This is a genomic window from Pseudomonas sp. Irchel 3F6 (genome assembly GCF_900187595.1).
Lineage (GTDB): Bacteria > Pseudomonadota > Gammaproteobacteria > Pseudomonadales > Pseudomonadaceae > Aquipseudomonas > Aquipseudomonas siliginis.
This window is the reverse complement of record NZ_FYDP01000004.1, coordinates 515,090-572,760: the sequence shown is the minus strand read 5'-3', so window position 1 is coordinate 572,760 and position 57,671 is coordinate 515,090. Positions and strand designations below refer to the sequence as shown.

Annotated in this window: 49 protein-coding genes (2 of these 49 running past the window's edge); 26 read left to right on the top strand and 23 right to left on the bottom strand. The window is 61.2% G+C overall.

The window, feature by feature from the left end:
- From CKW30_RS17130 to CKW30_RS17090, 9 genes are all read left to right on the top strand, one after another.
- Positions 1-1,531 carry the 3' portion of an NAD(P)/FAD-dependent oxidoreductase gene (locus CKW30_RS17130; RefSeq protein WP_016772878.1) on the top strand. Its footprint begins 152 nt before the window's first position, so only the last 1,531 of its 1,683 coding nucleotides appear in the window; its start codon lies beyond the left edge, outside the window; it ends in the stop codon at positions 1,529-1,531.
- Between the two features lie 12 nt (positions 1,532-1,543).
- Positions 1,544-2,338 carry a carbon-nitrogen hydrolase family protein gene (locus CKW30_RS17125; protein WP_095181404.1) on the top strand — a complete coding sequence of 265 codons (795 nt, stop codon included), beginning with the start codon at positions 1,544-1,546 and terminating at the stop codon, positions 2,336-2,338.
- Positions 2,339-2,376: 38 nt separating this feature from the next.
- Entirely contained in the window at positions 2,377-4,788 is a 2,412-nt protein-coding gene (pqqF, locus tag CKW30_RS17120; RefSeq protein WP_095181403.1) for a pyrroloquinoline quinone biosynthesis protein PqqF, read from the top strand.
- A 156-nt stretch (positions 4,789-4,944) separates the two neighbouring features.
- Positions 4,945-5,019: a pyrroloquinoline quinone precursor peptide PqqA gene (gene pqqA / locus CKW30_RS17115; RefSeq protein WP_003444522.1), complete on the top strand. Its 75-nt coding sequence runs from the start codon at positions 4,945-4,947 to the stop codon at positions 5,017-5,019.
- Between the two features lie 81 nt (positions 5,020-5,100).
- Positions 5,101-6,012: a pyrroloquinoline quinone biosynthesis protein PqqB gene (gene pqqB, locus CKW30_RS17110; RefSeq protein ID WP_095181402.1), complete on the top strand. Its 912-nt coding sequence runs from the start codon at positions 5,101-5,103 to the stop codon at positions 6,010-6,012.
- Between the two features lie 135 nt (positions 6,013-6,147).
- Entirely contained in the window at positions 6,148-6,900 is a 753-nt protein-coding gene (pqqC, locus tag CKW30_RS17105; RefSeq protein ID WP_039757691.1) for a pyrroloquinoline-quinone synthase PqqC, read from the top strand.
- Entirely contained in the window at positions 6,897-7,172 is a 276-nt protein-coding gene (pqqD, locus tag CKW30_RS17100; protein ID WP_056786642.1) for a pyrroloquinoline quinone biosynthesis peptide chaperone PqqD, read from the top strand. Before pqqC ends, pqqD begins: the two co-directional genes overlap by 4 nt.
- Positions 7,144-8,316 carry a pyrroloquinoline quinone biosynthesis protein PqqE gene (pqqE, locus tag CKW30_RS17095; protein ID WP_095181401.1) on the top strand — a complete coding sequence of 391 codons (1,173 nt, stop codon included), beginning with the start codon at positions 7,144-7,146 and terminating at the stop codon, positions 8,314-8,316. The genes pqqD and pqqE overlap by 29 nt, the downstream gene beginning before the upstream one ends.
- Positions 8,282-10,081, top strand: coding sequence for a S9 family peptidase (locus CKW30_RS17090; RefSeq protein ID WP_095181400.1), 1,800 nt, complete (start codon positions 8,282-8,284; stop codon positions 10,079-10,081). The genes pqqE and CKW30_RS17090 overlap by 35 nt, the downstream gene beginning before the upstream one ends.
- Positions 10,082-10,223: 142 nt before the next feature.
- Here CKW30_RS17090 and CKW30_RS17085 read toward each other — a convergent pair whose 3' ends face one another.
- A complete protein-coding gene (locus CKW30_RS17085) occupies positions 10,224-10,382 on the bottom strand; it encodes a YqaE/Pmp3 family membrane protein (RefSeq protein ID WP_003228885.1) in 159 nt (52 codons plus the stop codon).
- A 192-nt stretch (positions 10,383-10,574) separates the two neighbouring features.
- A complete protein-coding gene (locus tag CKW30_RS17080) occupies positions 10,575-11,801 on the bottom strand; it encodes an aspartate aminotransferase family protein (protein ID WP_095181399.1) in 1,227 nt (408 codons plus the stop codon).
- Between the two features lie 169 nt (positions 11,802-11,970).
- On the opposite strand from CKW30_RS17080, the gene CKW30_RS17075 reads away from it, so the two are divergent.
- Complete coding sequence (locus tag CKW30_RS17075) at positions 11,971-12,885, top strand: LysR family transcriptional regulator (RefSeq protein WP_056786630.1); 915 nt, start codon at positions 11,971-11,973, stop codon at positions 12,883-12,885.
- A 228-nt stretch (positions 12,886-13,113) separates the two neighbouring features.
- On the opposite strand, the gene CKW30_RS17070 is transcribed toward CKW30_RS17075, so the two are convergent.
- The 10 genes from CKW30_RS17070 to bioB all read right to left on the bottom strand — a co-directional run bounded on the left by CKW30_RS17070 (position 13,114) and on the right by bioB (position 25,498).
- On the bottom strand, positions 13,114-14,892 hold the full coding sequence (locus CKW30_RS17070) for an acyl-CoA dehydrogenase C-terminal domain-containing protein (protein ID WP_041476717.1): 1,779 nt from the start codon (positions 14,890-14,892) through the stop codon (positions 13,114-13,116).
- Between the two features lie 157 nt (positions 14,893-15,049).
- Positions 15,050-16,846 (bottom strand): acyl-CoA dehydrogenase C-terminal domain-containing protein, encoded by a 1,797-nt coding sequence (locus CKW30_RS17065; RefSeq protein ID WP_095181398.1) that lies wholly within the window; start codon positions 16,844-16,846, stop codon positions 15,050-15,052.
- 90 nt (positions 16,847-16,936) lie between these two features.
- Positions 16,937-18,226: a GGDEF domain-containing protein gene (locus tag CKW30_RS17060; RefSeq protein ID WP_039757672.1), complete on the bottom strand. Its 1,290-nt coding sequence runs from the start codon at positions 18,224-18,226 to the stop codon at positions 16,937-16,939.
- 191 nt (positions 18,227-18,417) lie between these two features.
- Complete coding sequence (locus CKW30_RS17055; protein WP_024014564.1) at positions 18,418-20,223, bottom strand: phenylacyl-CoA dehydrogenase; 1,806 nt, start codon at positions 20,221-20,223, stop codon at positions 18,418-18,420.
- A 273-nt stretch (positions 20,224-20,496) separates the two neighbouring features.
- The gene (locus CKW30_RS17050; protein WP_016772865.1) at positions 20,497-20,793 is read right to left on the bottom strand and encodes a hypothetical protein; all 297 of its coding nucleotides are present in this window, start codon (positions 20,791-20,793) and stop codon (positions 20,497-20,499) included.
- 108 nt (positions 20,794-20,901) lie between these two features.
- On the bottom strand, positions 20,902-21,582 hold the full coding sequence (bioD, locus tag CKW30_RS17045; RefSeq protein ID WP_041476721.1) for a dethiobiotin synthase: 681 nt from the start codon (positions 21,580-21,582) through the stop codon (positions 20,902-20,904).
- Positions 21,579-22,388, bottom strand: a complete 810-nt coding sequence (bioC, locus tag CKW30_RS17040; RefSeq protein WP_095181436.1) for a malonyl-ACP O-methyltransferase BioC — start codon at positions 22,386-22,388, stop codon at positions 21,579-21,581. The genes bioD and bioC overlap by 4 nt, the downstream gene beginning before the upstream one ends.
- Positions 22,381-23,112 (bottom strand): alpha/beta fold hydrolase, encoded by a 732-nt coding sequence (locus CKW30_RS17035; protein WP_095181397.1) that lies wholly within the window; start codon positions 23,110-23,112, stop codon positions 22,381-22,383. Before CKW30_RS17035 ends, bioC begins: the two co-directional genes overlap by 8 nt.
- Positions 23,105-24,283 carry an 8-amino-7-oxononanoate synthase gene (gene bioF / locus CKW30_RS17030; protein ID WP_095181396.1) on the bottom strand — a complete coding sequence of 393 codons (1,179 nt, stop codon included), beginning with the start codon at positions 24,281-24,283 and terminating at the stop codon, positions 23,105-23,107. Before bioF ends, CKW30_RS17035 begins: the two co-directional genes overlap by 8 nt.
- Positions 24,284-24,442: 159 nt before the next feature.
- Positions 24,443-25,498 carry a biotin synthase BioB gene (gene bioB, locus CKW30_RS17025; RefSeq protein ID WP_056786610.1) on the bottom strand — a complete coding sequence of 352 codons (1,056 nt, stop codon included), beginning with the start codon at positions 25,496-25,498 and terminating at the stop codon, positions 24,443-24,445.
- Between the two features lie 91 nt (positions 25,499-25,589).
- On the opposite strand from bioB, the gene CKW30_RS17020 reads away from it, so the two are divergent.
- The 5 genes from CKW30_RS17020 to rarD all read left to right on the top strand — a co-directional run bounded on the left by CKW30_RS17020 (position 25,590) and on the right by rarD (position 31,469).
- Complete coding sequence (locus tag CKW30_RS17020; protein ID WP_095181395.1) at positions 25,590-26,324, top strand: ComF family protein; 735 nt, start codon at positions 25,590-25,592, stop codon at positions 26,322-26,324.
- A gap of 186 nt (positions 26,325-26,510) precedes the next feature.
- Positions 26,511-27,275 carry a TOBE domain-containing protein gene (locus CKW30_RS17015; protein ID WP_095181394.1) on the top strand — a complete coding sequence of 255 codons (765 nt, stop codon included), beginning with the start codon at positions 26,511-26,513 and terminating at the stop codon, positions 27,273-27,275.
- A gap of 70 nt (positions 27,276-27,345) precedes the next feature.
- Entirely contained in the window at positions 27,346-29,247 is a 1,902-nt protein-coding gene (locus CKW30_RS17010; protein ID WP_095181393.1) for a PhoX family phosphatase, read from the top strand.
- A gap of 165 nt (positions 29,248-29,412) precedes the next feature.
- The gene (locus CKW30_RS17005) at positions 29,413-30,387 is read left to right on the top strand and encodes a serine/threonine protein kinase (RefSeq protein ID WP_056786600.1); all 975 of its coding nucleotides are present in this window, start codon (positions 29,413-29,415) and stop codon (positions 30,385-30,387) included.
- 194 nt (positions 30,388-30,581) lie between these two features.
- A complete protein-coding gene (gene rarD / locus CKW30_RS17000; RefSeq protein WP_041476730.1) occupies positions 30,582-31,469 on the top strand; it encodes an EamA family transporter RarD in 888 nt (295 codons plus the stop codon).
- Positions 31,470-31,692: 223 nt separating this feature from the next.
- Here the strand turns inward: rarD and CKW30_RS16995 are convergent, their stop codons facing one another.
- The gene (locus tag CKW30_RS16995; RefSeq protein ID WP_016772854.1) at positions 31,693-32,211 is read right to left on the bottom strand and encodes a glycine cleavage system protein R; all 519 of its coding nucleotides are present in this window, start codon (positions 32,209-32,211) and stop codon (positions 31,693-31,695) included.
- A 640-nt stretch (positions 32,212-32,851) separates the two neighbouring features.
- On the opposite strand from CKW30_RS16995, the gene CKW30_RS16990 reads away from it, so the two are divergent.
- Positions 32,852-35,029: a malate synthase G gene (locus CKW30_RS16990; protein ID WP_095181392.1), complete on the top strand. Its 2,178-nt coding sequence runs from the start codon at positions 32,852-32,854 to the stop codon at positions 35,027-35,029.
- A 263-nt stretch (positions 35,030-35,292) separates the two neighbouring features.
- Here CKW30_RS16990 and CKW30_RS16985 read toward each other — a convergent pair whose 3' ends face one another.
- Positions 35,293-35,739: a response regulator gene (locus tag CKW30_RS16985; RefSeq protein WP_095181391.1), complete on the bottom strand. Its 447-nt coding sequence runs from the start codon at positions 35,737-35,739 to the stop codon at positions 35,293-35,295.
- Between the two features lie 252 nt (positions 35,740-35,991).
- Between CKW30_RS16985 and CKW30_RS16980 the strand changes: the two genes are divergently transcribed.
- The 8 genes from CKW30_RS16980 (at position 35,992) to CKW30_RS16945 (ending at position 45,229) form a co-directional block, all read left to right on the top strand.
- Positions 35,992-37,926 carry a putative nucleotidyltransferase substrate binding domain-containing protein gene (locus tag CKW30_RS16980; RefSeq protein ID WP_305885242.1) on the top strand — a complete coding sequence of 645 codons (1,935 nt, stop codon included), beginning with the start codon at positions 35,992-35,994 and terminating at the stop codon, positions 37,924-37,926.
- A complete protein-coding gene (locus CKW30_RS16975; protein ID WP_095181390.1) occupies positions 37,923-38,630 on the top strand; it encodes a PolC-type DNA polymerase III in 708 nt (235 codons plus the stop codon). The genes CKW30_RS16980 and CKW30_RS16975 overlap by 4 nt, the downstream gene beginning before the upstream one ends.
- Before the next feature lie 346 nt (positions 38,631-38,976).
- Complete coding sequence (locus CKW30_RS16970) at positions 38,977-39,453, top strand: RNA polymerase sigma factor (protein WP_236167915.1); 477 nt, start codon at positions 38,977-38,979, stop codon at positions 39,451-39,453.
- Positions 39,450-40,424, top strand: coding sequence for a FecR domain-containing protein (locus tag CKW30_RS16965; protein ID WP_095181389.1), 975 nt, complete (start codon positions 39,450-39,452; stop codon positions 40,422-40,424). Before CKW30_RS16970 ends, CKW30_RS16965 begins: the two co-directional genes overlap by 4 nt.
- Before the next feature lie 204 nt (positions 40,425-40,628).
- Positions 40,629-43,055 (top strand): TonB-dependent siderophore receptor, encoded by a 2,427-nt coding sequence (locus tag CKW30_RS16960; protein ID WP_095181388.1) that lies wholly within the window; start codon positions 40,629-40,631, stop codon positions 43,053-43,055.
- Between the two features lie 74 nt (positions 43,056-43,129).
- Positions 43,130-44,260 (top strand): PepSY domain-containing protein, encoded by a 1,131-nt coding sequence (locus CKW30_RS16955; protein WP_095181387.1) that lies wholly within the window; start codon positions 43,130-43,132, stop codon positions 44,258-44,260.
- Positions 44,257-44,436, top strand: coding sequence for a hypothetical protein (locus CKW30_RS16950; protein WP_095181386.1), 180 nt, complete (start codon positions 44,257-44,259; stop codon positions 44,434-44,436). Before CKW30_RS16955 ends, CKW30_RS16950 begins: the two co-directional genes overlap by 4 nt.
- 163 nt (positions 44,437-44,599) lie before the next feature.
- Entirely contained in the window at positions 44,600-45,229 is a 630-nt protein-coding gene (locus tag CKW30_RS16945; protein WP_095181385.1) for a glutathione S-transferase, read from the top strand.
- Between the two features lie 199 nt (positions 45,230-45,428).
- On the opposite strand, the gene creD is transcribed toward CKW30_RS16945, so the two are convergent.
- The 4 genes from creD to CKW30_RS16920 all read right to left on the bottom strand — a co-directional run bounded on the left by creD (position 45,429) and on the right by CKW30_RS16920 (position 49,603).
- Positions 45,429-46,796, bottom strand: coding sequence for a cell envelope integrity protein CreD (gene creD / locus CKW30_RS16935; RefSeq protein ID WP_095181383.1), 1,368 nt, complete (start codon positions 46,794-46,796; stop codon positions 45,429-45,431).
- Between the two features lie 132 nt (positions 46,797-46,928).
- Positions 46,929-48,347 (bottom strand): two-component system sensor histidine kinase CreC, encoded by a 1,419-nt coding sequence (gene creC / locus CKW30_RS16930; protein ID WP_095181382.1) that lies wholly within the window; start codon positions 48,345-48,347, stop codon positions 46,929-46,931.
- The gene (gene creB, locus CKW30_RS16925) at positions 48,347-49,027 is read right to left on the bottom strand and encodes a two-component system response regulator CreB (protein WP_024014583.1); all 681 of its coding nucleotides are present in this window, start codon (positions 49,025-49,027) and stop codon (positions 48,347-48,349) included. Before creB ends, creC begins: the two co-directional genes overlap by 1 nt.
- A 69-nt stretch (positions 49,028-49,096) precedes the next feature.
- Entirely contained in the window at positions 49,097-49,603 is a 507-nt protein-coding gene (locus tag CKW30_RS16920; protein ID WP_041476742.1) for an ATP-dependent zinc protease, read from the bottom strand.
- 279 nt (positions 49,604-49,882) lie between these two features.
- Here CKW30_RS16920 and CKW30_RS16915 point away from each other — a divergent pair, with 279 nt between their 5' ends.
- The gene (locus CKW30_RS16915) at positions 49,883-50,770 is read left to right on the top strand and encodes an acyltransferase (RefSeq protein ID WP_095181381.1); all 888 of its coding nucleotides are present in this window, start codon (positions 49,883-49,885) and stop codon (positions 50,768-50,770) included.
- Position 50,771: 1 nt separating this feature from the next.
- Here the strand turns inward: CKW30_RS16915 and CKW30_RS16910 are convergent, their stop codons facing one another.
- Positions 50,772-51,329 (bottom strand): DUF2780 domain-containing protein, encoded by a 558-nt coding sequence (locus tag CKW30_RS16910; protein WP_016772837.1) that lies wholly within the window; start codon positions 51,327-51,329, stop codon positions 50,772-50,774.
- Between the two features lie 282 nt (positions 51,330-51,611).
- Here CKW30_RS16910 and CKW30_RS16905 point away from each other — a divergent pair, with 282 nt between their 5' ends.
- On the top strand, positions 51,612-51,920 hold the full coding sequence (locus CKW30_RS16905) for a hypothetical protein (protein ID WP_056786558.1): 309 nt from the start codon (positions 51,612-51,614) through the stop codon (positions 51,918-51,920).
- Between the two features lie 62 nt (positions 51,921-51,982).
- Here the strand turns inward: CKW30_RS16905 and fdhA are convergent, their stop codons facing one another.
- From fdhA to CKW30_RS16885, 4 genes are all read right to left on the bottom strand, one after another.
- Positions 51,983-53,182 (bottom strand): formaldehyde dehydrogenase, glutathione-independent, encoded by a 1,200-nt coding sequence (gene fdhA, locus CKW30_RS16900; protein WP_016772834.1) that lies wholly within the window; start codon positions 53,180-53,182, stop codon positions 51,983-51,985.
- Positions 53,183-53,356: 174 nt separating this feature from the next.
- Complete coding sequence (gene purU, locus CKW30_RS16895) at positions 53,357-54,214, bottom strand: formyltetrahydrofolate deformylase (protein WP_039757644.1); 858 nt, start codon at positions 54,212-54,214, stop codon at positions 53,357-53,359.
- 216 nt (positions 54,215-54,430) lie between these two features.
- Entirely contained in the window at positions 54,431-55,063 is a 633-nt protein-coding gene (locus CKW30_RS16890; RefSeq protein WP_095181380.1) for a sarcosine oxidase subunit gamma, read from the bottom strand.
- A 142-nt stretch (positions 55,064-55,205) separates the two neighbouring features.
- Positions 55,206-57,671, bottom strand: the 3' portion of a protein-coding gene (locus tag CKW30_RS16885; protein WP_056786556.1) for a sarcosine oxidase subunit alpha. It continues 552 nt past the right edge of the window; the window shows 2,466 of its 3,018 coding nt (coding positions 553-3,018); the start codon falls outside the window, past its right edge; the stop codon is at positions 55,206-55,208.

Sequence of the window (57,671 nt, the reverse complement as noted above, 5' to 3'; positions counted from 1 at the left end):
CGGGGCGGGCATTGCCGGTCTGGTGGCTGCGTATGAACTGATGAAACTCGGTTTGAAGCCAGTGGTGTACGAGGCGTCGAAACTCGGCGGTCGTCTGCGCTCGCAAGCCTTCAACGGTACCGACGCCATCGTCGCCGAGCTTGGCGGCATGCGCTTTCCAGTGTCCTCCACGGCGTTCTATCACTACGTGGACAAGCTCGGCCTCGAAACCAAGCCTTTCCCCAACCCGCTGACCGGTGCTTCGGGCAGTACCGTGATCGATCTGGAAGGCGAAACCTATTACGCCGAAAGCCTGAAGGATCTTCCTGCTTTGTTCCAGGAAGTCGCTGACGCCTGGGCAGATGCGCTGGAAGCCGGTTCGCAGTTCTCCGATATCCAGCAAGCCATTCGCGATCGCGATGTGCCGCGCCTGAAAGAGCTGTGGAACAAGCTGGTGCCGCTGTGGGACGACCGGACCTTTTATGACTTCGTCGCCACCTCGAAAGCCTTCGCCAAATTGTCGTTCCAGCATCGCGAAGTGTTCGGGCAGGTCGGTTTCGGCACCGGCGGCTGGGATTCGGACTTCCCCAATTCGATGCTGGAAATCTTCCGCGTGGTGATGACCAATTGCGACGATCACCAACACCTGGTGGTCGGTGGCGTCGAACAGGTGCCACAGGGCATCTGGCGCCATGTGCCGGAGCGCTGCGTGCACTGGCCGGCCGGCACCAGCCTGAAATCCCTGCACCGTGGCGCACCACGTTCCGGTGTGAAGAAAATTGCTCACGCACCGCAAGGCCGTTTCGCCGTTACCGACAACAACGGTGACACCCGCGAATACGCCGCCGTCCTGACAACCTGCCAGAGCTGGCTGCTGACCACTCAGATCGAATGCGATGAAACCCTGTTCTCGCAGAAGATGTGGATGGCCCTCGACCGCACGCGCTACATGCAGTCGTCGAAAACCTTCGTGATGGTCGACCGGCCATTCTGGAAAGACAAGGATCCGGAGACCGGCCGCGACGTGATGAGCATGACCCTCACCGATCGCCTGACCCGTGGCACCTATCTGTTCGACAACGGCGACGACAAGCCGGGGGTGATCTGCCTGTCGTACTCGTGGATGAGCGACGCGTTGAAAATGCTCCCGCATCCGGTGGAGAAACGTGTTGAGCTGGCGTTGAACGCGCTGAAGAAGATCTACCCGAAAGTCGACATCGCCGCGCGGATCATCGGCGATCCGATCACCGTGTCGTGGGAAGCCGATCCGTATTTCCTCGGTGCCTTCAAAGGCGCCCTGCCCGGCCATTACCGCTACAACCAGCGCATGTATGCGCACTTCATGCAGGACGACATGCCGGCCGAACAGCGCGGGATTTTCATCGCCGGCGACGACGTGTCGTGGACACCGGCGTGGGTCGAAGGCGCAGTGCAGACTTCGCTCAACGCGGTGTGGGGCATCATGAAACATTTCGGCGGATCCACACATAAAGAGAACCCCGGCCCGGGTGATGTGTTCAAAGACATCGGCCCTATCGCCCTGCCCGAGTAAGAGGATTCCCCGATGCGCGTAGCCGTTTACCAATGTCCACCGCTGCCACTGGACCCCGCCGCCAACCTGCATCGCCTGCATCAAGTAGCGATGGAGGCCAAAGGCGCCGATCTGCTGGTGCTGCCGGAGATGTTCATGACCGGCTACAACATCGGCGCCGAAGCGGTCAGCACGCTGGCCGAGGTCTATAACGGTGAATGGGCGCAGCAGATCGGCCGGATTGCCAAGGCTGCGGGTCTGGCGATCGTCTACGGCTACCCCGAGCGCACCGCCGACGGGCAGATCTACAACGCCGTGCAACTGATCGACGCCCACGGCGAGCGCCTGTGCAACTATCGAAAGTCGCATCTGTTCGGCGACCTCGATCGGTCGATGTTCAGCTCCGGCGAAGCGGAGTTGCCGGTGGTTGAGCTGAACGGCTGGAAGCTCGGCTTCCTGATCTGCTACGACCTGGAGTTTCCGGAAAACGCGCGGCGCCTGGCCTTGGCCGGCGCCGAGCTGATCGTGGTGCCGACGGCCAACATGATTCCGTTCGATTTCGTTGCCGATGTCACCGTGCGTGCCCGCGCCTTCGAAAACCAGTGCTACGTGGCTTACGCCAATTACTGCGGACATGAAGGCGATATCCAGTATTGCGGGCAAAGCAGCATTGCCGCGCCGGACGGCAGCCGTATCGCCCTGGCAGGTCTGGACGAGGCGTTGATCGTCGGCGAACTGGACCGACAACTGATGAACGATTCACGCCAGGCCAATCGCTATCTCAGCGATCGCCGCCCGGAGCTTTACGGCGCGCTCAACCGCCGCTAATCCGCTAGCATGGGCACTTCACTGTTCTGGAAGTGCCCATGCCCGCGCCGACTCATCCCCGCCCCCACTCTGAAACCCTGGCCAACGGCCTGCGCGTGACCCTGCGCCACGTGCCCGGTCTCAAGCGCAGCGCTGCCGCGTTGCGCGTGGCGGCCGGCAGCCATGACGTGCCATTGGCATGGCCGGGGCTGGCGCATTTTCTTGAGCACTTGCTGTTTCTCGGCACCGAGCGTTTTCCCACAGACGAAGGGCTGATGGCCTACGTGCAACGTCACGGCGGCCAAGTGAATGCCAGCACCCGTGAGCGCACCACGGATTTTTTCTTCGAGTTGCCTGTGTCGTCCTTCAGCGCGGGGCTCGAGCGTCTGTCAGACATGCTCGCCCGGCCACGGATGAATCGGGACGATCAACTGCGTGAACGGGAAGTGCTGCAGGCGGAATTTGTCGCCTGGTCGCAGGATCCGACAGCACAGCAGCAGTTTGCCCTGTATGAAGGTTTACCCGCGCAGCACCCGTTGCGCGGTTTTCATGCGGGCAATCGGGACAGCTTGCAGGTCGAATCGCCTGGGTTTCAGTCGGCGCTGAAAGATTTCCATCAGCGCTTTTATCGAACCGGGCAAATGAGCCTGAGTCTGGTCGGGCCACAAAGTATCGATGAGCTTCGGGAGCTGGCGCAGCAATTCGCAGCAGTGTTGCCGGTTGGGGATAAAGTTGCCCAGGCCGCACCGCCACCGTTGGCAGTGAAAAGTTATCAACAGGTCGGCGCTCACACGAACCTGTTATTTGCTTTCGACGCGTTGCCCGAGTCATCCGCCGAGGCGATGGCTTTTCTCTGTCATTGGTTGAATAGCGCAAAACCTGGTGGATTGCTCGCATACCTGCATCAACAGAGTCTGGCTGACAGCCTGAAAGCCACGCCGCTTTACCAGTTCGCCGGCCAAGCGCTGCTGCATCTTCAATTCAATGCTGGCGGCGACCGCCTGGATACCATTCGCGAACACCTGCTGGAATGGCTGAGCTTCTTCGCCCGTCAGGACTGGACGCCGTTGCGCGAGGAATACGCCGCCCTGCTTCAGCGCCAGCAGCAAGTCAGCGGCGCGTTGCAACTGGCGCGCCTAGACATTGAGCAGCAAGCATTCGTCCTGTCCGAATCCGGCGCTGCCGCACTTGAGCACATCCTTCGCGAAATCGGCGTTGTGGATAACTTCAGCGATCATTGGCATCTGCCCGCCGCCAATCCTTTTCTGCGAGCCAGCGAGCCACTGGCAAACGCCGGGCTGATTCGCGGCCAGACCAGCGCCCACCGTGGCCTGCGCACCTTCGCCCAGGATCGCTCGCGCAGTCGCCGCGAGCGATCGCCGATGCAGTTCAGCCAGGCGCTGCCGGACAACAGCGATGAGGGCGCGATTTACCTGCGCTGGCAGGTCGAGACGACGGCCAGCGCCGATCTGCGCTCAAGATTGCAGCGCAGTTTGCGCCAGACCCGACAGGATGCGTCCGAAGCCGGAGTGGACTTGTCTTTCAGCGCCGCAGGTAACCAATGCCTGCTGAAAATGACCGGACTACAGGAACCGATGCCCAGCATCCTCGAGCATGCGCTGAAATGTCTGACGATGATCGACGCCGATTCGCCGCGCGACGAGGTGCAGATACCGTCGATGCCGATCCGCCAACTACTCGAAGCGTTGTCAGAGAAATGCCTGCCCACGATTGAAACCAGCGATGACGCCAATCAGCTGTGGACAACTTCGCGCTGGGACGGCCTCGCTCTAGGCCTTAACCAACAAACCCAGTCAGCCTTGGGCCTGGCGCTGAGCCGCATTCCCGGCACACCGGACAATCAGCTACCGGTGACACCGATCGCCCAAGGCAAGTACCACTGGAGCCAGATCAACACGGCCTCCAGCGAACACGCCTTGCTGCTGATCTGCCCGACTGCCAGCAGCGACATCGCTGATGAAGCAGCGTGGCGCCTTCTGGCTCAGTTGTACCAGACGCCTTTCTATCAGCGCCTGCGTGTCGAATTGCAATTGGGGTACGCCGTGTTCAGCGCGCTGCGTCAATTGCACGGCAGGACCGCGATTGTGTTTGGCGTGCAATCGCCGACGACTTCGGCCGCCGAGTTGCTCGAATATATTCAAGAGTTTTTCAACGGCATTCCCGCGCTGATCGAAACGTTCGATGAAGCAAGCCTCGAGCAACAGCGTCAAAGCCTCGCCGATCAGTTCGACGACACCACACTGTCCACCAAGGATGCCGCCGAACTCCTCTGGCAAGGCAAACTTGCCGGCCATTCGTCGGATTACCGGGAGCAGTTGGTCACGGCGATCCGGCAACTCGATCGCCAGGCTTTGCTGGCCGCTGCGCAACGCCTGATCAATGCCGAGGGCGGCTACCATTGCCTGGCCAATGAATCGATGCCGGGCACACCGTGGCAAGCGACAAACTGATCATTACCGAGGCTGCAAGGAGCTTTCTCAAAGATTCACGGGTCACGGCGTTGAAATTTTGAGTAACATAGCCGCCTAACTAATTGGAACATCACCGCGCTGCCGTGGACTATAACTATGGATAGCGCTATCCCAACCCTCAGAAGGAGACATCTCATGGCCTGGACCAAACCTGCTTACACCGACCTGCGTATCGGCTTCGAAGTCACCATGTACTTCGCCAGCCGCTGAGTTCTGCCTAGGCAGAATCGCAGTGCAACGCCTCGGCTCGCCGAGGCGTTTTATTTTCCGCGTTGAAATGATGGAGCGTTCATGTTCGTCCAGATTCTGGGTTCGGCCGCCGGTGGCGGTTTTCCGCAGTGGAACTGCAACTGCGTCAACTGCGCAGGTTTTCGCGACGGCAGCCTGAACGCCAAGGCCCGCACCCAATCGTCCATCGCCATTTCCGATGACGGCGTGAACTGGGTGCTGTGCAATGCCTCGCCGGACATCCGCGCGCAACTGCAAAGCTTCGCCCCGATGCAACCGGGCCGGGCCCTGCGCGACACCGGCATCAGCGCGATCATCCTGATGGACAGCCAGATCGACCACACCACCGGCCTGCTCAGCCTGCGCGAAGGATGCCCGCATCAGGTCTGGTGCACGGACATGGTTCAGGAAGACCTGAGCACCGGTTTTCCCCTGTTCAAGATGCTCACCCACTGGAACGGCGGGCTGGACTGGAACCGTATCGAGCTCGACCAGAGCTTCACCGTAGCCGCCTGCCCGAATCTGCGTTTCACCCCGTTGCCGTTGCGCAGCGCCGCGCCGCCGTATTCGCCGCACCGTTTCGATCCGCATCCGGGCGACAACATCGGTTTGATCGTTGAAGACCTCAACACTGGCGGCAAGCTGTTCTACGCGCCGGGACTGGGCAAGGTCGATGCGCCGTTGCTGGAAATCATGGCGGGCAGCGATTGCCTGCTGGTCGACGGCACGCTGTGGGATGACGATGAAATGCAGCGCCGTGGCGTCGGCACCCGCACCGGTCGCGAGATGGGCCATCTGGCACAGAACGGCGCCGGCGGCATGCTCGAAGTGCTGGAGCAGTTGCCCGAGCAACGCAAGGTGCTTATCCACATCAACAACACCAACCCGATCCTCGACGAGGATTCGCCGGAGCGTGCCGAACTGGCGCGGCGTGACGTTGAAGTAGCGTACGACGGCATGAGTATTGTGTTGTAGCGACCGGCCTCTTCGCGAGCAAGCTCGCTCCCACATTGGCTCTGTGGCGTACACAAAACCTGTGGGAGCTGGCTTGCCAGCGATGACGTCCTGACAGACACCAGAGATTTCCAGGGTTGTTTCCGGAGAACAGACATGACCGACACCCCGCTGTCCCCCGCCGAATTCGAAGCGGCCCTGCGCGCCAAGGGCGCCTACTACCACATCTACCACCCTTACCACGTGGCGATGTACGAAGGCCGTGCGACCCGCGAGCAGATTCAGGGCTGGGTCGCCAACCGCTTCTACTATCAGGTGAACATTCCCCTGAAGGACGCAGCGATCCTCGCCAATTGCCCGGATCGGGAAATCCGCCGCGAGTGGATTCAGCGCCTGCTCGACCACGACGGCGCACCCGGTGAAGATGGCGGCATCGAAGCCTGGCTGCGTCTGGGCCAGGCTGTTGGCCTCGATCCGGACCAATTGCGCTCCCAGGAACTGGTGCTGCCCGGCGTGCGTTTCGCCGTCGATGCCTACGTCAACTTCGCCCGTCGCGCCAGTTGGCAGGAGGCCGCCAGCAGCTCGCTGACCGAACTGTTCGCGCCGCAGATCCACCAGTCGCGTCTGGACAGTTGGCCGCAGCATTACCCATGGATCGACCCGGCCGGTTATGAATATTTCCGCACCCGCCTCGGTCAGGCGCGGCGTGACGTCGAACATGGGCTGGCGATCACCCTCGAGCACTACAAGACCCGCGAAGGCCAGGAGCGCATGCTGGAAATTCTCCAGTTCAAACTGGACATTCTTTGGAGCATGCTCGATGCCATGAGCATGGCCTACGAACTGAACCGTCCGCCGTATCACAGCGTGACCGAACAACGGGTCTGGCATAAAGGAATCATCTTATGAGTTTCGACCGCAGCAAAGTGCCGAGCTGGCGCCCGGGCTATCGCTTCCAATACGAGCCGGCGCAAAAGGGTCACGTGCTGCTCTACCCTGAAGGCATGATCAAACTCAACGACAGCGCCGCACTGATCGGCGGCTTGATTGATGGTGAACGCGATGTCGCGGCGATCATTGCCAAACTCGACGAGCAGTTCCCCGGCGTGCCCGAGCTCGGTGACGACATCGAGCAATTCATGGAGGTTGCCCGTGCGCAGCACTGGATCGAACTTGCCTGATTCGTCAGTGCAAGTACCGCCGAAACCTGAAGTCGGCCTGCCCCTTTGGTTGCTCGCCGAGCTGACCTACCGCTGCCCGCTGCAATGCCCGTATTGCTCGAACCCACTGGATTTCGCCGAGCAGGGCAAAGAGCTGACCACCGAGCAATGGATCAAGGTGTTCCGCGAAGCGCGGGAGATGGGCGCGGCGCAATTGGGCTTTTCCGGGGGCGAACCGCTGGTGCGTCAGGACTTGGCCGAACTGATCCATGAAGCGCGGCAGCTGGGTTTCTACACCAACCTGATCACCTCCGGCATTGGCCTGACCGAGCAGAAAATCAGCGACTTCAAAAAGGCCGGGCTCGATCACATCCAGATCAGTTTTCAGGCCAGCGACGAGCAAGTGAACAACCTGCTCGCCGGTTCGAAAAAGGCCTTTGCGCAAAAGCTGGAAATGGCTCGCGCAGTCAAGGCCCACGGCTATCCGATGGTGCTGAACTTCGTCACCCATCGGCACAACATCGACAAGATCGACCGCATTATCGAACTGTGCATTGCGCTGGAGGCCGACTTCGTCGAACTCGCCACTTGCCAGTTCTACGGCTGGGCGCAGCTCAACCGTGTTGGCCTGCTGCCGACCAAGGAGCAACTGGTGCGCGCCGAACGCATCACCAACGAATACCGGGCCAGGCTGGAAGCCGAAGGGCATCCGTGCAAGCTGATTTTCGTCACTCCGGACTATTACGAAGAACGCCCGAAAGCCTGCATGAACGGCTGGGGCAGCATCTTCCTGACCGTCACCCCGGACGGCACCGCCCTGCCCTGCCATGGTGCCCGCCAGATGCCGGTGCAGTTTCCCAACGTGCGCGATCACAGCATGCAACACATCTGGTATGACTCGTTCGGCTTCAACCGTTTTCGCGGTTACGACTGGATGCCCGAGCCGTGCCGCTCTTGCGACGAGAAAGAAAAAGACTTCGGCGGCTGCCGCTGCCAGGCGTTCATGCTCACCGGCGACGCCAGTAATGCCGACCCGGTGTGCAGCAAGTCCGAACATCACGGCGTGATCCTCAAGGCCCGCGAAGAAGCCGAGACCGCCACTCAAACCATCGAACAATTGGCCTTTCGCAATGAACGAAACTCACGCCTCATCGCCAAGGGCTGAGCCTTTCAGCGCCGCCCAGGCCGTCGCCGCCGGAACCGACTTCGCCGAACTGCAGCTCGGCGCCCATGGCGTGTTCTGGAATGAATACCGCCCCGAGGATGCCGCGTGCCGAATCTGGCATTGGCGCGATGGCGCAGCGAAACGTCTGACGCCGGACGGTTTCAGCGTGCGTAGCCGCGTTTACGAATATGGCGGTGGTGCGTTTTGTCTGGCGCCTGACGGGGTGGTTTTCGTCAATGAAGCGGATCAGCAGATGTATCGGCAGGCGCTGGATGGCGAGCCGGTTGCGCTGACGTCGACTGACTGCCGCTACGGCGATCTGCAATTCGCCGCTGGCCGGGTATTGGCGGTTGAAGAGCAGCAGGATCGGCATCGCCTGGTGGCAATTGATCTGGCGACCGGTACGCGACAGGTGCTGGCCGAGGGTGCGGATTTTTATGCGTCACCAACGCTCAGCCCCGATGGCCAGCGGCTGGCGTGGATCGAGTGGAGTCGCCCGCATCAGCCGTGGACCTCGACGCGCTTGATGGTCGCGCAAGGCGATTTTTCTGCGCCTCGCTGTGTTGCCGGTACGCAGATGGAGGAGTCGATCCAGCAGCCGCGATTCGACGCTGATGGGCGGCTCTATTGCCTGACGGACCGTGACGGCTACTGGCAGCCGTGGGGCGAAACGACCGATGGCCTGAAAGCGCTGGCCAGCGTCGCGGCCGATCACGCGCCCGCGCCGTGGCAGCTAGGCGGCTGCACGTGGCTGCCTGTCGGTGATCAATTTTTAGCCAGTTGGAGCGAGGATGGTTTCGGTCGCCTGGCCCTTGGAAGTGAAGATTTCAGCGGTGACTACAGCCGCTTCCGCCACTTGGCGATGGATCAACAATTCATCTATTGCATCGCTGCATCGCCGACCAGCCCGTCGGCAGTGATCGCCATTGATCGTGTGTCGCATGCCGTGAAAATCCTCGCTGGCGGCGTGGCTCCATTGCCTGCCGAACGCATCAGCCGTCCGCAGACCTTGCGTTATCCGAGCGGCTCCGGCGAGGCGCACGGTTTCTTTTACCCGGCCATGAGCGGTGAAGCGAAACCTCCGCTGGTGGTGTTTATCCACGGCGGCCCGACGTCGGCGTGCTATCCGATACTCGACCCGCGCATCCAGTACTGGACGCAGCGCGGCTTTGCTGTCGCCGACCTCAACTATCGCGGCAGCAGTGGCTATGGTCGCGAATATCGCCAAGCGCTGCATCTGCGCTGGGGCGAGGTGGATGTCGAGGATGCCTGCGCGGTGGTCAGCTATCTCGCTGGCCAAGGTTTGATCGATGGTGACCGCGCGTTCATTCGCGGCGGCAGTGCGGGTGGCTACACAACGCTGTGTGCGCTGGCGTTCAGACAGGTTTTCCGCGCAGGCGCCAGCCTCTACGGCGTCAGCGACCCGGTCGCGCTGGCCCGGGCCACGCACAAGTTCGAGGGCGATTATCTGGATTGGCTGATCGGCGATCCCGAAGGAGATGCCGAACGCTATGCCTCCCGCACGCCACTGCTGCACGCAGACAACATTCGCGTGCCGGTGATTTTCTTTCAAGGTGAACTGGACGCGGTGGTCGTGCCGCAACAAACCCGCGACATGGTCGCGGCGCTGGAGCACAACGGCATCCCGGTCGAGGCGCATTACTACCCTGACGAACGCCACGGCTTCCGCCGCGCGGCCAACCAGGCACATGCGCTGGAGCAGGAGTGGACGTTTTATCGGCGGGTGATGGGGCTAACTGACTGAGCCCTCACTTTGAGACTGCGTCGCTCCAATCGCGGGCAAGCCCGCTCCCACAGGTTATTTGGTGTACACAAAAATTGTGATCACTCATAACACTGTGGGAGCGGGCTTGCCCGCGATAGCTATTGATCAGACGCCACTGGACTCAACGCTTGGCGATGATATACACCGCATGCACGATCCCTGGAATGTAGCCGCACAGCGTCAGCAGAATGTTCAGCCAGAACGCCCCGCCAAACCCGACCTGCAGAAACACGCCCAGTGGCGGCAACAGAATAGCGATGATGATACGAATGAAATCCATGGGGCAGCTCCTGAATGGGGGTTGGCTCACTTGAGCCATACAAGCTAATCGACACGCGCCGTTCGTCAGGGTTCATTACGCTTGCTATTTGATCGCCAGCACCACAAAAAAACGCCCCACGCCAAAAGAATCAGGCGTGGGGCGTGCGTTATACCGCGAGACGGTTCGGGTAATCGGTTGGGGCTGCTCAGCTCACACGGCAATGCCCTTGCGACATTGCACTTGGGCGGTGCGCACTCGCGAGAAGGCGCGGCCCAGGCGCAGGAGCATTTCGTCGATGTTGGCTTTGCTGACAGTGAGGGCCGGGGTGAAGCGCAGGCAGTCAGGCTGCGCGGCGTTCAATATCAGGCCTTCGTGAAGTGCGGCATGGACGACGGCGTCGGCGCATTCGTCGGACAGCGTCAACCCGTAAAACAGGCCTTGGCCGCGCAACTCGCCGTGGCCGTAGCGGTGCGCCAGTCGCGCAAGGCCTTCGCGCAAATGCTGGCCGCTGTCGTTAACCTGCTGGAGAAAGCTGCGGTCATGGATGCTGTCGAGCACTACCAGACCGGCCGCCGTCATCAATGCGTTGCCGTGATGGGTGCCGCTCAGCTCGCCGATGGCGAAACAACAGGCCTTGCCTCGCGCCAGCAAGGCCGCCAGCGGCAAGCCGCCGCCGAGGCCTTTGCCGAGCACGACGATATCGCCGCGAATACCGTAGGACTGTTCGGCGAGCAAGCTGCCGCAGCGGCCGATACCGGTCTGCACTTCGTCGAGAATCAGCAGAATGCCCAGTTCACGGCACAGTCGCTCGACCCCTTTGAGGTAGTGCCCGGTCGCGGGAATGACCCCGGCATCGCTCTGGATCGGCTCCAGCATGATCGCAACGGTCTGCGCGTCCACCGCCGCATGCAGCGCCGGCAGGTCGTTGAATGGCACTCGATCAATCGTCGCCAGACTGCGGCCATGACAACCCTGCTCAGCCATGATGATCCGCGAGGCGCCGCCGCGATGCAGCTGCCCCCATTTGCGCGCCAGTTTGATCGCCGCCTCACAAGCCTCGCTGCCACTGTTGAGCAGATACGCCTGTTCGCTGGACGTGCTGGCGCACAGACGCTCGGCGAGGCTGAGCATGCCGCGATTGTGCAGATTGCAGCCTGGATTGATCAGCGCCTGGGCCTGATTGGCGATGGCTTTGACCAGCGCCGTGGGGCTGTGGCCAAGGCTGTTGGCGCCGCCGGCCTGGGAAAAGTCGAGGTAGGCGCGATCGTTGCTGTCCCATAGCCATGAACCCTGGCCGCGAACGAACACTTGTTGCGGCCGATCGACGCTGGGCATCAGGCGTTGGGCATTGAGATGGTCGGTCATAGCGGATGGCCCCGCCTCGAAGCAGAGGTCATCCAGACTCGGCGTCTGACGCCGCAAACTGAACAGATTCATGCGGAAAAACCTCGCTGGAGGTTTTTTGAACTGCCTATGTAATCACGAACGAAGCAAATGGAACTCGTCACGCTTTCTGGCCCTGCAAGCCTTGTGAATGCGGTTAGACTAGGCGCGCAAACGGCTTCAGGCCATTTCGATTTCTCAGCCATTTCGATAAGCGCTACTTATGGATTTCAAACAACTGCGTTATTTCGTCGCGGTCTACGAAGAAGGCCATGTCGGCCGTGCGGCTGAGCGCTTGTCGATCTCGCAACCGGCGCTGTCGCAACAGATCCGTCAGCTGGAGCAGAACCTCGACGTAACCCTGTTCGAACGCAGCAGTAAACGCCTGCTGCCGACCCTCGCTGCGCATACGCTGTACAACCACGCGTTGCCATTGCTCGATGGCTTGCAGCGGGCGCGCGAGGCGTTGGGTAGTTTCAAGGGTCAGGCACTGCGCACACTGGCGATCGGTGTGTTGCAAACGGTGCACACCAGCCTTGTGCCGCAGATGCTCGAGCGTGTGCGCAAGGCGCAGCCGCATCTGGTGGTACAAATCTATGAACTGACCGGGCTGGAAATCGAACGGCGTCTGCTCAATGGTTCCCTGGACATCGGCATCAGCTATCTGCCACCGCGCCAACCCGGTCTGCACGGTGTGTTGCTATACGAAGATGAACTGACGCTGGTCATCCCGGCGGACCATCCCTTGCGCGAGTTCAAGAAGGTCTCGATGCGCCAGGCTGCAGAGCTGCCCATGTTGCTGCTCGGCGAAGAGTTCCAGATCCGACAGATCTGGCAGGCACAACTGACCAGCCTCGGACGACGCCCGCAGGTGCAGGCCGAGCTGAACACTATGCTGGGGATTCTCGACAGCCTGCCGCACACCAGGCTGGCAACGGTGCTACCGGGACGTTCGCAAAAGGAATACGACGATGAAGATCTGCTGTGGAAACCGCTGAGCGAGCCACGGGTGCCGTTGCAAGTTGGCCTGGTGTGCCGTGATGTGCAACGCCAGCAGGCCTCGTTGGCATTGCTGCGGACATTGCTCGAAGAGGTGATCGATCGCGAAACCAAGCAGCCCCTCGATCCGCTCGCCTGAAACTTTTCTTCAGGCAAAAGAAAACCCCGCCGAAGCGGGGCTTTGCAGACTGTTTCCCTGACATCCATTTCACTCCGCCACCCTGGCAGAATCCTACGTGTCCGTGTTGTTTACTTTGCGCTTCCTGCGCGACGTCCATGAAATGTAGATTAGCCGTGGATCCAATATACGGATATGGGAGAACAGCAGCACGTCACGTAAGCAAATGCTTACATGACGTCTACAGGATCAAAACTGTGCCGCATCCAGCAGGAACAGCGACTCGCTACCGGCCTTGACCGACGCGCTCAATGAGTGGATACGCGGCAGCAGACGGGCGAAATAGAAGCGCGCGGTGCCCAGCTTGCTCGCGTAGAAATCCTCTTGCGCTTCCTTGCCCAGCGCGGCTTTGGCCATCAACGCCCACATGTAGGCGTAAGCGGTGTAGCCGAACGCTTGCAAATATTCGACCGAGGCCGCGCCGATTTCGTTCGGATTGTTTTTCGCCCGGTCCAGCAGCCACGCGGTCAACTCGTCGAGGGTGTCGACGGCATCGTTCAACGGCTTGGTGAACTCGCCCAGATCAGCACTGGCGGTTGCGGTGAAATGGCGGATCTCGTCAGCGAACAGCTGGTAGAACGCGCCGCCACTGCCAACGATCTTGCGCCCGACCAGGTCCAGCGCCTGAATACCGTTGGTGCCTTCGTAGATCTGGGTGATGCGCACGTCACGCACCAGTTGCTCCTGGCCCCACTCGCGGATGTAGCCGTGGCCGCCGAAAATCTGCTGGCCGTGGACAGTGGTTTCCAGACCCAGGTCGGTCAGGAAGGCTTTCGCCACCGGCGTCAGCAACGCCACCAGATCTTCCGCGCGCTTGCGGGTGGTCGCGTCTTCACTGAACTTGGCGGTGTCCAGTTGCATCGCTACATACGTGGAGAACGCACGGCCGCCTTCGTTCGAGGCTTTCATGGTCAGCAGCATGCGCCGCACGTCCGGGTGAACAATGATCGGGTCAGCGACTTTGTCCTTGTTCTGCGCACCGGTCGGCGAACGACTCTGCAGACGATCGCGCGCGTATTCAACAGCGTTCTGATAAGAGCGCTCGCCCGTGGCCAGGCCTTGAATACCAACACCCAGGCGCTCGTAGTTCATCATGGTGAACATCGCCGCCAGGCCTTTGTTCGGCTCGCCGACCAAATAACCCACGGCTTCGTCGAAGTTCATCACGCAGGTCGCCGAGGCCTGAATGCCCATCTTGTGCTCGATCGAACCGCAGTTGGCCGGGTTACGCGCACCGAGGCTGCCGTCGGCATTGACCATGAACTTCGGCACCAGGAACAGCGAAATACCTTTTGGACCGGCCGGCGCATCAGGCAGCTTGGCCAGTACCAGATGAATGATGTTCTCGGTGAGGTCGTGCTCGCCGCCGGTGATGAAGATCTTGGTGCCGCTGACCTTGTAGGAACCGTCGGCCTGAGGTTCGGCTTTGGTGCGAATGATCCCCAGATCGGTGCCCGCGTGCGGCTCGGTCAGGCACATGGAACCGGCCCAGATGCCGGCGTACATGTTCGGCAGGTACGCAGCTTTCAGTTCTTCGCTGGCATGGGCATTGATCGACAGGCAGGCGCCGGCGGTCAGCATCGGGTACAGACCGAACGCGAGGCTGGCGGAGTTGACCATTTCTTCGACCTGCGCCGACACGGCTTTGGGCATGCCCATGCCGCCGTAGGCCGGATCACCGCCGACGCCGACCCAGCCGCCTTCGGCATAAGTCTGATAAGCCTGTGGGAAACCGGCCGGGGTGGTGACGGCACCGTCCGCCCAATGGCAACCTTCCTCGTCAGCGGCACGACTCAGTGGCGCGATGCTTTTGCTGGTGACCTTGCCGGCCTCTTCGAGAATCGCTTCAACGGTTTCGGCGTCGACGGTCTCGGCCAGCGCCGGCAGCTCGGCCCAGAGTTTGGCGACTTCGAACACTTCATTGAGGACGAAGCGCATATCGCGCAGCGGCGCTTTGTAGTCAGCCATGGCAAACCTCGCAAGATCTAAACAGGTGGTTCGTGGAATGATGTTTTCGTTGATCCGGAGTGTACCTCAACAACTTTTGCGACACATAGGGTCAACCGGTGACTGATTTGTTATTTTTGGTCACCGGAAAAAGATCGCCGCGATCTTTCGATCTGCTCTACAAAGCAAACGCCTGCGCCGGCAAATTCATCAAACAATCACTGCCCGCCTCGATCGCTGCCTGATGCGCAGCCGTACGCGGCAACAAACGCTTGAAGTAGAACTCGCACGTCGCCAGTTTGCCCTTGAGGAAATCAGCCTCACCCTCGCCCGCCTCCAACTGTGCCTGCGCAACTAACGCTATGCGCAGCCACAGGTAGCCCAGGATGATGTATCCGCTGTACATCAGGTAATCCACCGATGCGGCGCCGACTTCGTCCGGGTTCTTCATGGCCGCCATGCCGACCTTCATGGTCAGGTCGCCCCACTGTTGGTTGAGCCCGTTGAGTTGCGCGACGAAGCTGCCCAATTGCGCGTGGTCGGCGTTCGCTGCGCAGAACTTGTGGACGATTTTGGTAAAGCCCCGCAGCAGCTTGCCTTGACTGCCCAGCACCTTGCGCCCAAGCAGGTCCAGCGCTTGAATGCCGTTGGTGCCCTCATAGATCGGCGCAATCCGGCAATCGCGCACCATTTGCTCCATGCCCCACTCACGAATGAAGCCGTGGCCGCCGAATACTTGCATGCCGTGATTGGTCACTTCCAGCCCGGTGTCGGTCATGAACGCCTTGCAGATCGGCGTGAGGAACGCCAGCAGGTCTTCGGCCTCCTGACGCGCATCGGCATCGCTGCTCAGGTGCGCAACATCGAGCATCTGCGCAGTGAAATAGGTCAGCGCGCGGTTGCCTTCGTTGAAGGCTTTCATGGTCAGCAACATGCGTCGCACATCGGGGTGAACGATGATCGGGTCGGCAGGTTTTTCCGGCGATTTGGCACCGGTCAGGGCGCGCATCTGCAGGCGGTCATTCGCGTACTTGATCGCGCCCTGAAAACTCGCCTCGCCCAGACACAGCCCCTGCATGCCAGTACCAAGCCGCGCATGGTTCATCATGGTGAACATGCAGTTGAGGCCCTTGTTCGGCTCGCCGATCAAGTAACCCGTGGCGGCATCGAAATTCAGCACGCACGTAGCAGAAGCCTTGATGCCCATCTTGTGCTCGATCGAGCCACAGGAAACGCCGTTGCGCTCACCCGCTTCGCCTGCTGCATCGGGCAGAAACTTGGGCACGATAAACAGGGAAATGCCCTTGGTTCCGGCCGGTGCGTCCGGCAGCTTCGCCAGGACCAGATGGATGATGTTGTCGCTCAGGTCATGCTCACCAGCGGAGATGAAAATCTTGCTGCCGGTGATCGCGTAGCTGCCGTCGGCCCGGGGCACCGCGCGAGTCTTGATGATGCCCAGATCAGTGCCGCAGTGCGCTTCGGTCAGGCACATGGTGCCGGTCCACTGGCCAGCGGTGAGTTTGCTCAGGTAGGTGTCTTTCTGCTCGGCGGTGCCGTGGGCGTGGATCGCCGACATCGCGCCGTGGGTCAGGCCGGGGTACATGCCCCAGGACGTGTTGCTGGAGCCGACCATCTCGCTGATCACCAGCCCCAGCGAACTCGGCAACCCTTGGCCACCGTAAGCCGGATCAGCCGCCAAACCGTGCCAGCCGCCCTCGACATATTGTGCGAAGGCCTGCTTGAAGCCTGTAGGCGTTGTCACCACGCCGTTGTCGAAATGGCAGCCCTCTTCGTCGCCGCTGCGATTGAGCGGTGCCAGAACGTTCTCGCAGAACTTCGCGCCTTCTTCGAGGATCGCGCTGATCATGTCCGGGCTGGCGTCATGCGCGCCGAGACTGGCGTAGCTGGAGTGGAAGTCGAAGACGTGATCGATCAGAAAGCGCATGTCGCGCAGGGGAGCTTTGTACTCGGGCATGGTGGCTTCTCCGTCAGCAGATTTGTTCAACCTACTGCTGGCCACCACGCGCGACAATCACTGTGCAGGCGCTGAATGCGCCGTCATCACTCAACCCGCAGCAGCGTCCATGCGCACCGCGCCACGGCGGTTCTGCCCGAACGCCATGACGCAGTTACGCCCGGCGCCCTTGGCGCTGTACAACGCCTGGTCGGCGGACTTGAGCACTTCTTCAGGGGTGCGCTGCTCGACACGTTCGGCGACGCCGATACTCACCGTCACCGACACCGCCGAAGCCCCAGAACCGCTACGGCGCTGGCGACCTTGCTGATCATCCTGCGGGCGGTTTTCCTGGTTGCGTAACTGAATGCTGTAAGACGCAATCGATTCACGGATCACTTCCAGGTGCGGCATGCACTCCTCAAGGGTCTTGCCTGCGAACACCAAGGCAAATTCCTCACCGCCGTAGCGATACGCCCTACCGCCACCGCTGATTTTCGACAGTTTGCTGGCGACCAGGCGCAGCACCTGGTCACCGACATCGTGGCCATGGGTGTCGTTGAATTTCTTGAAATGATCGACGTCGCTCATCGCCAGCACATAGTTGCGCCCCAGTCGCTGCATACGTTCGTTGAGCGCACGTCGTCCCGGCAGGCCGGTGAGCTCGTCGCGGAAGGCCATTTGGTAAGCCTCATGCGCAACGGCGGCGGCGATCATCAGCATCACCTGGCTGCACATGATGTTCAGGGTGAACGGCAGAATGAAGGTCTTCGGCAGCATCCAGAACACACCGAGCAAGCCAACCAGTTGCGCCGCGTGCAACGGGCGCGGGTTGCGCCAGTATTGCCAGGCCAGAAGCAGGAAGGCCGAGATGAACACCGGATAGGACAACTGGATGAGACTCATCCATGCCCCATGCAGCGCCGGCCAGCGGATCTCCGACAACCACAGCAGCAGCGCCTGTGGGTAACTTTGCTCCAGTCCCAGCGCCACGCTGCCAAATGCCAGCAGCACGGCAAAGCGCGCGACCATGTCCTGAAACAGATGGGTACGCTCCTGCCACGCCGCGAACAGCCCGAACAACAGCGGCAACAACAGGCAGACCAGATGAAACACCACCGCAGCGTCTTCGCGGACCTTGCCGTTGTCGCGGTAGAAATCGGTCTGGGTGTCCAGCAGAAAGTAGGCGATGTACACCGTGAGCATCAGAAACAGTTCGCGCTGACGTCGATACACCGCGCAATAAGCGCCACCGAGGAGCAGAACCAATGTCGGCAGGACGTTGAACAGCGATGTGAAGAATACGCTGAGGTCTTTGACGTACGCAGCCGCCAGCCCCGCAAGCAATAACAGCAGTGATGGCAGGAAATGGCTGAAACGTACAGCGGAAGAACGCGGCAAGGGTAAGCTCCGACCCGTCATAGCAAAGAGATGGCATTGTGCCTGCAAAGTGCGGCCAAGCCCATACAATGTGATCCAGATCACACACGGTCTCTGTAACGGCCGGAAGCTCGACTATCTGAGCGATCCGCAAACAAAAAAACCGCTGCCCCCTAACGGGAGCAGCGGTTTTCGTCAGACTGCGTTAAGGCTTAGTAGCCCAGCGCGAAGTCTTCTTCCTTCATGTCCATCAGGTTGCCAGCACCCGACAGCATAGTGGCCACGTGCGTACGGGTACGCGGCAGGATGCGCTGGAAGTAGAAGCGCGCGGTTTGCAGCTTGGCGGTGTAGAACGCCTCGTCGCTGGTGCCGGCAGCCAGTTTTTCCGCAGCCAGACGTGCCATGTCTGCCCAGAAGTAGGCCAGGCAGGCATAACCGGAGTACATCAGGTAATCCACGGAGGCCGCGCCGACTTCTTCGCGATCTTTCATGGCAGCCATACCGACCTTCATGGTTAGCTCGCCCCACTCTTTATTCAGTGCAGCCAGCGGCGCGACGAATTCCTGGACGGCTTCGTTGCCTTCGTTGGTCTGGCAGAACTTGTGGACGATCTTGGTGAAGCCTTTCAGAGCCTCGCCTTGAGTCATCAGCACTTTGCGGCCGAGCAGGTCGAGGGCCTGGATGCCGGTGGTGCCTTCGTACAGCATCGAAATGCGGCTGTCGCGAACGTTCTGCTCCATGCCCCACTCGGCGATGAAGCCGTGGCCGCCGTAGATCTGCACGCCGTGGTTGGCGGCTTCGAAACCGACTTCGGTCATGAACGCTTTGGCGATCGGGGTCATGAACGCCAGCAGTGCGTCGGCCTTCTTCTTCTCTTCTTCATCAACGCCGTATTTGACGATGTCGACCTGCTTCGCAGTGAAGTAGACCATCGCGCGGTTGCCTTCGGCGAACGCCTTCATGGTCAACAGCATACGGCGCACGTCCGGGTGGACGATGATCGGGTCAGCGGCTTTGTCCGGCGCTTTCGGGCCAGTCAGCGAGCGCATTTGCAGGCGATCACGAGCGTATTTCAGACCGCCCTGGAAGCCGATTTCGGCGTGAGCCAGACCTTGCAGTGCGGTACCGAGGCGAGCGGTGTTCATAAAGGTGAACATGCAGTTCAGACCTTTGTTCGCCGGGCCGATCAGGTAACCGGTGGCGCCGTCGAAGTTCATCACGCAAGTGGCGTTGCCGTGGATGCCCATCTTGTGTTCCAGCGAACCGCAGCTCACTGCGTTGCGCGCGCCAATGGTGCCATCGGCGTTTGGCAGGAACTTTGGAACGATGAACAGCGAGATGCCTTTGGTGCCAGCCGGAGCATCCGGCAGACGCGCCAGTACGATGTGGACGATGTTGTCGGCCATGTCGTGTTCACCGGCCGAGATGAAGATCTTGGTGCCGGAAACTTTGTAGGAACCGTCGGCCTGAGGCTCGGCCTTGGTGCGCAGCATGCCCAGGTCGGTGCCGCAGTGCGGTTCGGTCAGGCACATGGTGCCGGTCCATTCGCCGGAGACCAGTTTGGTCAGATAGGCTTCCTGCTGCTCTGGGGTGCCGTGCTCGGAGATGGTGTTCATCGCACCGTGCGACAGACCTGGGTACATGCCCCAAGACCAGTTGGCTTCGCCGACCATTTCGCTCACCGCCAGACCCAGCGACTCAGGCAGGCCCTGACCGCCGTGCTCAACGTCGTGCGCCAGGCTTGGCCAGCCGCCTTCGACGAATTGCTTGTACGCCTCTTTGAAGCCAGTCGGGGTTTTCACGCCGGACTCGCTCCAGGTGCAGCCTTCGATGTCGCCCACGCGGTTCAGCGGCGCCAGTACCTGCTCACAAAACTTGGCGCCTTCCTCGAGGATGGCGTCAACCATGTCCGGCGTGGCGTCTGCGCACGCTGGCAGGCTCTGATAGTGCGCTTCGTAGCCGAGCAGTTCGTCACGAACGAAGCGAATATCACGCAAGGGGGCCTTGTAGTCAGGCATAGCGATAAACCTCTGCTGATGTAACCGGGAATGAACGACCGTGTTGAATTGTTGTGACGGTCAAACAGTTGTTTGAAACATACGTTTACGCCGAAATCTTGTCAAGCATCGATCTTTTGCCGTTCGTCATCACGCTCTCCAAATGCCGGAGACGACAAATCGCCGCGACTTGATATAAGCCACGGGCGTTGTAAAAAGATTAGTTGAGCAAGAAGGACTTACACGAAAACGCCGCGACAGGGCGCGGCGTTTCGGGGTCTACAACAAATTCGATCAGGCGAAGGTATCGATGATCGTCCCGAGCACTTCGTCGGATGCCTTGGCCACCTTCACACCCAGCTCTGCCTGGATCTTGCCCTGCGACAGCTCGACGATATTGCTCGCCAGATCCGATTCTTGTGCGCGATCCACACCGCGCAGGCGATTGACCTGCACTTCGGACGACTGGCTGGTCACCGAACGTTCGATAGTGTTGTTGGCGATCTGGCTGGCAGCCTGATCGACGCGGTTCTGCCCGGACTGAATCGAGCTCAGCCCCGCATAAAAAGCTGTGTTACCGGAGATTTCCATAGTCGCTCTCATCCTTGCAAAGGATCAATGCTCGCCATTGAAGCAGACGCGCCAGCAAAACACCCGTCAAAAACACTAATGGCACAGTGCCTGTTCATAGCGAGAAACTTAATCGAGCAAGTCCAGTTGCAAATGCTCGGCCACCGCTTCGGCGCTCAACGCCTTGAGTTTCGGCACCCGGCCCAAGCACGGCGCGGGGATGCGCTCGGCCAGGGTCGCGAGGTTTTCCTCCAGCCGCGAAGTTTTCGGATCGATGATATTCGCCACCCACCCCGCCAATTGCAGACCATCGCGGGCAATCGCCTCGGCGGTCAGCAACGCATGACTGATGCACCCCAGCCTCACGCCCACCACCAGAATCACCGGCAGCTTCAGCGCAATCGCCAGGTCCGAGAGATTGTCCTGATCCGCCAACGGCACCCGCCAGCCGCCCGCGCCTTCGATCAGGGTGAAATCGGCGTTCATCGCCAGAATCCCGCGCATCGGCGCCAGCAGCGATTGCACCGTCAGCGCCACTCCTGCTTCGCGCGCCGCCAGATGCGGAGCGATCGCTGGCTCGAACGCCACCGGGTTGACCTGTTGATAAGTCAGCGGCAACGAACATTCGGCCAGCAGCGCCAGGGCGTCGGAATTGCGCAAGCCCTTGGGCGTGACGTCGCAACCCGATGCCACCGGTTTGCCCGCCGCCGTGCTCAAGCCTGCCGACCGCGCCGCATGGAGCAATCCGGCAGCAACGGTGGTTTTGCCGACATCGGTGTCGGTACCGGTGACGAAATAGGCTGCGCTCATAGAGGTTTCTCCAACACGGCGTATACCACCTGATACGTTGCCGGCAGCCCCGACGCCTGACGGAACCGCTCATACGCGTCGATCAGCCCGAGAATCCGCGCCCGTCCGGTCAAACCGCCCGGCCGCCCGGGATTCAGATTGTGTGCGCCCAACGCTTTCAACTCATGAGTCAGGCTGCGCACATCCGGGTAATGCAACACGTGCGGCTGATTCTCCAGCACCAAAATGCGCATGCCACTGCCGGCACATAACTGTTCATAGCGGGCGAACTCGCGGAAGCGATTGACGTGCACCAGCCCGTCGACCTGCTGCCAACTCTCACGCAACTCGAACAGCGTCCCTGTACAGAGACTAGCAAACGCAAAAATCCCGCCCGGTTTAAGCACGCGCAAGGCTTCGCCGAGCACCGCCTCGAAGTCGGCGCACCACTGCACCGCGAGACTGGAGAAAATCAGATCGAAGCTAGCATCCTGCAACGGCAGCCTTTCGGCATCGCCAGCGATGAAATGCTCAGCGCCACCCAGCGGCCGTGCGTGATTGAGCATGCCCTCGGCGATGTCCAGCGCGACACCGCTGCCCTGGGTGAAACGCGAGGCCAGCGCGCGGGTGAAGTAGCCGGTGCCGCAACCGAGATCGAGCCACCGCGACGGCATGAAACTCCCAGGCAAACGCTCAAGCAACTGTGTGCCGACGTCACGCTGAAACTCCGCGACACTGTCGTAACTGGCCGCAGCGCGGGAAAAAGACGCCGCCACCTGGCGCTTGTCGGGCAAGCCCTCAGGCAGCACAAGGGACAGATCAGTCATCAGCGCACTCATGTAGAAAAGCCTGGATCGCGCCCGCGACTCCATGCGGGTCTTCAAGCAGAAAAGCATGGCTGGCCTGTTCGATCAGACCAATTTCGATATCCGGCAACAGCGCGAACAATGCGCCGGCCGCTTCCGCCGGAACCAGCGCGTCCTGCCCGCCGAACAGATGAAACTGCGGCCCGCGAAACGCCTGCAACGCCTGGCGTGTATCCATCTGCGCGAGCAGCTCCAACCCTGCCATCAGCGCGGTCGGCGCGGTGGCCGGCGCGCCAGCGAGCAGCAAGCGCGACAAGCCGCGCGGGTCTGGTGAACCTTGCGCACATAGCAGAGCGAAGCGCTTGAGCGTGGTACGCGGGTCGGCCTGACAACCGGCAAGAAACGCATCGAAGGTCTCGCCAGGCATCGCGCTCGGCCACTGCTCATGGGCGACAAACGCAGGGTTGCTCGCCAGCGTCAGCAGCCCGCAGCACGCCTCGCCGCGTCGTGCCGCCAACTCAGACGCGAGCATGCCGCCCAGAGACCAGCCACCAAGCCAGATTTCCTGCGGAATGCGCGCATCGAGTTCGTCGAGCCAGTCTTCAAGATCAGCGGAGTCCAGCTCCGGCAGCGGTTCGATCTCGACTTGCAGATGTTCGTCGAGGCCGCGCAATGCTGCGGCCAGCGGTTCCAGCGGCGACACGCCGAGGCCCCAGCCGGGCAGCAGGATCAGACGATTACGCATGGCCTGGCTCCAATGACAATCGGGCGAAGCAATCTGCCAACCCTTCCAGCAACTGTTGCACCTGTGCCTCGCTGTGGGCGGCGGTCAGCGTGACGCGCAACCGCGCGCTGCCGGCCGGCACGGTCGGTGGACGGATCGCGGTCACCATCAAGCCGCGCTCGCGGAGCATTTGCGAGAGCCGCACCGCGCGGCCGGCATCGCCGATCATGATCGGCTGGATCGGCGTGAAGCTGTCCATCAGCTCCAGCCCGATCTGCTCGGCGCCGTGGCGGAACTGGCGGACCAGTGTCTGCAAATGCTCACGGCGCCAGTGTTCGCTGCGCAACAGCTCGAGGCTTTTCAGCGTCGCGCAGGCCAGCGCCGGCGGTTGGCTGGTGGTGTAGATGTACGGGCGGGCGAACTGGATCAGGCTTTCGATCAACTCTTCGCTGCCAGCGACAAAGGCCCCGGCGGTGCCGAAGGCTTTGCCGAGGGTGCCGACCAGCACCGGCACATCGTCCTGGCTCAAGCCGAAATGCTCGACGATACCGCCACCGTTGGCGCCCAACGGGCCGAAGCCGTGGGCATCGTCGACCATCAGCCACGCGCCTTTGGCCTTGGCCGCGCGGGCCAGCGCCGGCAGGTCGGCGATGTCACCGTCCATGCTGAATACGCCATCGGTCACCACCAGTGTGTTGCCGGTGGCTTTCTCCAGGCGCTTAACCAGACTTTCGGCGTCGTTGTGCAGATAGCGATTGAAACGCGCGCCGGACAACAGGCCCGCGTCCAGCAACGAAGCGTGATTGAGCCGGTCTTCGAGTACCGTATCGCCCTGCCCGACCAGCGCGGTGACCGCGCCGAGGTTGGCCATGTAGCCGGTGGTGAACAGCAGCGCACGTGGGCGCCCGGTCAGATCGGCGAGCGCTTCTTCCAGCGCGTGATGCGGGCTGCTGTGGCCGATCACCAGATGCGACGCGCCACCGCCGACACCCCAACGTTCAGCGCCGGCGCGCCAGGCTTCGATCACCTGCGGATGATTGGCCAGGCCCAGATAGTCGTTGTTACAGAAAGCGAGCAGCGGCAGGCCGTCCACCACCACTTCCGGCCCTTGCGGCGATTCGAGCAGCGGGCGGTGGCGATAAAGGTTGTCGGCACGACGGGCAGCAAGGCGTGCGGCGAGATCGAATGACATGCAGGCCTCGATTTTCAAATGACACAGATCCCCTGTGGGAGCGAGCCTGCTCGCGAATGGGCGTCACATCCAACATGGATATTCGCGGCCAAACCGCTTTCGCGAGCAGGCTCGCTCCCACAGGGGTTTTGCATTCCTTCAGCGCAATCCGTGCAGCTTTTAGATGGCAGCGTTATAGAACTGCTCGCTGCTCTTCTGCTCCACCAGCGCCTGCTCGATCGCCGCTTGGTGCACTTCATCCGCGTGCTCTTCGCGAGCCTCCGGCTGGATACCGAGGCGCGCGAACAGCTGCATGTCCTTGTCCGCCTGCGGGTTGGCGGTGGTGAGCAATTTGTCGCCGTAGAAAATCGAGTTGGCGCCAGCGAAAAATGCCAGGGCCTGCATCTGCTCGTTCATCGCTTCGCGACCGGCGGACAGGCGCACGTGGGATTGCGGCATGAGGATGCGCGCGACGGCGAGCATGCGGATGAAGTCGAACGGGTCGATGTCTTCGGCGTTTTCCAGCGGCGTGCCGGCGACTTTCACCAGCATGTTGATTGGCACCGATTCCGGGTGCTCCGGCAGGTTGGCCAACTGGATCAGCAGATTGGCGCGATCGTCCAGCGATTCGCCCATGCCGAGAATGCCGCCGGAGCAGATTTTCATTCCCGACTCGCGTACATAGGCCAGCGTCTGCAGACGTTCGCTGTAAGTACGGGTGGTGATGATGCTGCCGTAGAACTCCGGCGAGGTGTCGAGGTTGTGGTTGTAGTAATCGAGACCGGCCTTGGCCAGCGCTTCGGTCTGCTCCTGATCGAGACGTCCGAGGGTCATGCAGGTTTCCAGGCCGAGGGCTTTTACTCCTTCAACCATCTTCAACACATACGGCATGTCTTTGGCCGACGGATGTTTCCACGCTGCGCCCATGCAGAACCGCGTCGAACCAATGGCTTTCGCGCGGGCCGCCTCTTCGAGGACCTTCTGCACTTCCATCAGTTTTTCTTTTTCCAGCCCGGTGTTGTAGTGCCCGGACTGCGGGCAGTACTTGCAGTCTTCCGGGCAGGCACCGGTCTTGATCGACAGCAGTGTCGAGACCTGCACGCGGTTGGCGTTGAAATGTGCGCGGTGCACCGTTTGCGCCTGGAACAGCAAGTCGTTGAATGGCTGTACGAAGAGTGCTTTGACTTCGGCCAGAGACCAATCGTGACGCAGGGTGGCGGTGGTGCTCGCGCTCATGGGCAATTCCTTGGTTATGCTTGGCTGGCGCCGGGGGAAACGGAATACCCACAGGCGCTACACGGATGTTTGGCATATTTAAGGAAGAGCGATGCGCTGTCAACCGCAATACAAGGGACAGGTTTACATCTGTTTAAAAAACGTACAGACCTGTTTGCTGTGCGATGAGCCCGCAGAAGCACAAATGCCAATGTGCGAGGCCTGTGAAACCGAGCTGCCCTGGCTCGGCAGTCACTGCCAGACCTGCGCTTTGCCGCTGGCGGCGGATGGCCTGACTTGCGGCGAGTGCCTGCTAGAGCCTCCGGCCTTCGAGCAGGTCGCCGTGCCCTGGGTTTATGGCTTCCCCGTGGACAGTCTGATTACACGCTTTAAACACAACGCGAAATGGCCGTTTGGTCACCTGCTCGCCGACGTTCTCGGCCAATACCTGCAGCATCGCTTCGCCGAGGACTTGCCGCGCCCCGATGTACTGCTACCGGTGCCGTTGGCGAATAAACGCCTGCGTCGGCGAGGATTCAATCAAGCGGCGATGCTCGCGCGCTGGTTGAGTGTTTCGCTGGACTTGCCGTGCGAAGAACAGCTGCTGCGGCGAGTCATGGACACCGACGCCCAACAGGATCTCGATGCCAAGGCGCGCAAACGCAATTTGCGCAATGCCTTTGCGCTGGTGCCTGATGCGCAGGTCAGTGGCCGCCATTTCGCGCTGGTGGACGACGTCCTGACTACTGGAGCAACCGCTCAGGCATTGGCGCGGTTGCTGATGAATGCAGGTGCGGCGCGGGTTGATGTGTATTGCCTGGCCCGTACGCCGAAGCCCGGTACCTGAAGCGAATACAGATATCGTGTGGGAGCGAGCCTGCTCGCGAATGGGCATCACATTCAACAAAGCTGTTGTTGGTCAAACCGCTTTCGCGAGCAGGCTCGCTCCCACAGGGGGCTTTGCGTCAGGCTTGACTCATGCGCTTCAAGTGGCCAACGTCCATTTCATCGCCCGAGCCAGAAGCGTTCTGCCATGTCCCTGCCCACCCTGCTCTCCCAACACATCGTCCGCCGTCCGCAGCGCATTGCCCTGCTGCAACACATCGCCGAGCAAGGCTCGATCACCCGTGCGGCGAAAAGCGCGGGGCTCAGTTACAAGGCGGCGTGGGATGCGATCGATGAGCTGAACAACCTGGCGCAGAAACCCCTGGTCGAGCGCGTGGTGGGCGGCAAGGGTGGTGGCGGCGCCAGACTGTCCAGCGAGGGCCAGCGGGTGCTGCGCCTGTATCAGAAATTGCAGGCGTTGCAGGCGCAGGTGCTGGAAGCGGCCGAAGACGCCAGTGATCTCGACCTGCTCGGGCGCCTGATGCTCAGGACCAGCGCGCGCAATCAGCTGCATGGCACGGTAGCAGCGATTCAGGCGCAGGGTCGCAATGACTTGATCCGCCTTGAACTGGCCGAAGGCATTGCTCTGGAGGCGCAGATCACCCACGACAGCACCGTGCATCTGGAATTGCAGGTCGGTACCGAAGTGATGGCGCTGATCAAGGCTGGCTGGCTTGAGTTGCTCGGCGCCGATCAGCCGGCCACGCCCGGACACAATGTCCTGCGCGGCACCATCGAAGCCATCCTCGATGCCGAGGACGGTCCCAGCGAGGTGCGCATTTCCCTGCCCAACGGCCAGACACTTTGCGCCTTGGCCGAACCGCTGCACTTGCGCAGCCACAGGCTGGAGGTCGGCAATCCGGTGCAGGTGCAATGCGCACCATCTAACGTGCTGATCGGCACCCCGCTCTGATTAGCCCTTGCCACAAAAGCGTCATCGACCCGCATTAAGGTGTTGCCCATAACCAAGCAGGGAGCCTGATGTGAGCCTATTAGAAGAAAACCAATCCACTGATCTGGAAAAAATGGTCGGCCTCAGCCGTCGCGGTTTCATCAGCGCCGGTGCCTTGTGCGGCGCGGCGATGTTCCTCGGCGGCAACCTGCTGAGCCGCAGCGTCATGGCCGCCAGCGTCGGCGCCGGCAACAGCCGCCTGCTCGGTTTCGAGAGCATTCCGGCGGCGACCACCGACGCCATCAGCCTGCCCAAGGGCTACAAGTCTTCGGTGCTGATCAGTTGGGGCCAGCCGCTGCACAAGAACGGCCCGGCCTTCGATCCGAGCGGTAACGGCACCGCTGCCGCACAGGAAGTGCAGTTCGGCGACAACAATGACGGCATGAGCCTGTTCGCCTTCCCGGACGACAAGAACCGCGCGCTGATGGCGATTAACAACGAATACACCAACTATCGCTATCTATATCCGCATGGCGGCATGCCGCAGTCGGCTGAAGATGTGCGCAAGGCATTGGCCTGCGAAGGCGTGTCGGTGATCGAAGTACAGCGCAAGAACGGCCAGTGGCAATTCGTCCAGGGCTCGCGCTACAACCGTCGGATTCACGGTAACTCGCCGCTGCGCATCAGCGGTCCGGCCCGCGGCCACGACTTGATGAAAACCGCTGCCGACAAGCACGGCAAAAAAGTCCTCGGCACCTTCCAGAACTGCGCCAACGGCAAGACGCCTTGGGGCACCTACCTGACCTGCGAAGAAAACTTCACCGACTGCTTCGGCAGCAGCAACGCCCAGCAGCAATTCGATGCCGCGCAAAAGCGCTACGGCGTTGTCGCCAGCAGCAAAGACATCAACTGGCACCCGCACGACCCGCGCTTCGACATGGCCAAGAACCCCAACGAGCTCAACCGTCACGGCTGGGTGGTCGAGATCGACCCATTCGATCCGCAATCGACTCCGGTCAAACGCACCGCGCTGGGCCGCTTCAAGCATGAAAACGCCGCACTCGCCGAGACCGACGATGGTCGCGCTGTGGTGTACATGGGCGACGACGAACGTGGCGAGTTCATCTACAAATTCGTCAGCCGCGACCGCATCAACCATCGCAATCAGAAAGCCAACCGCGACATCCTCGATCACGGCACGTTGTATGTAGCCAAATTCGATGCTGGCGACGGCAACCCTGATCACCCGAAAGGCCGGGGCCAGTGGATCGAACTGACCCACGGCAAGAACGGCATCGACGCCAGCAGCGGATTTGCCGATCAGGCGGAAGTGCTGATTCACGCGCGCCTTGCCGCCAGCGTCGTCGGCGCAACACGCATGGACCGCCCGGAGTGGATCGTCGTCAGCCCCAAGGACGGCCAGGTTTATTGCACCCTGACCAACAACGCCAAACGTGGCGAAGACGGTCAACCGGTGGGCGGGCCGAACCCGCGCGAGAAGAACGTCTATGGGCAAATTCTGCGCTGGCGCACCGACCGCGATGACCATGCCTCGAAGACATTCGCTTGGGATCTGTTTGTGGTCGCCGGCAACCCGGGCGTGCATGCCGGGACGCCGAAGGGTGGCTCATCGAACATCACCCCGCAGAACATGTTCAACAGCCCCGACGGTCTGGGTTTCGACAAGGCCGGACGCCTGTGGATTCTCACCGACGGCGACTCGAGCAACGCTGGCGACTTCGCCGGCATGGGCAACAACCAGATGCTCTGCGCCGATCCTGCGACCGGTGAGATTCGCCGGTTCATGGTCGGGCCGGTGGGTTGCGAAGTGACCGGGATCAGCTTCTCGCCGGATCAGAAAACCCTGTTTGTCGGGATTCAGCATCCAGGCGAGAACGGCGGTTCGACCTTCCCCGAGCATCTGCCCAACGGCAAGCCAAGGTCTTCGGTGATGGCGATTACGCGCGAGGATGGTGGGATCGTCGGCGCCTGATAAACCCTCATCGCTGGCAAGCCAGCTCCCACAGGTCTTGCGCAAAACCTGTGGGAGCTGGCTTGCCAGCGATGGCATCAGCAATGACACCAACCACCTCCGCCGCCGCCATCTGCGCTACCATGCCGAGCCGGACGCAGCAGCCTGCTGCGCGCAGGAGTCAGCATGGCCCACCCGTTTGAAACCCTCACCCCCGATCTCGTCCTGGATGCCGTTGAAAGCATCGGTTTCCTCAGCGACGCGCGCATTCTGGCGCTCAACAGCTACGAAAACCGTGTGTATCAGGTCGGTATCGAAGACTCCGAGCCGCTGATTGCCAAGTTCTATCGTCCGCAGCGCTGGACCAACGAGGCCATCCTCGAAGAGCACCAGTTCACCTTCGAACTGGCCGACATCGACATTCCGGTGGTAGCGCCGCTGATTCATAACGGCGAAACCCTGCATGAGCACGCCGGTTTCCGCTTCACCCTGTTCCCGCGCCGTGGGGGCCGCGCGCCGGAGCCGGGCAACCTTGATCAGCTGTATCGCCTCGGCCAGTTGCTCGGGCGCATGCATGCGGTGGGCGGTACCAAGCCGTTCAAGCACCGCGAAGCCCTCGCGGTGCAAAACTTCGGCCATGCCTCGCTGAACACCCTGCTTGAGGGCAATTTCATTCCCAAGAGCCTGCTGCCGGCGTACGAGTCGGTTGCCCGCGACCTGCTCAAACGCGTCGAAGATGTCTACGCCGCCACGCCGCACCAGAACATCCGCATGCACGGCGACTGCCACCCCGGCAACATGATGTGCCGCGACGAGATGTTCCACATCGTCGACCTCGACGATTGCCGCATGGGCCCGGCGGTGCAGGACATCTGGATGATGCTTGCCGGCGATCGCCAGGAGTGTCTGGGGCAGTTGTCGGAATTGATGGACGGCTACAACGAATTCCATGATTTCGACCCGCGCGAACTGGCACTGATCGAACCGTTGCGCGCCCTGCGCCTGATGCACTACAGCGCCTGGCTGGCGCGGCGCTGGGACGACCCGGCATTCCCGCACAGCTTTCCGTGGTTTGGCACGGAGCGGTATTGGGGCGACCAGGTGCTGGCGTTGCGTGAGCAGCTGGCGGCACTGAATGAAGAGCCGCTGAAACTTTTCTGATTCAAACCTGAACCCTGTGGGAGCGAGCCTGCTCGCGATAGCGGACGGACATTCAACTTTGATGTTGGCTGACCCGACGCTATCGCGAGCAGGCTCACTCCTACATTTGTCCGGTGTTCACAAATTCACAACTCACTTGCAGACAAATCTCCTTACAATCCCTCCTTTGTCAGCTGCCTGAGCAAGGATTCTGCATGCAAGCCGCCAACCCGCGTCGCGGGTACATTCTGGGCCTGAGCGCCTACATCATCTGGGGCCTGTTCCCGATCTATTTCAAAGCCATCGCCGAAGTCCCGGCCGTCGAGATCATCATCCATCGAGTGCTGTGGTCGGCGCTGTTCGGTGCGTTGCTGCTGATGGTGTGGAAACACCCGGGCTGGTTGCGCGAGCTGCTCGACAATCCAAAACGCCTGGCGATTCTGGCCCTGAGCGGCACGCTGATCGCGGCCAACTGGCTGACCTATGTCTGGTCGGTGAACAACGGCCGCATGCTCGAGGCGAGTCTGGGTTACTACATCAATCCGCTGGTCAACGTCCTGTTGGGCATGGTGATCCTTGGCGAACGGCTGCGGCGCATGCAGTGGGTCGCGGTCGGTCTCGCTGCCATCGGCGTGGCGCAGCAGGTGTGGCAGGTCGGCAGCTTGCCGTGGGTGTCGCTGGCGCTGGCGCTGACTTTCGGCTTCTACGGTCTGATCCGCAAGCAGGCGCCGGTCAAGGCGTTGCCGGGGCTGGTGGTGGAAACCTGGATGCTGGTGCCGATCGCGATTGCATGGTTGCTGTTCAATCAGACTGCCACGAGTGTGCAGCCGGCCTTCTGGACCACCTCCGAAGCCTGGTGGCTCGTGGCTGCCGGCCCGGTGACGCTGGTGCCATTGGTGTGTTTCAACGCCGCCACCCGCCACTTGCCCTACACCACCATCGGCTTCCTGCAATACATCGCGCCGACGCTGGTGTTGCTGCAAGCCGTGCTGCTATTTGGCGAGCATTTGTCGTCCAGCACGCTGGTCGCGTTCATGTTTATCTGGGCCGGTCTGGCGGTCTACAGCGTTGATGCGTGGATAAGTTTGCGCCGACGCGCCTGATCAAAAAACGCACAAAGCTCCGCAGGCCACGGTTCTCGTGGCCTGCATCGTTCCTTCCCAAGCTTATCCACAGCGTGATCCCCGCCGTTTGTGCGCAAGTCACTGAATGTTGGCGGTTTTTTGATCAACGGGCGCAAAGCCACGGCCGGCGTGGCGTGGCGGTCTGTCTCTACAGGTTATCCACAGGCAGGTGCACGTTAAACCTGAATAACCCTGTCAACGTTTAAACCTCTGTGCGTAACACCAGTTCGACCATCAGATCATCGGCCAGGGTTTCCAGGCGCGCCTGCAACACATCCAGCGACAGCGTCAGTGGTACCGCGAGAATCGCCTCGGCGTGGAACAGCGGCTCGCTGCTCATCGGCGCCGGGCGCACTTCAGTTACCAGTCGCTCCAGGTTCACGCCCTGCTCGCTCAACAGGCGAGTGATATCACGAACGATACCCGGTCGGTCATTGCCGACCAGTTCCATGGCGATCGGTTTCCACGTGCAGGACTGCTCCACTCCGCTTTCGGCAATCAATACCCGAATGCCATGGGCCGACAGCGCTTGCAGGGCATCGACCAGTTCGTCGTAAGCCTCCGCCGGCACGCCCACGCGCAGAATCCCGGCGAACTGCCCGGCCATGCGTGACATGCGGCTTTCCAGCCAGTTGCCGCCGTGCTCGGCAATGCATTGGGCGATGCGCTCGACCTGCCCGGGCTTGTCCGGGGCGAAAACGGTGAGTACGAGATGGTCCATGGCGCAGCCCTCTTGTCATGACTTTTGTTATCGAAGGGCAAGTATAGGCAAGCGGCTTGATTCAGCCTGACCCAGTGCTGGCAGATGATGACCTGTGGCGAGGGGATTTATCCCCGTCCGGCTGCGCAGCAGTCGTGAGTCCTGCCAATTGGGTCTGCCAGCCGGACCGCAGGGGGCGGCTTCGCCACCCAAACGGGGATAAATCCCCTCGCCACAGATTCGCTCATCGCAAAGGGGGGGACGCCAAATCGCGCCATAGCAGTCAAACAGTAATTATGTGTACAACTTTCGATATTTAGCTGGAACAATCCAATGCTTTTTTGAGAACATCCCGTTCCGCGACGTGACCGCAATGCGTCATGAGGTCGCAGAACGACGTAATTAGTCTGATTTTCACAAGCGCAACTCATCATGTAGTATGCCGCAGCGCGCACTACATAACGCTGGATCGATGTCTGCCCAAGGTCCTTCGCAATCCTGAAAGCCCCGTCAGCAAGGCCTCCAAGCCGTTGATTGGTCCTAGCCCAGCCGCCAGCGATGGCATGTACTGGTCCGCAGGTTTGTGGTTTAAATGGCCGGAAGCTTCATTGTTAAATTGACGAGCTGAAAAGCGAAATAGCTGAGCAGAGTGAGGCAAGCAATGACTGAACACGTTCAAGTCGGTGGCCTGCAGGTCGCCAAAGTCCTGTTCGACTTCGTGAACAACGAAGCCATTCCCGGTACCGGCCTCACCGCCGAACAATTCTGGGAAGGTGCCGACAAGGTCATTCACGACCTGGCGCCGAAGAACAAAGCCCTACTCGCCAAACGCGATGACTTCCAGGCGCGCATCGATGCCTGGCATCAGCAGCATGCCGGCCAGGCGCACGATGCCGTGGCCTACAAAGCTTTCCTGCAAGAGATCGGTTATCTGCTGCCAGAAGCGGCTGATTTCCAGGCGACGACGCAAAACGTCGACGATGAAATCGCCCGCACCGCCGGCCCGCAACTGGTCGTGCCGGTGATGAATGCGCGCTTCGCGCTCAACGCCTCGAACGCCCGCTGGGGTTCGCTGTACGACGCTCTCTACGGCACCGACGCGATCAGCGAAGACGGTGGCGCGGAAAAAGGCAAAGGCTACAACAAGGTGCGTGGCGACAAAGTCATCGCTTTCGCCCGCGCCTTCCTCGACGAAGCCGCGCCACTGGCCGCAGGCTCCCACGTCGATTCGACCGGCTACAGGATCGCTGACGGCAAACTGGTCGTGACGCTCAAGGGCGGCAGCAACAGCGGCCTGCGCGATGACGCTCAGTTGATCGGTTTCCAGGGTGACGCCAACGCGCCGATCGCCGTTCTGCTCAAGCACAACGGCCTGCACTTCGAAATCCAGATCGACGCCAGCACCCCGGTCGGCCAGACCGATGCCGCCGGCGTCAAAGACATCCTCATGGAAGCGGCGCTGACCACGATCATGGACTGCGAAGACTCCGTGGCCGCCGTCGATGCCGACGACAAAGTGGTGATCTACCGCAACTGGCTCGGCCTGATGAAGGGCGACCTCGCGGAATCCGTGTCCAAGGGCGGCCAGACCTTCACCCGCACCATGAACCCGGATCGCACCTACACCGCGCCCAATGGCGGTGAAGTGACCCTGCACGGTCGTTCGCTGTTGTTCGTGCGCAACGTCGGCCATCTGATGACCATCGATGCGATCCTCGACAGCCAAGGCAACGAAGTACCGGAAGGTATCCTCGATGGTCTGGTGACCTGTCTGGCGGCAATGCACAACCTCAACGGCAACACTTCGCGGCGCAACACCCGCACCGGTTCGGTGTACATCGTCAAACCGAAAATGCACGGCCCGGAAGAAGCGGCGTTCACCAACGAGCTGTTCGGGCGTATCGAAGATGTCCTGCGCTTGCCGCGCAATACCCTGAAAGTCGGGATCATGGACGAGGAGCGCCGCACCACGGTCAACCTCAAGGCTTGCATCAAGGCCGCCAGCGAGCGCGTGGTGTTCATCAACACCGGTTTCCTCGACCGCACCGGCGACGAAATCCACACCTCCATGGAGGCCGGCCCAGTGGTGCGCAAGGCTGACATGAAGGCCGAGAAGTGGATCGGCGCCTACGAAAACTGGAACGTCGATATCGGTCTGAGCACCGGCCTGCAAGGTCGTGCGCAAATCGGTAAAGGCATGTGGGCGATGCCGGATCTGATGGCAGCGATGCTTGAGCAGAAAATTGCTCACCCGCTTGCTGGTGCCAACACTGCCTGGGTGCCATCGCCGACTGCCGCTGCGCTGCACGCGCTGCACTACCACAAGGTTGACGTGTTTGCGCGTCAGGCCGAACTGGGCAAACGTGCGCGCGCCTCGGTGGACGACATCCTGACCATTCCACTGGCAGTGAACCCAAGCTGGACGCCAGAGCAGATCAAGAACGAACTGGACAACAATGCCCAGGGCATTCTCGGTTACGTGGTGCGCTGGATCGACCAGGGTGTCGGTTGCTCCAAAGTCCCGGATATCAACGACGTTGGCCTGATGGAAGACCGTGCGACGCTGCGTATCTCCAGCCAGCACATCGCCAACTGGCTGCGCCACGGTATCGTCAGCCAAGAGCAAGTGATGGAAAGCCTCAAGCGCATGGCGCCGGTGGTCGACCGTCAGAACGCCAACGACCCGCTGTATCGCCCACTGGCACCGGACTTCGACAGCAACATCGCCTTCCAGGCGGCGGTCGAACTGGTGATCGAAGGCACCAGGCAGCCGAACGGCTACACCGAGCCGGTGCTGCACCGTCGTCGTCGTGAGTTCAAGGCCGCGAATGGTCTGTAATTTGCGCTGACGCTGGAAGTGAAAAAGGCCCTGATCGAGAGATCAGGGCCTTTTTGTTTGTGAGGTGGATTGGATTGTTGTGGTGGGCTTGAGATCCATCCCCCTCACCCCAGCCCTCTCCCCCAAGGGGTAGAGGGGAAAGGGAGCAGATTGGGGAAGTTTCAATTCCTGAGTTCGACTCATGAAATTCAGGTCGGTGTACCTCCAACATTCACCGCGGTCAGTCCCCTCTCCCTCTGGGAGAGGGTTAGGGTGAGGGGCTTCTAGGGCTCGATGCCCAATTCGTGTTTCACCAACTCAAGCAACTTCCCCGTATCAATCGGCTTGAGCAGAAAATCCACCACGCTCAAGTGCATCGCTTCGATCGCATCTTTCACGTCGGCATCGCCGGAGACGATGATGATCGGCATCGCTGCCCGCTCCGATTCGCGCACCAGGCGAATCAGCTCGAGGCCATCGACATTGCCCATGCGCAGATCGGTAATCACCAGCCCGATCGAAGGTTTTTCCTCAAGCATTTTCAGCGCGGTTTCACCGCTGGCTGCGGTCATGCAGCGAATGCCGTCTAGCGCGAGTATCTCCGACAACAGCTCGCGGGCGTCCTTGTCGTCGTCGACGATCAGGACACGCTGCGGCGGCAGATCAGGTTCGAGCATCACTGCGCTGAGCGCTTCTCGCTCGGCGTCGCTCAAAATATCGTGGTCGGACATGGCGCTCTCTAAATGTTCAAACAATCCCTGGCAAGTCGTCAGACATCACCGGACAGCGCTTCAATGTGCACTTCGTCGGAATTTTTTCCAAGTGGCTAGCGCAAGCTTTTCCGAGCTTTTGCGTAGGTTATTTCCGAAAATCGGCCAATGGTGGCAAAACCTAGACTTACGTCCAATGGGCACCCTGCCCGCCGGGGTCGACCATGGTGGCAACCCGACAACAACAATTCGAAAAAGACTGCGGTAATGGTTATGAGCAAAGCGGACGCCTTCACCCAGGCAGGGAAAACCGCAGTGTTGCAGAACATTCAGGGCACCCTGCAATTCCTCCAGCGCTTCCCGCCCTTCAATCAGATGGAACACGCCCACCTCGCCTATCTGGTGGAGCAATGTCAGCTGCGTTTTTTTGCCCAGGGCGAGAGCATCATCAAACCGGCTGACGGCCCGGTGGAGCACTTTTATATTGTCAAACAGGGTCGGGTGGTCGGCGAACGCCAGCACATCACCAAGCCCGGCACCGAAACCACCTTCGAAATCACCACCGGCGAATGCTTTCCGTTGGCCGCGCTGCTCGGTGAGCGCGCTACGCGCACCGAACACCTGGCGGGCGAAGACACCTTTTGCCTGCAACTGAACAAACTGGCGTTCATCAAACTGTTCGCCCTTTCCAGCGCCTTCCGCGATTTCGCCTTGCGTGGGGTGAGCAGCCTGCTCGATCAAGTCAACCAGCAAGTGCAACAAAAAGCCGTGGAAACCCTCGGCACCCAATACTCGCTGAACACTCGTCTCGGTGAACTTGCGATGCGCCATCCGGTGACTTGCAGTGCCGATACGCCACTGCGTGAAGCGGTGAAGCTGATGCACGAGCAACAGGTCGGCAGCATCGTCGCGGTGGATGAGCACAAGGCGCCGCTGGGGATTTTCACCCTGCGCGATTTGCGCCATGTGGTCGCCGAAGGTGTCGGCGATTTCAGCGACGCCATCGAACAGCACATGACTCGATCACCGTTTTATCTGTCGCCGGATCACAGCGCCTTCGATGCGGCGATCGCCATGACCGAGCGGCACATCGCTCACGTCTGTCTGGTCAAGGATCAACGCCTGTGCGGCGTGGTATCCGAGCGTGATCTGTTCTCCCTGCAACGGGTCGATCTGGTGCACCTGGCCCGGACCATCCGCAGCGCGCAACGGATCGAGCAACTGGTGACCTTGCGCGGCGAGATCGGCCAACTGGTCGAACGCATGCTCGCCCACGGCGCGTCGTCGACGCAAATCACCCACATCATCACCCTGCTCAACGATCACACGGTGTGCCGGGTCATCGAACTGACCCTCGCGGAAAAGGGCGACCCGGGTGTGCCGTTCAGTTGGCTGTGTTTCGGCAGCGAGGGCCGGCGCGAGCAGACGCTGCACACCGATCAGGACAACGGCATTCTCTTCGACGCGCGCGATGCCGCGCACGCAGCAGAAATACGCGGCAAGCTGCTGCCGATTGCCCAGCAGATCAACCAGAGCCTGGCGCAGTGCGGTTTCACTCTGTGCAAGGGCAACATCATGGCCGGCAATCCCGAGCTGTGTCTGTCGCGGGCCGAATGGGCACGGCGCTTTGCCGCGTTCATCCGCGAAGCCACGCCAGAGAACCTGCTGGGTTCGAGCATTTATTTCGACCTGCGCGTGGTCTGGGGCGATGAGCAAGGCTGCGAGCAATTGCGCCGGGGCATTCTCGATCAAGTCGCTGACAACCGTCTGTTCCAGCGCATGCTCGCCGAAAATGCCCTGCGCAATCGCCCTCCCGTTGGGCGCTTCCGTGAGTTCGTGCTGGCACGCAAGAACGGCGAGAAGGCCACGCTGGATCTGAAAATTCAGGGTCTTACGCCGTTCGTGGACGGCGCCCGCTTGCTGGCGCTGGCCAACGGCATCGACGCCAACAACACCCTCGAACGCTTCCGCCAATTGGTCGATAAACAAGTCATCGAGCCGCTCGACGGCGCGGCGTATGAAGAGGCCTATCACTTCATTCAGCAAACGCGCATGCAGCAGCATCAGCTCCAGACCCGGGAGAACCAGCCGTACTCCAACCGCGTCGATCCCGACAGCCTCAATCACCTTGACCGGCGCATCCTGCGTGAATCCCTGCGCCAAGCGCAACGCCTGCAGAGCAGCCTGAGCTTGCGGTATCAGCTATGAGCCTGTTTTCCTGGCTGCGCCCGTCAAGTCCCGTAATGTCGGCGGATCTACAGCAGCGGCTGGCGAATCTGCCGGCGCTTGCCGAGCTGAGCGAATGCAGCCTGCGTGAGCAGCGCTGGGTGGTGCTGGACCTGGAAACCACCGGCCTGAATATGAGCAAGGATCGGGTCCTGTCGATCGGCGCGGTGGTGATCGAGGACGGCGCGATCGATTTCAGTCAGCAGTTCGAGCGCACCTTGCAATGCCGCGAATTGAAGCTCAGCCCCAGCGTGCTGATTCATGGCTTGGGACCGAATGCGATTGCCGCAGGCAGCGACCCGGCCGAAGCACTTCTGCAATTGTTGGAATTTATTGGCGACAGCCCGGTGCTGGCGTTTCATGCGCCGTTCGATCAGCACATGCTCGGGCGCGCAGTGAAAGAACACCTGGGGCATAAGCTGCAGCATGTGTTTCTGGATGTGGCAGATATCGCGCCGTTTCTGTGTCCGCAGGCGCAGATTCGCGAGGCCGGGCTGGATGAGTGGATCGAGTGGTTCCGGCTCGAAGTGTTCGAGCGGCATAACGCCAGTGCCGATGCGCTGGCCACGGCGGAGTTGGCGTTGATCCTGTTCAGCCGCGCGCGGGCGCAGCAGATTTACAGTCCGTTGCAGCTGCAGCAGCGGTTGAGTCAGTGGAAGCGCAGGCAGCAGGCGCCGTCCTTTTAGAATCATTCAGATCAAAAGCCCCTCACCCCAGCCCTCTCCCGGAGGGAGAGGGAGCCGATCGTGGTGTCTGAAGCCTTATATCGACCTGAAAGACCGAGTCGATTGAGGAATCGCTGAAAATCGTTCAGGTCGATGTACCTCCAGAATATCCCCCGATCAGTCCCTTCTCCCTCCAGGAGAGGGCTAGGGTGAGGGGCTGCCCTTGATTCATCACCTGACCAGTGGCCAATTGCTAACCATTCCCACCTCTGCCAGAATCGCGAACTATTCTCGTTAGTTAACATTTCCCAATCGGTGATGTCCGGTGTCGTCAGTGCCCAACCCCCACAGTGAGCTCGTCGGTGCGATGTATCGCGACCATCGCGGTTGGCTGCTGGCGTGGTTGCGGCGCAATGTGGCGTGTCCGCAGCGTGCCGAGGACCTGAGCCAGGACACCTTCGTGCGCCTGCTCAACCGCGACCAGCTGCTGACGCCGCGCGAACCTCGGGCGTTTCTGGTGGCGATCGCCAAAGGCCTGTTGTTCGACTACTTCCGCCGCGCCGCGCTGGAACAGGCCTACCTCACCGAACTGATGCTGATCCCCGAAGACGAGCAGCCGTCGGTTGAAGAACAGCAAATGATCCTCGACGACCTCAAAGCCATCGATCGCCTGCTCGGCAAGCTGTCGACCAAGGCGCGCGCGGCCTTCCTGTATAACCGCCTCGACGGCCTCAGCCACGGCGAGATCGCCGGCAAACTCGGCGTGTCAGTGCCGCGCGTGCGGCAGTATCTGGCGCAAGGCCTGCGCCAGTGTTACATCGCCCTGTACGGTGAGCCGACATGACGGCGGCCAGTTCGCGCCCGGTGCCGGCGCATGTGCTGGACGCGGCGATTGCCTGGCAATTGACCCTCGACTCGAGCACCGCGCTGGAACGCGAGGAATTCGCCAAATGGCACGCGGCCCATGAAGAACACGCCCGCGCGTGGCGTCAGTTGGGCATGCTCGATCAGCGCTTCAGTGTCGCCAAAGGCCCGGCCCGAAGTGCGTTGCTGCAATCGCGCGAAGGCATTCGCCGCCGCGTGCGCAAACTCGGCAGCGGGCTGGCCAGTGTCGTGGTGATCATCGGGCTCGGGCTGTTTGTCAGCGAGCGCTATCTGCCGCCGGATTACTGGCTCGCCGATCAGCGCACCGCCACCGGTGAACAGCGCAGCGTGCGCCTGTCCGACGGCACTCTGCTCAACCTCAATACCCACAGCGCGGTCGACGTACGCTTCGATGACGAGCGCCGCTTGATCGTGCTGCAGGAAGGCGAAATCCTCGTCGAGACCGGCCATGGCGATGCGCGGCCGTTTATCGTCGAAACCCGCGAAGGCAGCATGCGCGCGCTGGGCACACGGTTTCTGGTCAAGCGCGAGGACGATGGCACCCGCCTGAGCGTGTTGCAGTCGGCGGTCGCGGCCCATGCCCAGGCCAACCCGCAAGAACAGATTCTGCGCGAAGGCCAGCAGGTGTTGCTGCGCAGTGACGGGCTGGGCTCGATTGCCGCCCTCGCCCCCGGCGCCGATGCCTGGACGCGCGGCATGCTGGTGGTGGACAACGCACGGCTGGGCGATCTGGTGCACGAGCTGGGGCGCTATCGTCGTGGCCATCTGGGCGTGGCGCCGGAAGTGGCCGATCTGCGCATTACCGGCAGCTTTCCTTTGCACGATACCGACAAGGCGCTGAGTGCTTTGCTGCCGACTCTGCCAGTGAAGATCGAGCGGCATACGCCGTATTGGGTCACCGTGGCGAAGGCTGATATCAAGCCTGAGTAATGCGTCGGCAGGAAAACCGCCTTCGCGAGCAGGCTCGCTCCCACATTGGCATGCGATCACCTGTGGGAGCGAGCCTGCTCGCGATGACGGCATCAGCCCCAACAACCTTTCCAGCAAAAAATAATTTCCACCGAGCCCTATCACTTTTCCAATCTCGTCCGGCACACAGGCAATTGAGAAATATTTCCATTCAGGAGCCGCCGTATGTCCCGTTCGCCAGACACCTTGTTGCGCCCCAGTCTGCTGGCTTTTGCCATCGCTTTCGGCACGCCGCTGATCAGCAGCCCGTTGCTCGCCGCTGAGCAAGCGTCCAGCGTGCGCGCCTACAACCTGCCGGCGGCGCCGCTGTCGACCACCCTGAACCAGATCGCCAGCCTGGGCGGCCTCGCCATGTCGCTCAATCCTGCGCTGGCCGCCGGCAAAACCTCGGCGCCGGTTAACGGCCAGTACGACGCCGCCGGGGCCCTGCGCGCGGCTTTGCGCGGTACCGGTCTGCAACTGGAACAGAGCAGCGCCGGCACCTACACCTTGGTGGCCGTGCCTGAAGGCACGCTGGCCCTGCCGGAAACTTCGGTCATCGGCGTGGAAAACTTCGAAAGCGCCTGGGGCCCGGTCGAAGGCTACACCGCGACCCGCACCGCCGCTGGCACCAAGACCGACACTGCGCTGGTCGAAGCACCGCGTTCGATTTCGGTGGCGACCCGCCAGCAAATGGACGACCGCAGCGTGCACAGCCTCGATGACGCCGTGCGCTACATGCCGGGCATCACCGCCAGCAGCTACGGCAGCGACACCCGTGCCGACTGGCTGCGCGTACGCGGTTTCGAGCCGACCCAATTCCTTGATGGCCTGCCGCTGCCCAAAGGCGTGTACGCCAACCCGAAACAGGAAACCTGGAACCTAGACCGCCTCGCCCTGCTGCGTGGCCCGGCCTCGTCGGTGTACGGCCAGACCCCGCCGGGCGGTTTGCTCGACATGGTCAGCCGCCGCCCGAGCGCCGAGGCCAGCAACGAAATCCAGCTGCAATACGGCAGCGACAACCACCGCCAGATCAACTTCGCCAGCACCGGCAAGATCGATGACGCCGGGCAGTTTCTCTATGGCCTCAGCGGCGTGGTGCGCGACAGCGGCACCCAGGTCGATCACGTCGACAACAAGCGCTACAACATCGCGCCGAGCCTGACCTGGAACATCGATGACGACACCAAACTCACTCTGCTGAGCCAGTTCACCCGCGACGACACCGGCATCACCAGCCAGTTTCTGCCCATTCAGGGCACCAAAATCAAATCGCCGCTCGGTGATATTTCCCATCACAAAAATCTCGGCGATCCGGATTGGGAATACTACGACCGCACCTACTACGCGTTGGGTTATGCCTTCGAACATCGGTTGAACGATGTCTGGCAGTTCAAACAGAACCTGCGCTACACCAAGTCGGACCTGTCGTTCCAGTCGCTGACACCCGGTTCCTACCCGTTCACCACCGTGGATGCAGAGGGCAACGTCGGCCGCACCAGCACCAGCGTCGACGAAGACATCAGCCAGTTTGCCGTGGACAACAACTTCCAGGCCGACTTCGCCACGGGTGAGATTCGCCATACCTTGCTGCTGGGTCTGGATCACCAGCGCAGCAACACCAACTACACCTCGATCTTTGGCGATGGTCTGCAAACCAACGTCAACAACCCGATCTACGGCCAGCCGATCGTACGTCCAGCACGCTCCACCGCGTTTTACGACTACAACCAGAAGACCTACCAGACCGGCCTCTACGTGCAGGACCAAATGGCCCTCGATCAGTGGCGCCTGACCCTCGGCGGCCGTGAAGACTGGGTGCACACCAGCACCCAATTCATCAACCAGAGCGACACCACCAACACCCAGCGTGACAAGAAATTCAGCGGCAACGCGGCGCTCAGTTACGTCTTCGATAACGGCTTCGTGCCGTACCTGTCCTACGCCGAATCGTTCCAGCCGACCACGGGCGCCGATGCCACCTCGACCGGCTCGCTCAAGCCAACCGAAGGCAAGCAGTGGGAACTGGGCATCAAATACCAGCCGCCGGGCAGCAAGACCCTGCTGACCGCCGCCGTGTATGACCTGACCCAGAAGAACGTCGCGGTGAACACCTTCGTCAACAACGTTTCGGTGACCAGCCAGACCGGCGAAGTGAAGGTCAAAGGCTTGGAACTCGAGGCCGTGTCGGATGTGACTGACAACCTCAAAGTCATCGCCGCCTACACCCTGGCCAAGTCCGAAGTGCAGAAAGGCATCGACAAGGGCAATCGTCTGCAACTGATGCCCAACCAACAAGCCTCGCTGTGGACCGACTACACCTGGCACGCCGGCGTGCTCGACGGTTTCGGCATTGGTGCCGGCGTGCGCTACACCGGCAACACCTACGGCGACAAGGCCAACACCTGGCTGGGCAAGGCTGACGCCTACACCGTGTTCGACGCCAGCGTGCATTATGATCTCGGCCGTCTGGACAACAGCCTCAAAGGTGCGTCGCTGGCGGTGAATGCGACCAACCTGTTCGACAAGGACTACATTTCCACCTGCGACAGCTTCTACTGCTACTACGGCGACCAGCGCAGTGTCGTCGCCAGCGCCACTTACAAGTGGTAAGCCAGTGAGCTGAAACAGGCCCTGTTCCCAGGCCGTCCGTACCGGACGGCTTTGGTGTTTTTGAAGGTCATGCAATGAAAAGTAAAACCATCCGCCGCTGGTCGTTCATCCACACCTGGACCAGCCTGATCTGCACGGTGTTTCTGCTGATGCTGGCGCTGACCGGTCTGCCGCTGATTTTCAGCCACGAGATTGATCACGCGTTGGGCAACGCCCCGGAACTGCGCGAGATGCCGGCCGACACGCCGCAACTCGACCTGCAGCAACTGGTCGATGCCGCGCAGAAACATCGCCCGGGCGAAGTCATGCAGTACTTCGGTTATGACGACGAAGAGCCGAACGCGGCGTTCGCGATTATGGCCAAGACTGCCGACACCGAGCCGAACTCTTCGCACACCTTCATGCTCGATGCGCGCACTGGCGAAGCGCTGGAAACCCCTTCGGCCAACGGTGGCTTGATGCTGTTCATCCTGCGCCTGCACGTCGACATGTTCGCCGGGCTGCCGGGCAAGCTGCTGCTGGCGTTCATGGGGCTGCTGTTTGTCGTGGCGATCGTCTCCGGCACGGTGCTGTACCTGCCATTCATGCGCCGCTTGAAATTTGGCACCGTGCGCCAGGACAAGTCGACAAGACTGCGCTGGCTCGATCTGCACAACCTGATCGGCGTCGTCACTTTGACCTGGTGCCTGGTGGTGGGCGTGACCGGGGTGATCAGCGCCTGCGCCGACCTGCTCATCGCCGCCTGGCGCAACGACGCGCTGACCACGCTGATCGCGCCGTATCGCGATGCGCCGCCGCTGACTCAACTGGCGCCGGCCACGCGGCTGCTCGACATCGCCGAGGAAGTCGCACCGGGGATGAAACCGGATTTCATCGCCTTCCCCGGCACCCGTTTTTCCAGCGAGCACCATTACTCGGTATTCATGAAGGGCGGCACGCACCTGACCTCGCACCTGCTGACGCCGGTGCTGATCGACGCCACGACCTTGCAGGTCACCGCCGTGGCCGAACGGCCGTGGTACATGGACGCCATGGGCATGTCGCAGCCGCTGCACTTTGGTGACTACGGCGGCATGCCGATGAAGATTCTCTGGGCGACGCTGGATGTGCTGACGATCATCGTGCTGGCCAGTGGTGTGTATTTGTGGGTGGTGCGGCGCAAGGCGGCCAAGCCTGTATTGGAAGCGGCGGAGGCCTCGGCATGAAGCCGCGTCAGTCGAGTTTCTGGAAGGTTTTCAGCACACCGATCGTGATCGCCTTGCTCAGTGCGGCGGGGCTGTTTGCGGCGTTGCTGGGGGATGGAATCTGGGATGCGTTGAGCTGGGTCGGGCTTGGCGTGCCGGCATTTCTGGCGATAAGAGGTTTACTGCCGCGACGCTGAGAATCCCTTGTGGGAGCGAGCCTGCTCGCGAAAGCGCCCAGACATTCAACATCAAAGTCGACTGTCACGACGCCTTCGCGAGCAGGCTCGCTCCCACATGGGTTCTGCGCCGGACGCGAGCAGGCTATGCTGCCCGATCATTGTCCTGATCGAGACCTTGCCCATGTCCGCCCCCAGCATGACCCTGTACCACAACACCCTGTCGCCCTTTGTCCGCAAAGTCATGGTGCTGCTGCACGAAACCGGTCAGCAGGATCGTGTCGCGCTGCAGGACTGCGTGCTCAGCCCGGTCAGCCCGAACCCGGCGCTGATTGCCGACAACCCGCTGAGCAAGATCCCTGCCCTGCGTCTGGCCGATGGCAATGTCATCCATGACAGCCGCGTCATCCTCGAATACCTCGATCAGCAGCACGTCGGCAATCCGCTGATCCCCCGTGAAGGTGCGGCGCGCTGGCGGCGCCTGACCCTGGCGTCGATGGCTGACGGGATCATGGATGCCTCGGTGATGGTGCGTTATGAAACTGTCCTGCGCCCGGTGGAAAAACACTGGGACGAATGGCTCGACGCCCAGCGCGACAAGATCCGCCGCGCCCTCGCCGTGCTCGAGAACGAAGCGATTGCCGAGCTGACCAGCCACTTCGATGTCGCGGCGATCAGCGTGGCCTGCGCACTGGGTTACCTGGATCTGCGTTTCCCGGACATGGACTGGCGTGCAGCCAATCCGCAACTGGCCAACTGGTATTTTGAAGTGAGTCAGCGACCGTCCATGGTGGCGACAATGCCCAAGCCCTGATTCTGCGGCGCCTGATCTGCCCCCATCGCTGGCAAGCCAGCTCCCACATTGAATCGGGACAGGCCGCTGACCTGTGTGTCGGCATATATCCTGTGGGAGCTGGCTTGCCAGCGATGGCACCACCTCGGTTCTGGCGGCAGCGCTGCAACAATCAGCGTCAGCAGAACCGCCACTTCCCTGCGCTCAGCCCTCAACCCGCTCATTGCATCGCCTCCACATCAAACTCCAGCGGCCTGGCCGACTTCAAACCAATCCCGTACCAGTCCAGTTTGCGCGTCAGCACCATGAACACCCCGAGCAGACCGAACAACATCAGCGAGCCCATCAACAGCGCGTAATCCTCGGCGCTGAGCAAGCCGTACAGCAAGCCATACAGCGCCGCCAGCCCCGCCGAGAAGCTCAAGCCATGCCGCGCGCTGCGCAGGACGTGGCTGACATAGAAGCCGATCAGCAACACGCAGCCACTCGCCGACAACAGATACGCCAGCGCAAAACCGATGTGTTCCGACAATGACAACAGCAGCAGGTAAAAGAACGCCAGCGCAACACCGACCAGGGCATATTGCACCGGGTGCACCGCCAGGCTCTTGAGCACTTCGAAGAGGAAGAAACCGGCGAATGTCAGAACGATAAACAGCAGCGCGTATTTGATCGCCCGGTCGCTCTTCAGGTACTGATCCACCGGATCAATGAAGCTCACGCCGAAGCTGCGCCCGTTGAGTGCATCACAGTCGCCAGCGACACAGCGCTCCATTGCCTCTTGCAGGTTGGTGGAGAAAAACGAGGTCTGCCAGTCGGCGCTGAAACCCTGATCGTTGATCTCGCGCTTGGCCGGGAGGAAGTTGCCGACGAAGCTGGGGTGCGGCCAATTGGCGGCGAGGCTGACGCTGCTGGTCTTGCCCACCGGCACCACTCGCAGCGAGCCGGTGCCTTGCAGGCGCAGGTCGAAACCGAAGGTCAGTTGCGTGGCTTTGCTGGCGTCGAGCGCCGGCAGAGTGACGTGTACACCCTCGCCGATCCAGGCCACTTCGCTGCCGGGCACGAAGTCCAGTTGCTGGCCGCCGAGCTCGAGTTTCAGCGCGTTTTCGATGCCGCGAATATCGCTGATACCCACAGCCAGGAACGGCGCGTCGAATTGGTAATCGGCAAAGTTCTCTTTGATGCCCAACTGCGCCGGCAGGGAAAAATGCCCATCGATGCGGTTGTCGGCGTGGAACAGTCGCGCCTCGTAAATGCCGCGTTTGCGTAGTTCGGTTTGCACCTGGCCGTCGAGTTCAAAACGCTCTGGCAGAAAGTACAGACGCCCGCGCGCTTCGCCGATCTCCTCGTAGCGCTTGTTGGTTTTCTCGTTGGTTTTCCAGGTGCGCACCACCTTGCGATATGGCACTACCATCACCGGCCCGGTCAGCTGCTGGCTGTAACTGGAGCTGCGCGCGATGTCTTCGAGCACACCGTCGCGCAGTTGCTGACGTTCGTCGATGATGCCGTCGATCATCAACAGCGGTATCAGCAACAGCAGGATCAACAAGGCAATCGCGCCGAGCTTGATGGTCAGATTCTTGTTCATGGGACTCTCCCTGTTTGGATGGGGGGAGTCTGCTGATGCGCTGTGGTGGGAGTGTGGGGGGAATATGGAGATTGTGTGGAGAATGCATTCTCCTGTGGGAGCGAGCCTGCTCGCGAAGGCAGCAACTGGGTCTCACGGCAAGCGCAATACCACCTCAACCCCGCCCTCGACATTGCCAATGCGCATCACCCCACCATGCAGCTTGACCACCTCCTCAACGAAGTTCAGCCCCAGCCCGGTGCTCTTGCGTCCGCTGTCCGGGCGCGGCAACGAGTAGAAGCGTTCGGTCAGGCGCGGCAAGGCGTAATCGGGAATCGGCGTGGTCTGGTTGAACAGGCGGAACTCGATCTGCTCGCCAACCCGCTCGGCACGCAAGCGCAGCAGGCCCTGCGCCGGGGTGAAATCCAAGGCGTTTTCCAGCAGATTGCCCAACGCCTGGCGCAGCAGAAACGGCTCGCCAATCAACAGCAGATCCTCGCCGATCGCTTGCTCGACGCGCAGTTGTTTGCCCTCGATCCGCGCGGCCTGCGCCTTGAGCAGTTCTGCGACCAACAGCGCCAGCGGTACTGCCACCCGTTCTTCCAGCCCTTGGCGCTGTTCGACCTGCGCCAGGTTGAGCAGGCGCTCGATCAACTGCTGCATCCGCGCGCTTTCGCTGTCGATGTTGCTGACAAAGCGCAAACGCTGGACGGGTGGCATATCGCTTTGCAGCAACTCCGCCGCACCCCGGATCGCCGCCAGCGGACTTTTCAATTCATGGGTCAGGGTGTGCACATAACGCTCGACGTAGGCCTTGCCTTCGAGCTGCGTGCGCATCTGCTCGACCGCAGTCGCCAGTTGCTCCAGTTCGCCGCCGCGATAATGCGGCACTTCCACGCGCCGGCCTTCGCTGACCGCTTGGGCATAACCGGTCAAACGGTGCAGCGCGCGGCTGAGCCACCATGAGAGCAAGGCGCCGAACAGCAGACCGAGGCCGATCAGTCCGGCGCCGTAAAACAGCAAACGCCGCTCGGTGCGATCGACGTAGGGTTGCAACGAACTGTTGGGCTTGGCCACGGTGACCACGCCGATGATCCTGCCGTTGTCGCGGATCGGCGCACCGACGTGCATCACCGACGAGCTCGGATCGTCAGGAACACTGCGGCTGGAGCGCGCGCCGTACTCGCCACGCAGGGTCAGGTAGACGTCGTTCCAGCGCGAATAATCCTGGCCGACCGCGACGCCGCTGGAGTCGAGCACGACGATGCCCTTGGCGTCGGTGACGTAGATGCGGTGGTTGACCTGATTTTTCGGCAAGCCCCAGATGGTCGCTTGCGGTTGGCGCTCGCCATAGGCGCGGAGCAATTGCGGCCAGCGGTTCTCGCTGAGGGTGCCGGCCTTGAAATCGTCGCGCAGGATTTCTGCCATCAGGTTGGCAGTGTCCACCAGCGTCTCTTCGGTGGACTGACGCACGCCGGGGCGGATTTCTTCCATGACCGTGTTGAGGACGAAATAACCGGTCAGGCCGACAAACAGCACGTACACCAGAAAGATCCGCAGCCCCAGCGACATCAGCTGTGTCCCGGGCTGTAGCTGTAACCGAGGCCGCGATGGGTCTGGATCGGCTCGGCCTCGGCGCGCACCAGGCGCAACTTGGCGCGCAGGCTTTTGATGTGGCTGTCGATGCTGCGCTCGTAACCGGCATCAGCGGCAACGCCCAGCGCATCAAGCAATTGCTCGCGGCTGAACACCCGCTCAGGTTGTTCGAGCAGGCATTGCAACAAGCGGAATTCATGGCGGGTCAGGCTCAGCGGCTGGCCGCGATAGCTGATCTGCACGCGTTCGGCATCGATGCGAAACAGCGTTGAGCCTGCTTCCAGGGTTGCGCGCGGCGCCATGCGTTTGAGGATGGCTTTGACCCGCGCCGCCACTTCACGCGGGCTGAACGGCTTGACCACGTAATCGTCGGCACCGATCTCCAGGCCCACCACGCGGTCGATCTCGGCGTCGCGGGCGCTGAGAAACAGCACCGGCACTTCCGTGAAGCGCCGCAGTTGCTTGCAAGTCTCGAAGCCGCTGATGTCCGGCAAACCGATATCGAGAATGATCAGGTCGGCCGGCGTCTGCCGCTGATGCTCCAGCGCCGCCGCGCCGAGGTTCAGCCACGTGGTGCTGAACCCCTCGCCCTGCAAGGCAAAAATCAGTGTGTCGGCTATTGCCGCTTCGTCTTCGACAATCAGGATGTGCGGCATGGCGTCCGAGCCCGTGGCAGTTAGTGCGCGAACGGTGCCCCAAGCCCGGGGTTACGTCAATCAGACCACTTAGCAGTCAGGCTTGTCGGCGGTGTAACGCCGCGCCGGGTTGACCGCCGCGCCGAACTCGCGCAAGGCCTTGGCGCCGATCAGCAGCGGATAGTTGAAGTGGCTGCGGTCGGTCAGGTTGACCTCGACGGTGCGCTTGACGTTGCCCAGGCAAAGTTCCAGATCGACCACCGGGCGCTTGGCGACATCGCTGCTGTCGCGCTCTTCATCGTCCTCGTCGGAACGGCTTTTGATCTTGCTGATCCGCGCGACCTTGTGCTCGAAAACCTTGTTGCTGGCGTCCTTGGTGGCGAGGCGAAAACGCACCCAGTCGTCGCCATCACGGGTGAAGGTCTCGATGTCCTTGGCCGACAGCGAGGCGGTCAGCGCGCCGGTGTCCATCTTGGCCTTGAGCACTTCGCCACCGATTTCCGGCAGCGCGATGTATTCGTAGCGACCGTACAGCGTCGGCTCGGCGGCCATGACCGGCAGCGCCACGAGAGCAAACAGAGCAAGGAGGGATTTCACGTAAGGGGCTTCCTTGGAAATTGAGGGCGGCAAACTGGGATTTTAGACACGCACCAAGTTATTCGTTCGCTTCTCGGCCCCCTTCGCGAGCAGGCTCGCTCCCACATTGAAATGCATTGCCCTGTGGGAGCGAGCCTGCTCGCGAAGAGGCCAGTGCATTCAGATCCAATCTTGAGCGAAGCATACCCGGCGAAAAGTGAAACATTCGTCAGCGCCGATTTGGCCTGTCGCGCGAAGCTGCTTATCATGGCTCGCCCCTGCCACTTCATAGAGTTGCTTATGCGCCGCCTGCTCACCGGCTGTTTCGTCACCCTGCTGCTGTTGCTCAACACCCTGGTCCTGATCGGGCCATTGATGGTGTTTGCCCTGCTCAAACTGGCCGCACCCGGGCGCTGGCGGGATTACGCATCGGGGGCGGTGATGTGGATTGCCGAGACCTGGGCCGAGATCGACAAGCTGATCTTCCGGCTGTGCATCCCGACGCAATGGGACATTCGCGGCGGCGACGATCTGCGCCGCGACACGTCCTATCTGGTGGTCAGCAACCATCAATCGTGGGTCGACATTCCAGCACTGATCCAGACCCTCAACCGACGCACGCCGTTCTTCAAGTTCTTCCTGAAGAAAGAGCTGATCTGGGTGCCGTTCCTCGGCTTGGCGTGGTGGGCGCTGGATTACCCGTTCATGAAGCGCTACACCAAAGCCTTTCTGGCAAAGAACCCCGAGCTGGCAGGCAAGGATCTGGAAATCACCAAAGCGGCGTGCGAGCTGTTCAAGCGCCAGCCGGTGACGGTGGTGAATTATCTGGAAGGCACGCGCTACACCCTGGCTAAAAGCACCCAGCAGGAATCACCGTTCAGCCACCTGCTCAAACCCAAGGCCGGCGGCGTGGCGTTCGTGCTGGCGGCGATGGGCGAACAGCTCGACGCGATGCTCGATGTGACGGTGGTGTATCCGCAGGAAAAAATCCCGGGCTTCTGGGACCTGATCAGCGGCAACGTGCCGCGAGTGATCATCGACATCAGGACCCGCGAACTCGACCCGACGCTGTGGCAGGGCGATTACGAGAAGGATCCGGCCTTTCGCCAACACGTCCAGAACTGGGTCAACCAGCTCTGGACCGAGAAGGATCAGCGCATCGTCGAGCTGCGCAACGAGCGCGGCTGACTCAAGTGCCGGTGCCGGTGCCCCAGATGCTGCCCAGGCTGCTCAACAGCGAACCACCGACGCCCTGCTGACCGAGATATTGCAGCAACACCGGAGCAAACTGGCCGATCATGCCGCTGTCCATGCCCAGCGCGCTGAACGCGTTGTTCAGGTCGTTAGTGTCTTTGACATTGCCCAGCGCATTTTCAAGACCTGCGGACTTGCCGGACGAACCGAGCAAAGCCCCGAGCGCCGCCAGATTGCCGCTGCCACCGGACAGTTTGTCGATGCCCGGCACTTCCTTGGCCAGTTGCGAGTAGTCGGTGCTGCTCAACTGATTCTTCGCCAGCCCGAGCATCGCACTGGTACCGCCAACAGCCTGCTCCGGCGTGACGTCCAGCGCACTCAGCGCACTCAACAAACCAGCGGTCTCCGAAGTCGGCGCTGCAGCGGCCGCCTTGTCACCACCCTGCATCCCCGCTACCGCACCGGCCACGTCGTTCAAACTGAACCCGGCAAACACCGGCCCGGCCGCCAGAGTCAGGAGCGATGCCAGGGCAAAACCGCGTGAAATCTTCATTCAGACATCCTCTTGTGTAAAAGCTGCCACCGGACAACGGCGACGAAACTGCCGATTTGACCGGGTATTGGGCGGCATGTTCCTCGCGGCGCATCCCCTTCTCTACGCACTCACCTAAATGAATTGTTCAATCGATGAATAGCCACTTCACTATTCGACTTCACACTGAAAACCCGACTATTTATTTCGATTGGAACTAACCAACTGTCAGATCTGACAGTTGGCAGTCATAACGATGCAAGTGAATATCTCCACTCCAATTACGTAACGGAGTACGAAAAGATGAAGTTGAAAATTGTCACTGGCGCCCTGCTTGGTCTGACCATGATGAGTACTGCCTATGCTGCAACCTGCCCAACGATATCAGTGACTCATGCGCAAGGCGCCGAAGATGTAACCTTCACTTCTGCCCGACTTAAAGATAAAGACACTGCTAATTCAGTTGTCATCTGCCGATACGAAGGTGAGGCAGACCTTGGCGTCTCGGCTGGCTACAGAAACGACACTCCGGTTCAAGCCACCGGTAGCAATTGGAACGGTGATGAGTGTGCAACCAAGGATGGTGACGCCCGCAAATGCGCCTTTAAATAACTGGTCGTGTTCAGAACAAAAAAGGGCAGCCCGATCGGCTGCCCTTCTTACATGGGTAGAACTTACGCCGCACTGAACAACTTATGCGGATCAATCACAAACTTCTTCGGCACGCCCGCATCGAACTCGCCGTAACCTTCTGGCGCCTGATCGAGGCTGATCACTTGCACGCCGACCACTTCGGCAATGTTGATGCGGTCCCACATGATCGCCTGCATCAACTGGCGGTTGTACTTCATCACTGGAGTCTGGCCGGTGTGAAAGCTGTGGGATTTGGCCCAGCCCAGGCCGAAGCGGATGCTCAGGCTGCCCATTTTCGCCGCGGCGTCGACGGCGCCCGGATCTTCGGTGACGTACAGGCCGGGAATACCGATCTTGCCGGCAACGCGCACCACGCCCATCAGTGAGTTGAGCACCGTGGCCGGGGCTTCGGCCTTGACGCCGTCGTGGCCGTGGCCGCGTGCTTCGAAACCGACGCAGTCAACTGCGCAGTCGACCTCCGGCTCGCCCAGCAGCGCGGCGATCTGTTCGTGCAGCGGGGTGTCTTTGGACAGGTCGACGACCTCAAAGCCCTGGGCCTTGGCGTGGGCCAGGCGGATGGTGTTGACGTCGCCGACAATCACCACCGCCGCACCGAGCAAACGTGCGGAAGCGGCAGCGGCCAGGCCGACCGGACCGGCGCCGGCGATGTAAACGCTGCTGCCCGGACCGACGCCGGCAGTAACCGCGCCGTGATAGCCGGTCGGGAGGATGTCGGAGAGGCAGGTCAGGTCGCGGATTTTCTCCATGGCCTTGTCGCGATCCGGCAGTTTCAGCAGGTTGAAGTCGGCGTACGGCACTAGCACGTATTCAGCCTGGCCACCGGTCCAGTCGCCCATGTCGACGTAACCGTATGCGCCGCCGGCACGGGCCGGGTTGACGGTCAGGCAGACGCCGGTGTGTTGCTCTTTGCAGGAACGGCAGCGCCCGCAAGCCACGTTGAACGGAACGGAGACCAAATCGCCGATCTTCAGGTTTTCGACGTCGGAGCCCTTTTCGATCACCTCGCCGGTGATCTCATGGCCCAGCACCAGACCGGTCTGCGCCGTGGTCCGGCCGCGCACCATATGCTGGTCGGAGCCGCAGATGTTGGTGGAAACCACTTTGAGAATGACCCCATGCTCGATCTTGCGACCGCGCGGGTCCTGCATTTTCGGGTAGTCGATTTTCTGTACTTCGACCTTGCCAGCGCCGAGATACACCACACCACGATTGCCAGACATGCTTTCACCTCGCTGTTGTTTTTATGGAACTGCGTTGCCCCGGTTGGGCAGCGCGTTGAGTGCTCGGGTATTGCTTGTTGGTCTTGCGTTGTTTGTTACGGCCCCTTCGCGAGCAGGCTCGCTCCCACATTGGAATGCATACCCTGTGGGAGCGAGCCTGCTCGCGAAAGCGATCTAGAGAACGACGGTTCTGTTGGCGTTCAAAAAAACTCGTCTTTCGATGTGATACCCAACCGCCCGCGCCAAGGTCAGGCCTTCGATATCCCGCCCTTTGGCAATCAGGTCTTCGGGGTAATGACTGTGATCCACCGCCTCGACGCCTTGGGCAATGATCGGCCCTTCATCGAGGTCGTTGTTGATGTAATGCGCCGTCGCGCCCACCAGTTTCACGCCCTTGTTGTAAGCCTGGTGATAAGGCTTGGCGCCCTTGAAGCCCGGCAACAGCGAGTGATGAATGTTGATCGCCTTGCCGTCGAGCTTGCGGCACAGCTCCGGCGATAGCACCTGCATGTAGCGGGCGAGGATCACCAGTTCGGCGCCGGCTTCTTCGATCACCTGCCAGACCTGACGCTCCTGCGCCGGTTTGTCGTTGGGGTCGAGAGGGAAATGGTAGTAGGGAATCTGGTGCCAGTCGGCCAACGGCTTGAGATCCGGATGGTTGGACACCACCGCCGCCACGTCCATCGACAACTGGCCGATGCGCTGGCGATAGAGCAAGTCGTTGAGGCAGTGATCGGCCTTGGAGACCATGATCACCACTTTCGGCCGGTAGTTCGGCGCGGTCAGCTCAAAGAGCATGCCGAACGCCTGCCCGCGCTCGGCCAAACCTGCGCGGAAGGATTGTTCGTCGAAGCCGTCGGGCTGACGGAATTCCACGCGGATGAAAAAGCGCCCCGAGAGGCGGTCATCGAACGAGTGGTGCTCGGTGACGTAACAGCCCTGCTCGAACAGAAAACGCGTGACCGCGTCCACCGTGCCGAGGACGCTGGGGCAGTCGGCGGTCAGAATCCATGTGTCTGGGGCGCGGCTCATGGTGCGGTGACTCCTGTTCGTTGTGCGGGGTGTCAGGTTTTTCCCTCACCCTAGCCCTCTCCCAGAGGGAGAGGGGACTGACCGAGTTGTTTTCTCGTATTACGCCGACCTGAAATATCCCGTCGAACTCAGGCTCGAAAAACACACAAATCTGCTCCCTTTCCCCCTCTCCCCCTCAGGGGGAGAGGGCTGGGGTGAGGGGGTGGCTTTTGATCTTCAGGCCTGAACGCTCAGCCCGTACTCGGCCGAAGCATCCTGCAACCACAACCACCAGTAATCCGAGAAGCTGCGACGGATCAGCAGTTCCCAGGTGTCTTCGGCCGTGTGGCGAATCATCAGCTGCGACTTGGCGAACACCGTGCCGACCGCTTTACCGACCGGGAAATTGTTCGGGTGCACGTCATAGCTGGTCGACTTCATCAGCACCTGGCGCACGTTCGGCCCGCTCAGTTCGAGGATCTGCTGGCCGCCGCTGACGTTGACGATGGCAATGTGCAGATCGCCCAGCGCTTCGCGCAGTTTCTGCTCGGCGGCGAATTCTTCACCGCTTGGCACGATCAGCAGCCACTCGTCCGGGCCCATCCACTGCAGGCTGGTTTCGCCTTTGACGATCACGCTCAGCGCACCGGGCAATTCAATGTCAAGCGCCTTGTGCACACCGGCCGCGAATGCGGCATCGTGGCCATCGCCACGAATGGTCAGGTGGCCGAGGAGTTTCTTTTCCCGCACGATCACGCCGGCGTTCTTGCGGCCCTTGCCGACCAGGCTGGCGAGGTCGGCATGGTGCAGCGACGACTCGGCACGGGCGCCGGTGGTCGGGCGTTGCTGGTAAACATTGGCTGTGGTCATAAAGCACCTTCTGAATTCTGTTGGTTCCTGTGGTTGCTGTGCCGCCGCCTTCGCGAGCAGGCTCGCTCCCACAGGGGAACGCGATCGAATGTGGGAGCGAGCCTGCTCGCGAATAGCCGCCCGCCCACCGCTCCCGAGGTTGTCAGATGTTCTGGCGATCACCCTTCGGATCGAAGAACACCGAAGAAACGATTTCCGCCTCGATCACGCTGCCATCGGCCAGCGGTGCGAACACCCGCTCGCCCATGCGCTTGAGACCGCCCTTGACCACACCCATGGCAAATGAATAACCGAGGGAGTTGTGCGCGTAGCTGGAAGTCACGTGGCCGACCATGGTCATCGGGATCGCCTGTTTGGTGTTGAACACCAGTTGTGCACCTTCCGGCAGCCATTTGGTCGGATCGATCGGCTTGAGGCCCACCAGTTGTTTGCGCTGATCCTTGACGCAATCTTCGCGGTTCATGCCACGCTGGCCGATCCACGAGAACGGTTTGGTGCGACCGACACACCAGCCCATGTTCAGGTCGTCCGGGGTCATCGAGCCGTCGGTGTCCTGGCCGACGATGATGAAGCCCTTCTCGGCCCGCAGCACGTGCATGGTTTCGGTGCCGTACGGCGTCAGGTTGTACTGCTTGCCGGCCTCGACGATTTTCTCCAGCACGCCCATCGCATAATCGGCCTGCACGTTGACTTCGTACGACAGCTCACCAGTGAACGAAATACGGAACACCCGCGCCGGCACATCGCCGACCAGACCTTCTTTCCAGGTCATGAACGGGAACGCTTCGTTGCTCAGATCAATGTCGGTCACGGCGCTGAGCAGCTTGCGGCTGTTCGGCCCGGACAGGGTCATGGTTGCCCAGTGATCGGTAACGGAGGTGAAGTACACCTTCATATCCGGCCATTCGGTCTGGTGGTACAGCTCCAGCCATTGCAGCACGCGAGCCGCGCCGCCGGTGGTGGTGGTCATGACGAAATGGTTGTCGGCCAGGCAAGCCGTCACACCGTCGTCGAAGACCATGCCGTCTTCCTTGCACATCAAACCGTAGCGAGCCTTGCCCACGTCGAGCTTGGTCCAGGCGTTGGTGTACACGCGGTTGAGAAACTCGCGGGCATCCGGGCCTTGAATGTCGATCTTGCCGAGGGTCGAAGCATCGAGCAGGCCAACGCTGTCGCGCACGGCTTTGCATTCGCGCTTGACCGCCGCGTGCAGGTCTTCACCGTTTTTCGGGAAGTACCAGGGACGCTTCCACTGACCGACGTCTTCAAACTCGGCGCCGTTCTTCACATGCCACGCATGCAGCGCGGTGTAGCGCACCGGTTCGAAGATGTGCCCGCAGTGTCGACCGGCCACGGCGCCGAAGGTCACCGGCGTGTAGTTCGGACGGAACATGGTGGTGCCCATCTGCGGGATGGTCACGTTCAGCGAACGGGCGGCAATGGCCAGACCGTTGACGTTGCCGAGCTTGCCCTGATCGGTGCCGAAGCCCAGCGCGGTGTAGCGTTTGACGTGCTCGACCGACTCGAATCCTTCACGGGTCGCCAATTCGATACCACCGGCAGTGACGTCGTTCTGGAAGTCGACGAATTGCTTCGGTGCACGCGCCGAGTTCTTCTCGTGCGGCACCTGGAACAGCGCAAGGGTCGGCTCTTCGAGACGGCTCAGGGCTTTCGGCAACACGCCTTCGACGGTCTGGAAACCGGCTTCGGCAGCAGCGCGCACGCCACCTTCAAAACCGTCGGCCAGCGAATCGCCGAGCGCGTAGACGCCATTGATGCCACCGACGCACACGCGCTTCTGCGGTGCTTCGCCCGGTACGAAACCGAGAATGTCTTCGCGCCAGACCGGTTTGCCACCGAGGTGCGAAGCCAAGTGAACCACCGGGCTGTAACCACCGGAGCTGGCCACCAGGTCGCAGTCGAGCCATTCGCCCGGACTGGTCACGGCGTGGGCCTTTACGTCAATCGCGGCGACGCGGGCAGCGGTCACACGCTTGCTGCCACGCACTTCGATGACGGCGCTGCCGGTGAGGATGCGAATGCCTTTGGCGCGCGCTTCTTCGACCAATGCACCGCGCGGATTGCTGCGCGCGTCGGCGATGGCGACGACTGGCAGACTGGCATCGAGCCAATCCAGAGCGACGCGATAGGCGTGATCGTTGTTGGTCGACAGCACCAGTTTTTTGCCCGGCGCTACGCCATAACGACGCACGTAAGTCGACACCGCGCCAGCGAGCATGTTGCCCGGCACGTCGTTGTTGCCGTAGACCAGTGGACGCTCGTGGGCGCCGGTCGCCAGCACCACGCGCTTGGCGCGGACACGGTGGATGCGCTGCCGCACCTGACCGATCGGCGCGCGGTCGCCGAGGTGATCGGTCAGGCGTTCGTGAATGGTCAGGAAGTTGTGGTCGTGGTAACCGTTGACCGTGGCGCGCGGCAACAGCAGCACGTCCGGGGTGTTCTTCAATTCAGCGATGACACTGGCGACCCATTCCATCGCCGGTTTGCCGTCGAGGCTTTCGCGCGAGTCGAGCAGGCTGCCGCCGAACTCTTCCTGCTCATCGGCCAGAATCACGCGGGCACCGCTGCGCGCAGCGGCCAGGGCGGC

Coding starts and splice junctions, on each gene's coding strand:
- CKW30_RS16970 (WP_236167915.1), top strand. CDS start 38,977: ATGTATCGCGACCATCGCGGTTGGCTGCTGGCGTGGTTGCGGCGCAAT.
- CKW30_RS17015 (WP_095181394.1), top strand. CDS start 26,511: ATGTCCCTGCCCACCCTGCTCTCCCAACACATCGTCCGCCGTCCGCAG.
- CKW30_RS17070 (WP_041476717.1), bottom strand. CDS start 14,892: ATGGCTGACTACAAAGCGCCGCTGCGCGATATGCGCTTCGTCCTCAAT.
- CKW30_RS16890 (WP_095181380.1), bottom strand. CDS start 55,063: ATGACCACAGCCAATGTTTACCAGCAACGCCCGACCACCGGCGCCCGT.
- CKW30_RS17005 (WP_056786600.1), top strand. CDS start 29,413: ATGGCCCACCCGTTTGAAACCCTCACCCCCGATCTCGTCCTGGATGCC.
- CKW30_RS16980 (WP_305885242.1), top strand. CDS start 35,992: ATGAGCAAAGCGGACGCCTTCACCCAGGCAGGGAAAACCGCAGTGTTG.
- CKW30_RS17125 (WP_095181404.1), top strand. CDS start 1,544: ATGCGCGTAGCCGTTTACCAATGTCCACCGCTGCCACTGGACCCCGCC.
- CKW30_RS16975 (WP_095181390.1), top strand. CDS start 37,923: ATGAGCCTGTTTTCCTGGCTGCGCCCGTCAAGTCCCGTAATGTCGGCG.
- pqqB (WP_095181402.1), top strand. CDS start 5,101: ATGTTCGTCCAGATTCTGGGTTCGGCCGCCGGTGGCGGTTTTCCGCAG.
- bioF (WP_095181396.1), bottom strand. CDS start 24,283: ATGTCATTCGATCTCGCCGCACGCCTTGCTGCCCGTCGTGCCGACAAC.
- CKW30_RS17020 (WP_095181395.1), top strand. CDS start 25,590: ATGCGCTGTCAACCGCAATACAAGGGACAGGTTTACATCTGTTTAAAA.
- CKW30_RS16995 (WP_016772854.1), bottom strand. CDS start 32,211: ATGGACCATCTCGTACTCACCGTTTTCGCCCCGGACAAGCCCGGGCAG.
- pqqF (WP_095181403.1), top strand. CDS start 2,377: ATGCCCGCGCCGACTCATCCCCGCCCCCACTCTGAAACCCTGGCCAAC.
- CKW30_RS17075 (WP_056786630.1), top strand. CDS start 11,971: ATGGATTTCAAACAACTGCGTTATTTCGTCGCGGTCTACGAAGAAGGC.
- CKW30_RS17085 (WP_003228885.1), bottom strand. CDS start 10,382: ATGGATTTCATTCGTATCATCATCGCTATTCTGTTGCCGCCACTGGGC.
- bioD (WP_041476721.1), bottom strand. CDS start 21,582: ATGAGCGCAGCCTATTTCGTCACCGGTACCGACACCGATGTCGGCAAA.
- CKW30_RS17065 (WP_095181398.1), bottom strand. CDS start 16,846: ATGCCCGAGTACAAAGCTCCCCTGCGCGACATGCGCTTTCTGATCGAT.
- CKW30_RS17055 (WP_024014564.1), bottom strand. CDS start 20,223: ATGCCTGACTACAAGGCCCCCTTGCGTGATATTCGCTTCGTTCGTGAC.
- CKW30_RS16910 (WP_016772837.1), bottom strand. CDS start 51,329: ATGAAGATTTCACGCGGTTTTGCCCTGGCATCGCTCCTGACTCTGGCG.
- CKW30_RS16915 (WP_095181381.1), top strand. CDS start 49,883: ATGCGCCGCCTGCTCACCGGCTGTTTCGTCACCCTGCTGCTGTTGCTC.
- CKW30_RS17080 (WP_095181399.1), bottom strand. CDS start 11,801: ATGAATCTGTTCAGTTTGCGGCGTCAGACGCCGAGTCTGGATGACCTC.
- CKW30_RS17035 (WP_095181397.1), bottom strand. CDS start 23,112: ATGCGTAATCGTCTGATCCTGCTGCCCGGCTGGGGCCTCGGCGTGTCG.
- CKW30_RS17090 (WP_095181400.1), top strand. CDS start 8,282: ATGAACGAAACTCACGCCTCATCGCCAAGGGCTGAGCCTTTCAGCGCC.
- creC (WP_095181382.1), bottom strand. CDS start 48,347: ATGTCGCTGGGGCTGCGGATCTTTCTGGTGTACGTGCTGTTTGTCGGC.
- CKW30_RS16905 (WP_056786558.1), top strand. CDS start 51,612: ATGAAGTTGAAAATTGTCACTGGCGCCCTGCTTGGTCTGACCATGATG.
- CKW30_RS16990 (WP_095181392.1), top strand. CDS start 32,852: ATGACTGAACACGTTCAAGTCGGTGGCCTGCAGGTCGCCAAAGTCCTG.
- CKW30_RS16985 (WP_095181391.1), bottom strand. CDS start 35,739: ATGTCCGACCACGATATTTTGAGCGACGCCGAGCGAGAAGCGCTCAGC.
- bioC (WP_095181436.1), bottom strand. CDS start 22,388: ATGACTGATCTGTCCCTTGTGCTGCCTGAGGGCTTGCCCGACAAGCGC.
- CKW30_RS16955 (WP_095181387.1), top strand. CDS start 43,130: ATGAAAAGTAAAACCATCCGCCGCTGGTCGTTCATCCACACCTGGACC.
- creD (WP_095181383.1), bottom strand. CDS start 46,796: ATGAACAAGAATCTGACCATCAAGCTCGGCGCGATTGCCTTGTTGATC.
- CKW30_RS16960 (WP_095181388.1), top strand. CDS start 40,629: ATGTCCCGTTCGCCAGACACCTTGTTGCGCCCCAGTCTGCTGGCTTTT.
- pqqC (WP_039757691.1), top strand. CDS start 6,148: ATGACCGACACCCCGCTGTCCCCCGCCGAATTCGAAGCGGCCCTGCGC.
- CKW30_RS17050 (WP_016772865.1), bottom strand. CDS start 20,793: ATGGAAATCTCCGGTAACACAGCTTTTTATGCGGGGCTGAGCTCGATT.
- creB (WP_024014583.1), bottom strand. CDS start 49,027: ATGCCGCACATCCTGATTGTCGAAGACGAAGCGGCAATAGCCGACACA.
- CKW30_RS16950 (WP_095181386.1), top strand. CDS start 44,257: ATGAAGCCGCGTCAGTCGAGTTTCTGGAAGGTTTTCAGCACACCGATC.
- CKW30_RS16945 (WP_095181385.1), top strand. CDS start 44,600: ATGTCCGCCCCCAGCATGACCCTGTACCACAACACCCTGTCGCCCTTT.
- CKW30_RS16965 (WP_095181389.1), top strand. CDS start 39,450: ATGACGGCGGCCAGTTCGCGCCCGGTGCCGGCGCATGTGCTGGACGCG.
- fdhA (WP_016772834.1), bottom strand. CDS start 53,182: ATGTCTGGCAATCGTGGTGTGGTGTATCTCGGCGCTGGCAAGGTCGAA.
- bioB (WP_056786610.1), bottom strand. CDS start 25,498: ATGAGCGCGAGCACCACCGCCACCCTGCGTCACGATTGGTCTCTGGCC.
- rarD (WP_041476730.1), top strand. CDS start 30,582: ATGCAAGCCGCCAACCCGCGTCGCGGGTACATTCTGGGCCTGAGCGCC.
- pqqD (WP_056786642.1), top strand. CDS start 6,897: ATGAGTTTCGACCGCAGCAAAGTGCCGAGCTGGCGCCCGGGCTATCGC.
- purU (WP_039757644.1), bottom strand. CDS start 54,214: ATGAGCCGCGCCCCAGACACATGGATTCTGACCGCCGACTGCCCCAGC.